This window comes from Rhodococcus sp. 05-2254-6, from assembly GCF_002258565.1.
Classification (GTDB): domain Bacteria; phylum Actinomycetota; class Actinomycetes; order Mycobacteriales; family Mycobacteriaceae; genus Rhodococcoides.
In genome coordinates, this window is the sequence record NZ_NOZF01000084.1 from 1 (window position 1) to 40,928 (window position 40,928).

At 65.6% G+C, this 40,928-nt stretch carries 40 protein-coding genes, 1 tRNA gene and 1 pseudogene; 22 read left to right on the top strand and 20 right to left on the bottom strand.

Annotation, left to right across the window (positions count from 1 at the left end):
* The 3 genes from CH256_RS10140 to CH256_RS10150 all read right to left on the bottom strand — a co-directional run.
* The coding region (locus tag CH256_RS10140; RefSeq protein WP_094669531.1) for an AAA family ATPase at positions 1 to 1,776 on the bottom strand (1,776 nt) is incomplete at its 3' end.
* 108 nt (positions 1,777 to 1,884) lie between these two features.
* Complete coding sequence (locus CH256_RS10145) at positions 1,885 to 2,586, bottom strand: type 1 glutamine amidotransferase domain-containing protein (RefSeq protein WP_094669513.1); 702 nt, start codon at positions 2,584 to 2,586, stop codon at positions 1,885 to 1,887.
* 46 nt (positions 2,587 to 2,632) lie between these two features.
* Positions 2,633 to 3,415, bottom strand: coding sequence for a putative protein N(5)-glutamine methyltransferase (locus CH256_RS10150; protein WP_094669514.1), 783 nt, complete (start codon positions 3,413 to 3,415; stop codon positions 2,633 to 2,635).
* Between the two features lie 63 nt (positions 3,416 to 3,478).
* On the opposite strand from CH256_RS10150, the gene CH256_RS10155 reads away from it, so the two are divergent.
* A complete protein-coding gene (locus CH256_RS10155; RefSeq protein ID WP_068048665.1) occupies positions 3,479 to 3,880 on the top strand; it encodes an MmcQ/YjbR family DNA-binding protein in 402 nt (133 codons plus the stop codon).
* A 1-nt stretch (position 3,881) separates the two neighbouring features.
* Here the strand turns inward: CH256_RS10155 and CH256_RS28980 are convergent, their stop codons facing one another.
* The gene (locus tag CH256_RS28980; RefSeq protein WP_373454802.1) at positions 3,882 to 3,968 is read right to left on the bottom strand and encodes a hypothetical protein; all 87 of its coding nucleotides are present in this window, start codon (positions 3,966 to 3,968) and stop codon (positions 3,882 to 3,884) included.
* Between the two features lie 10 nt (positions 3,969 to 3,978).
* Between CH256_RS28980 and CH256_RS10160 the strand changes: the two genes are divergently transcribed.
* On the top strand, positions 3,979 to 4,578 hold the full coding sequence (locus tag CH256_RS10160; protein ID WP_179272061.1) for an alpha-isopropylmalate synthase regulatory domain-containing protein: 600 nt from the start codon (positions 3,979 to 3,981) through the stop codon (positions 4,576 to 4,578).
* Between the two features lie 17 nt (positions 4,579 to 4,595).
* Here the strand turns inward: CH256_RS10160 and CH256_RS10165 are convergent, their stop codons facing one another.
* Positions 4,596 to 4,805 carry a DNA-binding protein gene (locus CH256_RS10165; RefSeq protein WP_094669516.1) on the bottom strand — a complete coding sequence of 70 codons (210 nt, stop codon included), beginning with the start codon at positions 4,803 to 4,805 and terminating at the stop codon, positions 4,596 to 4,598.
* 35 nt (positions 4,806 to 4,840) lie between these two features.
* Between CH256_RS10165 and CH256_RS10170 the strand changes: the two genes are divergently transcribed.
* Complete coding sequence (locus tag CH256_RS10170; RefSeq protein WP_094669517.1) at positions 4,841 to 5,728, top strand: oxidoreductase; 888 nt, start codon at positions 4,841 to 4,843, stop codon at positions 5,726 to 5,728.
* Positions 5,729 to 5,738: 10 nt separating this feature from the next.
* On the opposite strand, the gene CH256_RS10175 is transcribed toward CH256_RS10170, so the two are convergent.
* Both CH256_RS10175 and CH256_RS10185 read right to left on the bottom strand, forming a co-directional pair.
* Positions 5,739 to 6,782 carry a glycerophosphodiester phosphodiesterase family protein gene (locus CH256_RS10175; protein WP_094669518.1) on the bottom strand — a complete coding sequence of 348 codons (1,044 nt, stop codon included), beginning with the start codon at positions 6,780 to 6,782 and terminating at the stop codon, positions 5,739 to 5,741.
* 314 nt (positions 6,783 to 7,096) lie between these two features.
* On the bottom strand, positions 7,097 to 8,071 hold the full coding sequence (locus tag CH256_RS10185; protein WP_176460336.1) for a GGDEF domain-containing protein: 975 nt from the start codon (positions 8,069 to 8,071) through the stop codon (positions 7,097 to 7,099).
* A gap of 814 nt (positions 8,072 to 8,885) precedes the next feature.
* Here CH256_RS10185 and CH256_RS10190 point away from each other — a divergent pair.
* The gene (locus CH256_RS10190) at positions 8,886 to 9,773 is read left to right on the top strand and encodes a pirin family protein (protein WP_094669519.1); all 888 of its coding nucleotides are present in this window, start codon (positions 8,886 to 8,888) and stop codon (positions 9,771 to 9,773) included.
* Here CH256_RS10190 and CH256_RS10195 read toward each other — a convergent pair.
* The 4 genes from CH256_RS10195 to CH256_RS10210 all read right to left on the bottom strand — a co-directional run bounded on the left by CH256_RS10195 (position 9,741) and on the right by CH256_RS10210 (position 14,233).
* On the bottom strand, positions 9,741 to 10,796 hold the full coding sequence (locus CH256_RS10195) for a CNNM domain-containing protein (RefSeq protein WP_094669520.1): 1,056 nt from the start codon (positions 10,794 to 10,796) through the stop codon (positions 9,741 to 9,743). The genes CH256_RS10190 and CH256_RS10195 overlap by 33 nt on opposite strands.
* On the bottom strand, positions 10,793 to 12,202 hold the full coding sequence (locus tag CH256_RS10200) for a hemolysin family protein (RefSeq protein WP_094669532.1): 1,410 nt from the start codon (positions 12,200 to 12,202) through the stop codon (positions 10,793 to 10,795). The genes CH256_RS10195 and CH256_RS10200 overlap by 4 nt, the downstream gene beginning before the upstream one ends.
* Positions 12,203 to 12,376: 174 nt before the next feature.
* A complete protein-coding gene (locus CH256_RS10205) occupies positions 12,377 to 12,919 on the bottom strand; it encodes a ribonuclease H family protein (RefSeq protein ID WP_068048646.1) in 543 nt (180 codons plus the stop codon).
* A gap of 120 nt (positions 12,920 to 13,039) precedes the next feature.
* Positions 13,040 to 14,233, bottom strand: a complete 1,194-nt coding sequence (locus tag CH256_RS10210; protein ID WP_094669533.1) for an MFS transporter — start codon at positions 14,231 to 14,233, stop codon at positions 13,040 to 13,042.
* Between the two features lie 176 nt (positions 14,234 to 14,409).
* Between CH256_RS10210 and CH256_RS10215 the strand changes: the two genes are divergently transcribed.
* The 5 genes from CH256_RS10215 to CH256_RS10235 all read left to right on the top strand — a co-directional run bounded on the left by CH256_RS10215 (position 14,410) and on the right by CH256_RS10235 (position 18,983).
* Complete coding sequence (locus tag CH256_RS10215) at positions 14,410 to 15,342, top strand: DNA-3-methyladenine glycosylase family protein (RefSeq protein WP_094669521.1); 933 nt, start codon at positions 14,410 to 14,412, stop codon at positions 15,340 to 15,342.
* Positions 15,343 to 15,393: 51 nt separating this feature from the next.
* Positions 15,394 to 16,338 carry an aldo/keto reductase gene (locus CH256_RS10220; RefSeq protein WP_094669522.1) on the top strand — a complete coding sequence of 315 codons (945 nt, stop codon included), beginning with the start codon at positions 15,394 to 15,396 and terminating at the stop codon, positions 16,336 to 16,338.
* Between the two features lie 60 nt (positions 16,339 to 16,398).
* Positions 16,399 to 17,664, top strand: coding sequence for a multidrug effflux MFS transporter (locus tag CH256_RS10225; RefSeq protein ID WP_373454801.1), 1,266 nt, complete (start codon positions 16,399 to 16,401; stop codon positions 17,662 to 17,664).
* 39 nt (positions 17,665 to 17,703) lie between these two features.
* Entirely contained in the window at positions 17,704 to 18,180 is a 477-nt protein-coding gene (locus CH256_RS10230) for a DUF309 domain-containing protein (RefSeq protein ID WP_094640546.1), read from the top strand.
* 107 nt (positions 18,181 to 18,287) lie between these two features.
* On the top strand, positions 18,288 to 18,983 hold the full coding sequence (locus tag CH256_RS10235; RefSeq protein ID WP_141215274.1) for a hypothetical protein: 696 nt from the start codon (positions 18,288 to 18,290) through the stop codon (positions 18,981 to 18,983).
* Here the strand turns inward: CH256_RS10235 and CH256_RS10240 are convergent.
* Complete coding sequence (locus CH256_RS10240) at positions 18,961 to 19,725, bottom strand: deoxyribonuclease IV (RefSeq protein ID WP_068048648.1); 765 nt, start codon at positions 19,723 to 19,725, stop codon at positions 18,961 to 18,963. The two genes, CH256_RS10235 and CH256_RS10240, sit on opposite strands and share 23 nt — an antisense overlap.
* Before the next feature lie 75 nt (positions 19,726 to 19,800).
* Here CH256_RS10240 and CH256_RS10245 point away from each other — a divergent pair, with 75 nt between their 5' ends.
* From CH256_RS10245 to CH256_RS10265, 5 genes are all read left to right on the top strand, one after another.
* Positions 19,801 to 20,535, top strand: a complete 735-nt coding sequence (locus CH256_RS10245) for an ABC transporter ATP-binding protein (protein WP_068048639.1) — start codon at positions 19,801 to 19,803, stop codon at positions 20,533 to 20,535.
* Positions 20,536 to 20,603: 68 nt separating this feature from the next.
* On the top strand, positions 20,604 to 23,126 hold the full coding sequence (locus CH256_RS10250) for an ABC transporter permease (RefSeq protein ID WP_094669535.1): 2,523 nt from the start codon (positions 20,604 to 20,606) through the stop codon (positions 23,124 to 23,126).
* A gap of 183 nt (positions 23,127 to 23,309) precedes the next feature.
* Entirely contained in the window at positions 23,310 to 25,865 is a 2,556-nt protein-coding gene (locus CH256_RS10255; protein WP_094669524.1) for an alpha/beta fold hydrolase, read from the top strand.
* Positions 25,866 to 25,964: 99 nt separating this feature from the next.
* Entirely contained in the window at positions 25,965 to 26,879 is a 915-nt protein-coding gene (locus CH256_RS10260; protein ID WP_068048623.1) for an alpha/beta fold hydrolase, read from the top strand.
* Positions 26,876 to 27,514, top strand: a complete 639-nt coding sequence (locus CH256_RS10265) for an LON peptidase substrate-binding domain-containing protein (RefSeq protein WP_068048615.1) — start codon at positions 26,876 to 26,878, stop codon at positions 27,512 to 27,514. Before CH256_RS10260 ends, CH256_RS10265 begins: the two co-directional genes overlap by 4 nt.
* Positions 27,515 to 27,569: 55 nt before the next feature.
* Here CH256_RS10265 and CH256_RS10270 read toward each other — a convergent pair.
* Positions 27,570 to 27,643 (bottom strand) — tRNA-Met (locus CH256_RS10270).
* Between the two features lie 77 nt (positions 27,644 to 27,720).
* Here CH256_RS10270 and CH256_RS10275 point away from each other — a divergent pair.
* Positions 27,721 to 28,500 carry an enoyl-CoA hydratase/isomerase family protein gene (locus CH256_RS10275; RefSeq protein ID WP_179272063.1) on the top strand — a complete coding sequence of 260 codons (780 nt, stop codon included), beginning with the start codon at positions 27,721 to 27,723 and terminating at the stop codon, positions 28,498 to 28,500.
* Here CH256_RS10275 and CH256_RS10280 read toward each other — a convergent pair.
* Positions 28,483 to 29,100 carry a DUF998 domain-containing protein gene (locus tag CH256_RS10280; RefSeq protein ID WP_068048609.1) on the bottom strand — a complete coding sequence of 206 codons (618 nt, stop codon included), beginning with the start codon at positions 29,098 to 29,100 and terminating at the stop codon, positions 28,483 to 28,485. The two genes, CH256_RS10275 and CH256_RS10280, sit on opposite strands and share 18 nt — an antisense overlap.
* 65 nt (positions 29,101 to 29,165) lie before the next feature.
* On the opposite strand from CH256_RS10280, the gene CH256_RS10285 reads away from it, so the two are divergent.
* A complete protein-coding gene (locus CH256_RS10285) occupies positions 29,166 to 29,729 on the top strand; it encodes a TetR/AcrR family transcriptional regulator (protein ID WP_179272064.1) in 564 nt (187 codons plus the stop codon).
* Complete coding sequence (locus tag CH256_RS10290; protein ID WP_094669526.1) at positions 29,726 to 31,066, top strand: ABC1 kinase family protein; 1,341 nt, start codon at positions 29,726 to 29,728, stop codon at positions 31,064 to 31,066. The genes CH256_RS10285 and CH256_RS10290 overlap by 4 nt, the downstream gene beginning before the upstream one ends.
* Positions 31,067 to 31,086: 20 nt before the next feature.
* On the opposite strand, the gene CH256_RS10295 is transcribed toward CH256_RS10290, so the two are convergent.
* Positions 31,087 to 32,064: an NADPH:quinone oxidoreductase family protein gene (locus tag CH256_RS10295; RefSeq protein WP_094640538.1), complete on the bottom strand. Its 978-nt coding sequence runs from the start codon at positions 32,062 to 32,064 to the stop codon at positions 31,087 to 31,089.
* A 138-nt stretch (positions 32,065 to 32,202) separates the two neighbouring features.
* Here CH256_RS10295 and CH256_RS10300 point away from each other — a divergent pair, with 138 nt between their 5' ends.
* A complete protein-coding gene (locus tag CH256_RS10300; RefSeq protein WP_094669527.1) occupies positions 32,203 to 32,889 on the top strand; it encodes a dienelactone hydrolase family protein in 687 nt (228 codons plus the stop codon).
* Positions 32,876 to 33,784: an amidohydrolase family protein gene (locus tag CH256_RS10305; protein ID WP_094669528.1), complete on the top strand. Its 909-nt coding sequence runs from the start codon at positions 32,876 to 32,878 to the stop codon at positions 33,782 to 33,784. Before CH256_RS10300 ends, CH256_RS10305 begins: the two co-directional genes overlap by 14 nt.
* 9 nt (positions 33,785 to 33,793) lie before the next feature.
* Here CH256_RS10305 and CH256_RS10310 read toward each other — a convergent pair whose 3' ends face one another.
* Together CH256_RS10310 and CH256_RS10315 are read right to left on the bottom strand one after the other, a co-directional pair.
* Positions 33,794 to 34,639, bottom strand: coding sequence for a patatin-like phospholipase family protein (locus CH256_RS10310; protein WP_094669529.1), 846 nt, complete (start codon positions 34,637 to 34,639; stop codon positions 33,794 to 33,796).
* A gap of 28 nt (positions 34,640 to 34,667) precedes the next feature.
* Positions 34,668 to 35,522 carry an alpha/beta hydrolase gene (locus CH256_RS10315; protein WP_068048590.1) on the bottom strand — a complete coding sequence of 285 codons (855 nt, stop codon included), beginning with the start codon at positions 35,520 to 35,522 and terminating at the stop codon, positions 34,668 to 34,670.
* Positions 35,523 to 35,695: 173 nt separating this feature from the next.
* Between CH256_RS10315 and CH256_RS10320 the strand changes: the two genes are divergently transcribed.
* Complete coding sequence (locus tag CH256_RS10320) at positions 35,696 to 36,883, top strand: alkane 1-monooxygenase (protein ID WP_094640534.1); 1,188 nt, start codon at positions 35,696 to 35,698, stop codon at positions 36,881 to 36,883.
* Position 36,884: 1 nt separating this feature from the next.
* Here CH256_RS10320 and CH256_RS10325 read toward each other — a convergent pair whose 3' ends face one another.
* On the bottom strand, positions 36,885 to 38,087 hold the full coding sequence (locus tag CH256_RS10325; protein ID WP_068048586.1) for an ATP-binding protein: 1,203 nt from the start codon (positions 38,085 to 38,087) through the stop codon (positions 36,885 to 36,887).
* A 229-nt stretch (positions 38,088 to 38,316) separates the two neighbouring features.
* Here CH256_RS10325 and CH256_RS10330 point away from each other — a divergent pair, with 229 nt between their 5' ends.
* Positions 38,317 to 38,784, top strand: a complete 468-nt coding sequence (locus tag CH256_RS10330) for an alpha-isopropylmalate synthase regulatory domain-containing protein (protein ID WP_094640532.1) — start codon at positions 38,317 to 38,319, stop codon at positions 38,782 to 38,784.
* 64 nt (positions 38,785 to 38,848) lie between these two features.
* On the opposite strand, the gene CH256_RS10335 is transcribed toward CH256_RS10330, so the two are convergent.
* Together CH256_RS10335 and CH256_RS10340 are read right to left on the bottom strand one after the other, a co-directional pair.
* Complete coding sequence (locus CH256_RS10335) at positions 38,849 to 40,042, bottom strand: ATP-binding protein (RefSeq protein ID WP_094669530.1); 1,194 nt, start codon at positions 40,040 to 40,042, stop codon at positions 38,849 to 38,851.
* A gap of 171 nt (positions 40,043 to 40,213) precedes the next feature.
* Complete coding sequence (locus CH256_RS10340) at positions 40,214 to 40,531, bottom strand: hypothetical protein (RefSeq protein WP_179272065.1); 318 nt, start codon at positions 40,529 to 40,531, stop codon at positions 40,214 to 40,216.
* A gap of 73 nt (positions 40,532 to 40,604) precedes the next feature.
* Here CH256_RS10340 and CH256_RS10345 point away from each other — a divergent pair.
* Positions 40,605 to 40,928: pseudogene (locus tag CH256_RS10345) on the top strand (hypothetical protein); the annotation flags it as partial.

The window sequence follows — 40,928 nt, forward strand, 5'->3', positions numbered from 1 at the left end:
ACCCGTTGCCACACCCGGCACTTCGGTGCGCTCGTGCGCCTCGGGAGTGAAGCGCGGACGACCGAGGTAGGTCACCAGGTCCGGCTCGTCGATGGACAGAACCTCGGTGGTGCCCACCAACTTCGTCGCGACCTTGCGCAGCGCCTTGGCCAGCAGGCGTTCGAGCTGGCGCACTCCCGGCTCGCGGGTGTACTCGGCCGCGATCGTGCGCAGCGCGGCGTCGGTGACCGTCACCTCCTCGGATGTGATTGCCGCCCTGTCCATCTGACGAGGGAGCAGGTAGTTGCGGGCGATGACGACCTTGTCGTCCTCGGTGTAGCCGTCGATGGTCACCAGTTCCATCCGGTCGAGCAACGGGCCGGGAATCTGGTCGATCACGTTGGCGGTGGCGAGGAACACCACGTCGGACAGGTCGAGATCCAGATCGAGGTAGTGATCACGAAACGTGTGATTCTGCGCCGGGTCCAGCACCTCGAGCAGAGCGGCGCTGGGGTCGCCGCGATAGTCCGAGCCGACCTTATCGATCTCGTCCAGCAGGACAACGGGATTCATCGATCCCGCCTCACCGATGGCCCGCACGATCCGGCCCGGCAACGCACCGACGTACGTACGACGGTGCCCGCGGATCTCGGCCTCGTCGCGGACGCCACCGAGGGCGACGCGCACGAACTTCCGACCGAGCGCACGGGCCACCGACTCACCGAGCGAGGTCTTGCCGACTCCGGGCGGGCCCGCGAGCACCATGACGGCACCGGACCCACGCCCACCGACCGACTGCAGACCACGTTCGGAGCGACGCGCCCGAACGGCCAGGTACTCGACGATCCGATCCTTCACGTCGTCGAGTCCGTGGTGGTCGGCGTCGAGAACCGCACGTGCAGAATCGATGTCGTTGTTGTCGGTGGTGGTGTTGTTCCACGGCAGATCGAGCACGGTGTCGAGCCACGTGCGGATCCAGCCCGACTCCGGGCTCTGATCGCTGGCCCGTTCCAGTTTGCCGACCTCACGCAACGCCTGTTCGCGCACCTTCTCGGGCAGGTCCGCAGCCTCGACGCGGCCGCGGTAGTCGTCGGCACCGTCGGGCTCGTCCTCGCCGAGCTCCTTGCGGATGGCTGCCAACTGCTGCCGAAGCAGGAATTCTTTCTGGGTCTTCTCCATGCCCTCGCGGACATCACCGGAGATCTTGTCGTTGACCTCGACCTCGGCGAGATGGGCCCTGGTCCACTCGATGAGCGAGGTCAGACGCGTTGCCACGTCCGGTGTTTCGAGAAGGTCCCGCTTCTGCACGTCGGTGAGATACGACGCGTAGCCGGCGGTATCGGCGATCGCGGCCGGATCGGTGAGCTTGTTGACCGAGTCGATCACCTGCCATGCGTCGCGGCGTTGCAACATTGCCACGACGAGCTGCTTGTATTCGGCAGCAAGGGCTTTGAGGTCATCGCCTGCGGCCTCGTCCGGTACGGGGTCGGCTTCCACCCAGAGGGCAGCGCCCGGCCCGCTGACGCCGTGGCCTATGTGGGCGCGGCGGCCGGCCTTGATGACCGCGGCCGGACGGCCGTCGGCCAGGCGTCCCATCTGCACGATCGTGGCGAGGACGCCGTACGCGGCATAGCGATCTTCGAGACGCGGCGCGACGAGCAACGTGTCATCGTTGCTCGCCTTCGCCGCGTCGACGGCGGCGCGCGCAGCCTCGTCGAGCTCGACGGGCACCACCATTCCGGGCAGAACGATCGGGTCGGTCAGAAAAAGCACGGGGACACGAACGGTTTCGGTCACTTCTCCTCCAAAAGATTGAGCTATTGGGGCTCAACTTCGAAAGCAGTAGTGATGTTCCCGTCGGTGTCCGCTGTTCTCCGTGGGCTGAACGCCGACCGTCCAGACCTGCTACTTCAGCGCGCTGACCAGCTTCTCGGCGAGAGGACGCGTCGACGCCGGGTTCTGACCCGTGTAGAGGTTGCGGTCGACGACGACGTTGGGTGCCCAGGCATCGGCGGAGTCGAACTTCGCGCCGTTCTCGCGCAGCCGGGTCTCGAGCAGCCACGGGGCCTTCTCGGCGAGACCGGCCTGGGTCTCTTCCTCGTCGGTGAATCCGGTGAGCTCGTATCCGTCGAACGCCCAGGTCCCGTCACTGCGGACGGCAGGGAGGAGAGCGGCCGGTGCGTGGCACACCGCGGACACCACCTTGTTCGAGTCGAGGAAGTCGACAACCAGGGCACCGAAGCTCTCGGAGACGGCGAGGTCCTCCATCGGGCCGTGACCGCCAGGAACGAAGACGACGTCGAAGTCCGACGCCTTCTGCTCCTCCAGCTTTGCGGGCGAGGACAGGATCGACTCGATAGAGGCGAGGTAGCTCTTCTGGTCCGCTACCTTCTCTTCGTCGCCGCCGTTGGCGTCGACCGCGAGGCTGCCCTGGTCGACGACCGGAGCCTTACCGCCAGGCGTGGCGACCGTGATGTCCCAGCCGGCATCGACGAACGTGCGATGGGACTCGACGAGCTCCTCGGCCCAGTATCCGGTTGGGTGCTTGCTTCCGTCGTTCAAGGTCCAGTGATCGGCAGCGGTTACCGCAAACAGCAAAGTAGTCATGCCCCGGGGAATGCCACGAAGACCCCCGATCGAAACACCCGGTCGATCACTGCTGGCCGATCGAACCGATCACCACGACGGCGTCGAACATCTCGGACTCGCTGATACTGGCTGCGAATCCTGCCTCGACCACGGTCTGCAGCGTCGAATGCATCAGTGCTGCACTGGTTTCGACGAGGAGATGCCCGCCTGGGGCCAGCCATTCCGGCGCGCCGACGGCGACGCGACGATGAATCCCGGCACCGTCCGTACCGCCGTCGAGCGCGATGTGCGGCTCGTGGATGCGTGCCTCTCGTGGCATCAGCCCGATGTCGCCGGTCGGGACGTAGGGAGCGTTGACAACGATCGCGTCGAATCTGCCGTGCAGTTCCGGCGGCAGTGCGTCGTACAGGTCGCCGCGGTGCACGTGACCGACCGGCACCGCGCCCCCGTCGGCATCGAGGTTGCGCCTGGCACACGCGACCGCCGCGGCGTCGATATCGGCGGCGTGCAATTCGGTGAGACCCTCGACCGACAGACCTATCGCTCCGGAACCGCAGCACAGGTCGAGCAGCACCGAAGGGCTCAGCGCTGCAGCACATTCGACGAGAAATTCGGTGCGGCGTCGGGGAACGAACACGCCCGGTTCGACGGCGATGCGTCGACCACAGAACGACACCCACCCGACAACGTGCTCGAGCGGTTCGCCGGCGACGCGGCGTGTGAGCATCTCTTGCAGCTTGGCCGGAGTGGACGCGGACTCGACGAGGATGCCGGCTTCCTCCTCGGCGAATACACACCCGGCTCTGCGCAGCGCGGACACCACGTCGTCGTGCTCGAGTTCCGACATCGACCGTGCCTTCCGGAGTGCTTTTCGCCCGCCTGCCCGCTCGCTGAAATACTGTAGCGCGGTATGTCGCACGAGAGGACGAACTGGGAAGCCGCAGTCCGACGGATATGCCTGGCCCTGCCCGAGACCTACGAGGAGCAGGCATGGGTCGGGACGCGCTGGCGGATTCGCGGGCGCACCTTCGCCCACGTTCTCGAAATTCTCGACGGCACCCCACCTGCATTCGCCAAGGCCGTCGGCACCGACGGCCCGGCGCACGTCCTTGTCTTCCGTTCCAGCGGAATCGAACTCGACGCCCTCTCCGCCCGCGCCGGGTTCTTCGCGCCCCGATGGGGTCCCCAAATCATCGGCATGCTGCTCGACGAGTCCGTGGACCGGGCGGAACTCGGCGAGCTGATCACCGAGAGTTACTGCGATCGAGCCCCGAAAAAGCTCATCGCGCTTCTCGATCGACCGCAGCAGTAGCTCACCCCAGGTGCTCGCGCGCCACCGAGACCGCAGCGACCCGGTCTCCCGCCGCGATGGCGTCGAACAGGGCTTCGTGCAGGTCCACGTCAGGCTCGGTGCCGCGTGGGGCAGTGCCGTACCTGCCGATCGATCCTGCCGACGTGGGACGCGACTACGACGCAGTCATCCGAGTGAACAGCCAATCCGGAAAGGGCGGGATCGCGTATCTGCTGTCGGTGGACCACGGCCTGGAGCTCCCCCGGAGGTTGCAGATCGACTTCGCCCGGGTGGTCCAGCACGACACCGACTCGACGGGCACCGAGATCAGCTCGAAGGAGATCTGGACTCTGTTCGAGGACAACTACATTCGCACCGGCCGTCGCACACTGGTGGCGTGGTCGATAGATGCGGACTCCACCCTGTCGGTCACCCTCGCCGACGACGACGGCGAGCATCACCACAGCGCCGTCGGAACCGGGCCGGTCGACGCATTGGCGCAGATTCTGGGAGTCGAGGTACTCGGTCTGTCTCAGCACTCCATCGGGGACAGTAATGGAGCCTGCGGAACGACCCGAGAACACGGCTCGAACAGTGGGGCAGCGACGTACGTCGAGGTTCGTCGGGGCGGGAAGTCGGCGTGGGGAGTGGGGATCGACGGGTCCGTGGTCGCCTCGTCACTGAATGCGGTTGTCGCTGCGGCGAACAATCTCGGGTAACGGCCCAGGCCTGGGTGTCAACCCAGCGATCGACCGGTCTGCTCCAGTGCTGCCTGGATGACTGCCAGCGATTTCGGACCGACACCGTGCAGTTTCTTCAGCTCGGCCGCGGGCACCCCCGCAAGATCGTCCAGGCACATGTATCCCGCCGCGCGGAATGCCCGAGACGCAGGATTTCCGGTGCCCTCCGGAAATTCCGGACGTTCGTCGGCTTCTGCTCTGCTCACGGGCAAAGTCTAAAACAGACCGGTAACCTGGCGGCGTGCCCGAAAACAAGCAGAGACGCGTTGTCATCACCGGTGCGAACACCGGTATCGGCTACTACACCGCCTTGGAGTTGGTGAAGCGAGGCGACCACGTGACGCTCGCATGCCGTAACAAGGACAAGGCCGATGCCGCCGCGGCCAAAATTTCGGCGGAGGCACACCGCGGAACCGTCGACACCGCCACCCTGAATCTCGCCGACCTGGCCTCGGTGCGTGAGTACGCCGCGTCGGCGCCGGAGTCGATCGACGTGCTGATCAACAACGCCGGCGTCATGATGCCTGCGTTGCGGACCGAGACGGCGGACGGGTTCGAGCTCCAGCTCGGCACCAATCATCTCGGCCACTTCGCCCTGACCGGCCTGCTGTTCCCCAAGCTCGCTGCGGACGCCAAGATCACCACCATCGCTTCCGTCGCGCACCGGCAGGGCCCCAAGCTCGATTTCGACAATCTTCAGCTCGAACGCGGGTACAACCCCCAGCGTGGGTACGCGAACTCCAAGCTTGCGAACATCCTGTTCGCGCTCGAACTCCAGCGCCGGATCGACAAGGCCGGGCTGAAGATCACCAGCAATGCCGCGCACCCAGGAATCTCGGCCACCGAGCTGTACTCGAGCCCAGACGGTTTGGGCAGCAACAAGATTCTGTCCACTCTGGCTCCGATCGGACTGAAGTTCTTTTCGCAATCCGCCAGTGCCGGAGCACGTCCCACGCTCTACGCGATCGATGTTGCGGGTGGCGGCACGTACAGCGGCCCCAAGTCCTTGTTCGAGACGCGTGGTAAGCCGGGCCCGGCGAGCATGACCAAGAGCGCACAGGACCCCGCTCTTGCTGCGAAGCTGTGGGACGCCAGCGAGAAGTTGACCGGAGTCGGCTACCCGTTCTGACGGGGAATCGTCACAGGGCGGGCGCGGGCAATGCCAGTCCGCGTTCGCTCATGACGGTGCGCAATCGGTCGGGGTAATCGGTGATCAGTCCGTCGACGCCCATATCAATCAGCGCGCGCATGGTGTCGGGATCGTCGACGGTCCACGGGATCACTCGTACTCCGCGCTCGTGCGCGGAGTCCACCATGTCCTGGGTGACGTAGAGCTCGAAGTCGGGGTCGCCTACCTTTCCGCTCTGCGGGGTCCCCTGCACGGGTGAGTACGCCGACGCTCCGAACGAATCGATCGCGGCAATCGCATCTCCACCGAAATCGTCGACGTCGATTCCGCCCAGCCAGGGAGACGCACCATCCTGGCCCACCTGCAGGAAGTCGCCGTTGGTCAGCGCCACCACCGGCACCTCGGGTTCGGCGTCGCGGACCAGTTTCAGTGCGCCCCAATCGAAACTCTGCACGGTGACCCGGTCCAGCATGTCTGCGTCGCGGATGGTCGCCAGAACCGTGTCGACGAACTGCTCGCGCGGAGCGGTTTCGGTGGGGCTGCCCGCCTCGACCTTGGTTTCGACGTTCAGCTTCACATCCGGCGCGTCGGCCGACTTCACCAGATCCAACACCTCGGTGAGGGTCGGCATTCGAGCGCCGGGCACGCGTCGTTGCTCCGGGTAGTCCGCGAGCGGCAGCGCACCGCAGTCGAGAGTGCGAATCTGCGCGAGTGTCAGTGTGTTCACGTACTTCCCGACGTACGGAAACTCGGGGTCCCCCGGTGTGAGCGCACGGGTGTCGACGCACTTGCTGTCCGAGACCTTGCGGTCGTGGGTGACGATCGCTATGCCGTCCTCGGTGATCTGAGTATCCAATTCTAGGGTGCTCACCCCGAGTTGCAGTGCGTTGGTGAACGATTCGATGGTGCTCTCGGTGACCAAGCCGAGTCCGCCGCGGTGCGCTTGCAGATCGAACGAGCCGAGCGGGGTCGGGTCCGCTGCCGTGTCCGTTCCGCACCCCGTCAACACCGCGAGAGGAACGCACACCAGTGGCAAGAACCGACCGAATCGCATGCTGGCCGAGGCTACGGAGGGTCGGTGTCCACCCGGGTTCCTCGCAGTGAACTCCCGGCACCATGCAGGTAGACGGAGATCGGTATTCGCAGCGTTGCAACATCTTTCGATGTTCTGTCGAGCGAGAAGGACGATCCAGTAAGCACATCCCGAACAATCTGGGCAACAGCAGGATCCAGTAAACCTCGTGGACGTCGCCTGCGACCGTGATGTGCGGGTCGACTTCCACGCCCTCGTCCCGCTGGATGAATTCGCCGTCGGATGTTCGGGTCTTGACACCGATCGATTGGTCAGCAGGCTCAGTGAGTTGGGCCCTACATCGTCTCGAGCACCGTTCGATTTCCGCCGTCCGCCTTCGCCCGGTACATGAGAGAGTCCGCCGCGCGCGTGACGTCGTTGACCACGTCGACCCCTGATGTCCACGCGTCGGAATCAGGAGCGATCACGACTGCGCCTGCGCTCACTGTCACCGGTATCGGATCCGAGCAATCCGTCAGAGTGCCACTCACCTCGAGTACCAGTTCACACAGTTGTTCTGCCTCGCCGACGAGGACGGCCACGAACTCCTCGCCCCCGGTTCTCGCCACCACGCCCGACTTCCCGAGGTGACCGTGGAGACGGTCGGCAACGAGCACGATGACGGCATCACCCTGATCGTGACCGTAGCGATCGTTGACGCTCTTGAACCGATCGATGTCGACCAGAACGAGAACGAATGCCAACCGCTCACCGCGAGCGACCGACCACAGATCCTCGACGGCGTTCTGCAGTCCGCGCCTGTTCTTCATCCGTGTCAGCGGATCGATCTCGGACTGCCGTGCATCCTCGCACACCAACGACCAGGCGATCTGGGCGAAGATCGGGACACCCGACGTCGCACCTCCGGCGACGAGGACTGCGGCGATCGCATCCCACGGACCCCACAAACCCTGTACGTACGCGGCCGCCCCGATGTAGCCGATCACCAGATTGGCGAACACCAGGTGTGCGACGAGCAGCCTCGGTCCGAGAAAGAAGGTGCACATCGACCCTGTCAGCGCGAAGAGGAACGTGCCGATCAGCGCCGACGTGGGTACATCGAGAAGAATCACCGACGTGAGCCCGACGTCACCGAACACCAGGAACGCGACCACCTGCCACTTACGATCCGGCAGCGGCCCGACCAGCAACCACACGATCACAGCGAATTGCAGAACCAGGATGAAAAGTACGTAGGCAACAGGCCCCGATCCCGTCGGCCCGTTCGGCGACGCCAACATCAGGATCGACACGGCCGCGTACAAAGCCACGCAGCTCGCGAACACGACTCGGATCAATCTGTGCAGCGGACGAGTCGACTTGTGCACGAAAATCCAGTCGAAATCGTGTGGAGCAGCGAACCAATGGCGGATGACCTGAGCCGCACTGGGTTGCGGACCGAGCGGTGGAACGGTGACGCTCGAGTTCGACCTCGGTGACGAGATGGTGGTCGACCGTTTGCGGTGGCGACTCCTGGTCGCGCTGTGCACCTGCCTCGAACGTGGTCGTAGGGACGCATTCGATCGCTCGCCGTGCCGCGATACGGGCGATCGAGAGTCTTCTTGCATGGGGCTCCCTTGTGAAACGAACTGCCCAGGCCCGAAAGCGTACCGATCATAGTTTCGGCTCGCCCGAAATTTCCTGATCCGGTCTCGCCCAGCCTGCGCAGCGCTCCACGGTCACCTGCCCAACCGATGTGGACACCTGCGCTCCACAAAAAAAGGGAGACACCCACTACTGACGGCGGTCGGGGGCGACAGCAGTAGCGGGTGTCTCATTGGGCATTCGCAGCACCTCGCAAGGTGGATGGGTTCCGGATGAGAAATTCTTTCGAAGTTTTTCGTCGACCGAGGAATAGCCTGTGACCATGCCTTTCACAGCAGCGAATCACTACGATTTCAACGGCGACGACATCACCGGGACCCTCGATGCCCATCGATCCGACCTGGGTTCCGTGGTTCGCGCCGTCGTCGAAAATCGCGTGTAGCGACGGATCCAGCATGTCCGGAACAGCCCGCGTCCACATCCGGTTGTACGAGGTGAACGCGTGAAGCAGCGAGCTCCGAGAACACAGGCAGGCATCGAATGACCATCGAGATTCTCACCCCACGCGAGGTTCCCCTCGGCGGTCCTCGCGCACTGAAGGTCCGGCGCACGCTCCCCCAGCGACAGCGTTCACTGATCGGCGCGTGGTGCTTCGCCGACCACTACGGCCCCGACACGTCGTCGATGGACGTACCGCCGCATCCGCACACCGGACTCCAGACCGTCAGCTGGCTGTTCTCCGGGGAGATCGAGCATCGCGACAGCGTCGGATCGCATGCCATGGTGCGTCCCGGAGAGCTCAATCTGATGACGGCCGGCTACGGCATCAGTCACTCCGAGACATCCACCCCGGAGACCGAAATTCTGCACGGCATGCAACTGTGGGTGGCACTTCCGGCTCGCTCCCGCTTCACCGCACCGACTTTCGAGCACTACGTGCCGCGGACTCACACGAGCCAGGGGCTGACCGCGCGAGTATTTCTCGGCTCACTGCTAGGAGAGACCTCGCCGGTGGCCACGTTCACCCCACTCCTCGGAGTCGAGATCGTGCTCGACGCCGGGGCCCGCGTCACCCTCGACGTCGACCCGACGTTCGAGCACGGCGTCATCGTCGATCAGGGCACCGTGACGATGGACGAGACCGTCCTCGCCGCAGCCGAACTCGGCTATCGCGAGTCGGGCGATTCGACGCTCGATCTGCACAATCCGACCCGAGAGCCGGTGCGGATGCTGCTGCTCGGTGGACCGCCGTTCGGGGAGCAGATCGTCATGTGGTGGAACTTCGTCGGTCGCAGCCACGAGGACGTCGTCGAGTATCGAGCCGCCTACGAGCGGGGCAGCGAGCAGTTCGGCACCGTCGAGGGGTATCCGGGATCTCGACTGCACGCACCTGCGCTACCCAACAGTCGGATGCAACCGCGCGGCTGAATTGTCCTGCTGTGCAGCACGAGCCGTGGGCAGTACCCGTTTGATGACGTCGGTGAGCGTGACGATGCCGAGGAACTGTCCCTCGGTCTCGACAACCGCGAGCTGAACGCTGCGGTTGCGCATCTGCCGTAGCAACTCGTACACCGGTGTCGCTCCGTCGACCGAGTAGGCCTCCCGTGCGTAGTCGGCGGCGGGTTCTTCGGCGGCTGCCAGCAGCGTGTCACGCACGTGCACGACACCGGGCGTCGCGCCTGCGCTGTCGGTGAGCAGTACCCGCAGGTGACCGGACCGCAGCGCCGCGGCCTGCACGTCGGACACCGTGGCACCGTGCGGAACCGACGTCGCCTTGGAGTCGGGCACCGTGATCTTCTCGACGGTCAGCGTCTCGAGTTCGATCACCCGGGTGATCTGGGTTTGCAGTTCCGGTTCCAATACGCCGACCTGCGACGAGTACTCGACGAGGTTGCGGATGGTCTCGGCGTCGCGGCCGCCGACCGCAGCATTCTCGACCGGCTCCACTCCCGACCGTTGGACGAGCGTGTTGGCGATCTTGTTGACCCACACCAGGAACAGCCGAAAGGGTCGGATGAACGCCCGAGACGGCAACCCGATGATGGTGGCAGCGAGTTCGGGGTGCGCGATGGCCCAGGATTTCGGGGCCATCTCGCCGATCACCAGATGCAGGAACGTCACGAGCAACAGCGACAGTGCGAACGCGGCGGTTCCGGCCAACCATCCCGGAACCCGCCACGAGGTGAACACCGGGCCCAGCCAGGAATCGACGGCAGGCTTGGTGACGGCACCGAGGGCGAAGGTGCAGGCAGTGATGCCGAGCTGCGCGCCTGCCAGCATGATCGTCAACTCGTTCATTCCGCGCAGCGCGGCCCGCACCGATCGGCTCGTGCCTGCCTTCTCCTCCAGTCGATGCCTACGGGCACCGAGCAGCGCGAACTCGATGACGACGAAGAACGCACTCAGCGCGATGAGCAGTACCGTCACCGCAACGACGACCCACGCGTTCATCGGTCCGTGTCCTCGTCCGACTCCGCCGACGGCTCGCTGCCGTCCGGCGAGTTCTCGTGCAGTCTGATTCTCAGCTCACTCGGCACGTGCCGGTCCACCTCGAGCACCTCGACTTCCAGGGACGGACGCGGCGGTTCGTCTTCCATCAGATCGGCTCCGAACACCGCGAGATCGATACGAACGGTGTCTCCGACCTCGGGCAGATTCCCGCCCTCCGCGATGAGCAGGCCTGCGAGCGTCTCGTAGTCCCCTCGCGGCAACAGCATGTCGCGACCGATGGTGCGTTCGACCTCGTCGACGTGGACGTCGCCGTCCATGAGCCACACTCCGTCTTCCTGATCGTGCACGCCGGCGATGTCCTCGTCGTCGTCGTGCTCATCGGTGATCTCGCCGACCAATTCCTCGGCGAGATCCTCGATGGTGAGCACCCCGGCGAATCCGCCGTACTCGTCGATGACGCATGCCAACTCGTTCTTGGTGCTGGACAACAACTCCAGGGCATCCTCTAGTGGCATGAGCTCCGGCACGATCAGCGGTACCCGCATGATCTCGGTGACCGGCCGTGTGTCGTCGGGCGCAGCGGCCATCACCTCGGCCAGCTGCACCACACCGATCGGCTCCTCACGGTCGCCGATCACCGGGTACCGGGTGTGCGCACGCACCATCCGCGCCCGCATCTCACCGATGGCAGTGGTGGGCGTGACCGCATCCACCCGAGTACGGGGAATCATCGCGTGTGCGACATCGCGCTCGGGAAAGTCCAGGATGCGATCGAGCAGCAACGACAGGTCCTCGGTCAGATCCCCGCTCGCGCGGGAATCCTCGATGATGCTCTCGAGATCCTTCGCGGTGGCGCTGCTGTCCACGTCGTGCACCGGCTCGACTCGCAGCAGACGCAACATCGCGTTGGAGGACTTGTCGAAGAAGGTGATCAGCCAACCGAAGGCGGCCAGGTAGATGAGCGTCGAGCGGGCAAGGCGTCGGGACAGCGGATCGGGACTGGCGATGGCGAGATTCTTCGGATACAGCTCGCCGAAGATCATCTGCACGACGGTGGCGAGCACGAGAGCGCCTACCGTGCCGATGGAAATACCCACCGCGATGGGCACTCCGGCACTGCTGAGCAGCTCGCCCAGCGATTCGCCGATGAACGGCTCGGCCACGTATCCGACCATCAGACCGGTGACGGTGATGCCCAGCTGCGCGCCCGACAGCATGAACGACGTGCGCTTGGTGACCTTCAGTGCCCGCTCGGCCGACGCGTCGCCCTTCTCGGCACCGGTACGCAGCGTCGCCCGGTCGACGGACATGTAAGCGAACTCCTGGGCCACGAAGTATCCGTTGGCCGCGATGATCACGGCGGTGAGCACGAAGCCGAGGAGCAAGGAAAGCAGCGCGGTGATCACCATGCGATCACGCGAGAACGAGCGGCCGGAGCAGCGGCCACGGGTGGCCGAAAGAAATCTATGGAGTGCACAGTGCGCTCGACGCCTCCGGTGTCAGAGAATCCGATTCGAGTGGAATGTCCAGATTCTACCGGCTGCCGTTGTCCAATTCTCACGTCCGGGCCGGATGCCCGATCAGAACAGCGTCGGGACCGCGTCGTCGGACGTGGGCCGTGTCACCGGTGCCGGAGCGGAAGGAGCAGCAGCTACCGGAGCCGGTGTTGTCGCTACCGGTGCCGACGTACCGGCGGCGGCCACGGCGCGCGCGGCTTCACCTGCCAAGGCGTCGGCCGCTTCGTTGAAGTGATTGCCGACGTGTCCGCGGACCCACCGGAACCGGACCGGACCCTCACGTTCGGTGATGGCTCGCTCGATGCTCTGCACCAGCTCCAGGTTGCGCACCGGAGTACCGCCCGCTGTTTTCCAGCCCTTGCGCTTCCAGCCCGCGAGCCATTCCGACGCGCACTTGATGGCGTACTGCGAGTCGGATTCGATCAACAGCGGCTCGGGGCCCGGGTGCGCCAGAACCGCCTCGAGCAGGGCCCTGAGCTCGGCGACCTGGTTGGTGCCCGAGGGCTCACCGCCGGAGTTGCTCGGCCCCGTGTGGTTGACCCACGCCCACCCGATTGCTCCGCCGGGGTTACGCAGACACGAGCCGTCCGTACTCACGATGATCACGGTCTCAGACCCTACTTCGGGGCACCGACAAACTCCGGGTGACTCGCGCACGAACACCGAGGTACTTGGCACTCGACTGCGCGGCAGTGCGAATTCGATTCCGGCGCACTGCCAACCGGGTCAGGCGTAGTGGGACTCCCTGGCCTTCCTGCCGTCGAGGGTGAGCAGCACGAACGCCACCGCCGCGAGCGCTGCGACGAGCGCGGAGAACACCAGTCCCGCAGTCACCAATCCCCATTCGTTCGCCGCAGCCCCGGCCCCGATGACCGGCAACGAGATGGCGACGTACAGCACCACGAAGAACGTCGAGGTCACTTCTGCTCGACGTTCGGGCGGAAGCCCAGCGGCGATGGCCGCCATACCGTTGCTGAACGTCACACCCTGCCCGACGCCGCACAGCAGCGCCGCGATCACCAGGACCGGCAGCGACGTCAGGAGCAGCGACAGCGCCAGGACCACCAGCCCGACCGTCAGAACGAAGCAACCCCAGCGCTGCGCCGACGTCGGATCGGCCCGGCCCAGCAGGATCTGCGCGGTCGCGGATGCCGCGAAGACCGCGAACACCACGACCCCGGTGACGGCATGATTGTCGATCTGCAGCACCCCCGCGATGAATCCCGGTGACACCGCGGTGAACAGGCCGAGCACCGCGAAGCCGGCGAAACCACCGATCGACGCGCGCAGAAAAGTGCCACGAACGTCCGCCGGTACGGACAGTCGTTGCATCTGCGGGCGCGCCCCTGCTGCGACCCGAACGGTTTCGGGAGCGAGAAACACCGCCAGAGCGGCCACGGCGAGCAGGCCGATGTCGACGAAGAAGGTCAGGCGTAGCGGTTGCGGAAGGTATTCGGCCAGCAACCCGGCCACCAGCGGACCCAGGCCGAGGCCGCCGATATTGGCCGCCGTGGCGATGGCCGGGGCACGATCCCGCCACTTGTCCGGCACCAGTTCGATCAGGGTCACCGTCGCGGTTCCGACGAAGATTCCCGCCGACAGTCCGGACAGCACCCGCCCGATCACCAGCGCCGTGAGCGAACCCGCAGTCACGAACACCACGGCACTGATCAGGCCGAAACCGATGGCCGCCAACAGCATCGGACGACGACCGAGCGAATCCGACCACCGCCCGAAGGCCAGCAGGGCGGCGAGTACACCGACCGCGTACGCCGCGAACACCAGCGTGACGACGAATACGGAGAACCCGAACTCGACCTCGTACAACGCGTAGAGCGGCGTCGGCATGGTCGTACCCATCATCGCCACGACGAACGCGTAGGCGACTCCGACGAACGATGCGGCACTCGATCGAGCCACGAAAATCCTCCTGACGCTGTAGACCTGGCCAGAGGCGGCGAGAGAGTCCGTGCGGTACTCCTGCGCTCCGAGAGGCACTATGTATCTTGCCGTCGGTGTTGCGACAGTGCCGACCGACGCCCTGAAGGGGACCTTCTCGGTCCGCATGGCCACGACCGTTCGGAGGTGACGAACCGATGCCCGACGACGCCGGTACCGACGGGCTGGCCCGCGTGGTCACGTCCGAGCAACGCATCGACGTCCGGATGTCGGTGTCGCCGCTGCGCCGTGGCCGCGGCGACCCCACCTACGAGTCGACGCCGGACGGCGGCATCTGGCGCACGTCGAGGATGAGCTCGGGCCCGGTGACCTACCGCCTGACGCAGGTGTCGCCGACGAGCGCGCAGGTTCGAGCCTGGGGCCCCGGCGCACCCGAGCTGTTGGACGCGGCACCCGCTCTGCTGGGGCTGGACGACGACGCCGGCACCTTCGCACCGGAGCATCCGATTCTCCGGGAAGCCCATCGGCAGCTACCGCACCTGCGTTTGGGCCGAACCGGACTGGTGCTCGAGGCCCTGATTCCCGCGATCATCGAACAACGCGTACACGGAATTTCGGCATTCGGATCGTGGCGGTACCTGGTGAGCAAGTTCGGCGAGAAAGCACCGGGTCCGACGCCGAAGCCGATGTTCGTCTTCCCGACACCCGACGTGTGGCGCCGCATTCCGTCGTGGGACTACCACCGAGCCAACGTCGATCCGGCCCGGTCCAAGACCATCGTCCGCGCTGCCTGCGCGGCCGGACGCCTGGAGGAGGCGTCGGGAATGACGCCCGAGGACGCTGCGCGCAGGCTGCGGGCAATCCCGGGCGTCGGTGTCTGGACGGCGGCCGAGACCGCGCAACGCGCCCTCGGGGATCCCGACGCATTGTCGGTGGGCGATTACCACCTGGCGTCGGTGGTGGGCTGGTCTCTGCTGGGTAGATCGATCGACGACGCGGAGATGGTCGAGTATCTGCAGCCTCTGGCCCCGCATCGGCATCGCGCGATTCGGCTGCTGTACTTGAGCGGCAAGGCCACCAAGCCCAAGTTCGGTCCGCGAACCGCTCTGGTGGACCACACCTGGCATTGAGCCCCGGACTGCTCGTACAGTCGAGTTGTACGCCAACGTAAGGGGTTTTTCGTGGTTGCCATCGGCCGTTCCGATCTCGACATCTTTCCGCTCGCCCTCGGCGGGAACACCTTCGGCTGGACCAGCGACGAGGCTGCGTCCTTCGAGATTCTCGATGCGTTCACCGCGGGCGGAGGCAACTTCGTCGACACCGCAGACTCGTACTCGGCATTCGCCGACGGCAACTCCGGCGGCGAATCCGAAACCATCATCGGCAACTGGACCAGAGCCCGCGGAAACCGGGACGACGTCGTCATCGCCACCAAGGTCAGCCAGCATCCCGAGTTCCGCGGACTGGCCCCGGACAACATCCGGGCCGCCGCCGACGCGTCGCTGAGCCGGCTGCAGACCGACCACATCGACGTCTACTACGCGCACTACGACGACGAGAAGACCCCGCTCGTGGAGTCCCTCGCCGCGTTCGACGGGTTGGTCGAAGCGGGCAAGGTCCGGCACGTCGCCATCTCGAACTACTCGCCTGCACGCGTTCGCGAGTGGCTGGAACTGACGAACGAGAACGGTTTCGCGCCACCGATCGCACTGCAGCCGCACTACAACCTGGTGGCCCGCCGCGATTACGAGGGTGAACTGCAGCATCTGGCCGTCGAGAACGACCTCGGTGTGTTCCCGTACTTCTCCCTCGCCGCCGGGTTCCTGACGGGCAAGTACCGCACCCGCGAGGACCTGGCCGGGAAGCAGCGCGAACGTCTGACCACCGGGTACTTCTCCGATGCCGGTCTGGATGTGGTGCAGGGCCTGCGCGAGATCGCCGAATCCCGTTCGGCAGAGATCTCGAGCGTCGCGCTGGCCTGGCTGCTGGCCCGACCGGGAGTCACCGCGCCGATCGCGAGTGCAAGCAAGGTATCTCAGCTACCGGCCCTGCTCGACGCGCCGGCGTTGGCTCTGACCAGCCAGGAAGTCGAGAAGCTGACCGTACTGTCCGAGGCCGTGGCCTAGAACACGAAAGCTGTAGTCAGCAACGGGAACAGAACGAGTACCCCGGTTGCTGAACCTCGGGTGGCCCAAGCACCGAACACGTCAGCAACCGAGACAGCCGTAGCCGAAGCATCGGCAACGAAGACGTCCCCCGAGCCGACCTCCAAGGAACGCCTGCGGGTGATCCTGGTGCTCGGCGCGCTCATCGCGCTCGGCCCCTTGACCATCGACATGTATCTGCCGGCTCTTCCGGCGATCGCCGACGACCTGAACACGTCCTCGTCCGCCGTGCAGCTCACCCTCGCAGGCACCCTGGTCGGTCTTGCCCTCGGTCAGCTGATCATCGGCCCGCTGTCGGATATCGTCGGTCGACGGCTGCCCCTCATCGTCGGCACCGGAGTGCACATCCTGGCCTCCGTGGCGTGCATCGTGGCTCCCAACATCGCTGTTCTCGGCGGCCTTCGCGTCGTACAGGGTCTGGGTGCTGCGGCCGCAGCCGTGGTCGCGATGGCCATCGTGCGCGACCTGTTCAGTGGCCGTGCCGCCGCGACCGTCCTGTCCCGCCTGATGCTGGTCATGGGCGTCGCTCCCGTGCTGGCTCCGTCGCTGGGCGGTGCCGTGCTGCTGGTCGGATCATGGCGTCTCGTGTTCGCGGCGCTGGCGATCATGGGTGTTGCTCTGATGACTCTTGCCATCGTCTCGCTCCACGAGACGCTGCCACCCGAGCGTCGCCGCGCCAGCGGCGTCATGCCGGTACTGCGCACCTACCGTTCACTGCTGCGGGACGCCCAGTTCGTCGTTCTCGTCCTCGTCGCCGCACTGGCGATGGCCTCGCTGTTCGCCTACATCGCCGGGTCGTCGTTCGTCCTGCAGGAGGAGTTCGGCCTCGACGAGCAGCAGTTCGCCATCGTCTTCGCCGCCGGTGCCATCTCCCTCATCGGCGCTTCCCAGCTCAACGTCCTTCTGCTCGGACGCTTCGCACCGGTGCAGATCGTGCTGACAGCGCTGTCCTTCGCAGTGTTCGCGGGTGCCGTCATGACGGTCCTCGCGATCACCGGGGTCGGCGGCATGGCCGGCTTCGTCGTCCCACTGTGGTTCGTGCTCGGGGCCGTCGGATTCGTGATGCCCAACGCGCCCGCGCTCGCTCTGTCCAGGCACGGTGAGGCCGCAGGCGGTGCCGCTGCCCTCCTCGGAGCAGCTCAGTTCGGACTCGGTGCCATCGTCGCGCCGATCGTCGGCGTGCTCGGAAACGACGCGATCGCCGTGGCCACCACGATGGTCGCCACCTCTGCTGCAGCGCTGATCGCGCTGGGCGTCATCACCGCGCGCTCGTCTTCCCACCGATGAGCACGGTGGTGCGGGCCGCCACACACTAGGGTTTCCGCCATGGCCGAACGCGAACGTGATGCGCACGGTAAACCCCTCAATGCCAGGCCTCGTGACGGTCTTGGGCGTCCCATGGCCCGCGGTGGAAACGGAACCCCACGGGTGCCGGACGACCTTCGGCTTCCGCCCACCGCCGCTCTCGTCGAAGCGCAGAAATTCCTGGACGCGAACATGCCGTTCCATGCGCACGAGGTACTGGAAGGCACCTGGAAGAGCTGCCCGTCCGACGAGCGTCCGCTGTGGCAGGGCCTCGCCCAACTCGCCGTCGGGTTGACCCATCTGATGCGCGGGAACCGCGTCGGTGCCGCCTCGCTGCTTCGGCAGGGACACGACCGGCTCGTCGGCTTCGAGTCCAACCCACCGCATCACCTCGACGTCACCGGGCTGCTGACCTGGTCGGAGGGTCTGCTCAGCGAGCTCGAGACCGGAAGATTGCCGGTCGTTCCCGGCATTCCAGCGCTGCGCGCCACCGACTGAACCGATCCCGACAGGGGGCGTCCTGGACGTCCGATCACGGCTCGAGCTAGCCTGGCGAGGGTTAGGTAAGGCTAGGACAATCTGCACCGAAAGTGGGGTTCGTCGGCGTGACCGTGTTCGCACCGCTCAGACTCGTGCACCGCGAGACGATCAGTCCGGCTCAGCTCGGACGCACTCTCTGCACCGAGGTGGCCGAACAGGTTCCGTACTGGGTGGCCGTCCTGACTCCGGCGGAGCGTCCGTTGCTCACCGAACACACCGCAGTCCTCGAGCAGACGTCGATGACGTTCACTCTGCCCGACGGCCGACACCGCCGCAGCATTCTGCTGCTCGCCGCTCTGGGCTCGGCCGTGTCCACGTGGCAGAGAAACAATCGTCGCGGCTCCTCGGCCGGCGTGCTGGTGGACCTCGACCTCGAGAGCACCGGCGCAGTTCACCCGGTCCGGCTGCCAACGCTTCCCGTCGACGCTCTCGTCGTCCCTTCGCACCGCGAGCACCTCGTCGAGGAGGTCTCGAGGCGACTGGGCTCGGTGCCGAACGGCGGCTGCGACTACGCGCTGGCTCGCAACTATCCCGCGCTGGCCTCACGCGCGGGAGCACAGATCATCGTGCACGAGGATGCACTGGCAGAGCCCAGCCGAGAGCACGCCATCGACATCGGGATCACCGTGACGAGTGCGGGTACCGCACTCGTGCGCATCACCTGGGCTGCGAATCTGCCGGGCATCGACGAACTGATCCGGCTGTGGGCGTCGGCCGTGAACGACCTCGCCCTCGGCACTACAGGCTCTTCAGCAGCCTGACGTCGTCTTCGATACCTTCGGGCGGGGTCTCCAGGATCACCGGCGCGTCGGCCGCCAGGGCGACGGCGGTCAGGATCTCCGCGTCGATCGTTCCGGTGCCGAGGTTCGCGTGCCGGTCCCTGGCCGAGTCGAACTCGTCGCGTGAGTTGTTCAGGTGCACCAGATCGATGCGTCCGGTGATGGCCTTGATTCGGTCGACGACGTCGACGAGATCCTCTCCGCCGGCCCAGGCATGGCAGGTGTCCAGGCAGAAGCCGGCACCGAACTCGCCGATGGCATCCCACAGGCGGGCGATGTCGTCGAAGTGGCGTGCCATCGCGGAGTCTCCGCCCGCGGTGTTCTCGACGAAGATCGGTACCCCGAAGCCGCCCTGCTCCGCTTGGCGCTCGAACAGCTTGCGCCAGTTGTCGATTCCCTTGGCGGTGTCCTCACCCTCACGGACGTGGCCGCCGTGGACGACCAGCCCGATGGCCCCGATCTCGGCCGCAGCAGCAGCCTGCTCGACGACGGCCTTGCGCGACGGAATGCGGATCCGATTGTTCAAGCTCGCCACATTGAGGACGTAGGACGAGTGCACCACCACGTCGACCGAGCCGTTCAGCAACGCCTCGCCCTGCGGGTGTGGTTCGAGCTTGTTCCACTTCTGCGGATCGGTGAGGAACATCTGGACGAGGTCGACGCCGAGAGCCTCGGCCGTTCCGAGAGGGTCGCTGCTGTCGCGGACGTGGGCTCCGATGCGCATGACGCCCATCATAGAGGTGGTGTTCAGGGTCTCCCCTGATAGCGACGGGCGCAGAACGCTGGAACACTGGCACCCATGAGCGACATTGCCGCACGTGCGGTCGACGTATCGAAGGTCTACGGATCAGGGGACACCCAGGTCCACGCACTGTCCGGGGTGAGCGTCGAATTCGCTCGCGGAGAATTCACCGCCATCATGGGCCCCTCGGGTTCGGGCAAGTCCACGCTCATGCACTGCCTGGCCGGCTTGGACAACGCATCCTCGGGAACGGTGACCATCGGCGACACCGAGCTGACGGCACTCTCCGACAAGGAGATGACCGGATTGCGAAGGGACCGAATCGGATTCGTGTTCCAGGCCTTCAATCTGGTGCCGACGCTCACCGCACTGGAGAACATCACCCTGCCCCTCGACATCGCCGGTCGCACGCCGGACAAAGAATGGCTCGACACCGTGGTCGACCGACTCGGCCTGCGCGACCGCCTCGATCACCGCCCCAGCGAACTCTCGGGCGGACAGCAGCAGCGAGTGGCGTGCGCCCGCGCTCTGGCAGGCCGACCCGACATCGTGTTCGGCGACGAGCCCACCGGTAACCTGGACTCCCGCTCGTCCGGCGAGGTGCTGTCGATTCTGCGCACTGCCGCAGACGAATTCGATCAGACCGTCGTCATCGTCACGCACGATCCACGCGCGGCCAGTTACGCCGACCGCGTCGTGTTCCTCGCCGACGGCGCAGTCATCGATCAGCTGAACTCGCCCACCGCCGACGCCGTACTCGAGCGGATGAAGAAGCTCGAGACGGTCCGATAATGGCGCACTCCATCTCCAAGAAATCCGTCTCCGACAAACCTCCTCGACACAAGCCGTCGGGCAATCCCATGCGCAAGGTGTCACTGAGAAACCTTGCCGCACACAAAGTCCGACTGGCCCTGACGGTACTGTCGGTCGTGCTCGGCACGGCATTCGTCGCGGGCTCGTTCGTGTTCACCGACACCCTTCAGCGCACTTTCTCCTCACTGTTCGCCGATACCGCGCAGGGCGCGGATGTTCGAGTGAGCCCCGAGGACGCACGCTCGTCCGGCGTGCCGAACGAGGACATCGCGGCGATCTCGGCGTTGCCGAACGTGCGCGCCGTATCGCCGTACGTCGGCGGACAGTTGGTACTGCTGGGGTCCGACGGTGCCGCCGTACAGTCCGGTGGCGCACCGACCATCGGCGAGTCGTATCTCCCCGACGACCAACGACTCGGTGATCCGACCACCTTCGTCGACGGTTCGGCTCCCACCGCCCCCGGCCAGGTCGCGATCAACGCCGGTGGTGCCGAGCGCGCCGGACTCGAGGTGGGCGACGCCACCCAGGTACTCGTGCCGTCCAAGGGCATCACCGACATCACGATCACCGGAATCTATTCGACAGCAACAGAATCCGGTGGCTACATCGGAATCCAGTTCGTGCAGAGCCAGGCGAACGAGCTGTTCACCGACGGTGCCCACGTGCAGTACATCGACGTCGCAGGCACCGATCTCGCCGCGCAAGGGCTGACTCAGAGCGATCTCCGCGACGAGATCGCCGCGGCGTTGCCCGACCTGAAGGTCCAGACCGCCGCGGACGTACAGGCCGAGACTCAGGCCGAGGTCGAGTCGGCACTGTCGTTCATCAACTACTTCCTGCTGGCCTTCGGTGGGATCGCCCTGCTGGTCGGCACCTTCATCATCTACAACACGTTCTCGATGATCGTCGCTCAGCGCGTCCGCGAATTGGCACTGCTGCGCGCCGTCGGAGCCAGCCGCGGGCAGGTCAGCCGCTCGGTCGTTCTCGAAGCTCTCGTTGTCGGCATCATCGGCAGCATCCTCGGCTTCGTCGGCGGGGTAGGGCTGGCCTACGGGCTACGGGCACTGCTCAACGCCTTCGATCTGGGTCTGCCGTCGGGACCGTTGGCACTCGAGCCGCGCACCGTTGTCGTCGCGTTCGCCGTCGGCATCGTCGTCACCGTGCTGAGCGCGTACGCGCCGGCCCGGCGGGCAGCCAAGATTCCACCGGTCGCCGCGATGCGCGAGGAATTCGCCTCTGCGGGTGACACCCTGCGTACCCGAACGTTCGTGGGCGTCGGCCTCGGAATCGCGGGCGCGGCCGCGTTGATCATCGGCGCGCAGTCGACCGGCGGGGCGGCCGCTGCCACGGTCGGCGCGGGAGCCGTCGCGCTGATCGTCGCCACCGCACTGGCCGCGCCGTCGCTGTCACGGCCGGTCGTCGGCGCACTCGGGGCCGTCATCACCCGTCCGTTCGGAGCGATCGGACGCCTGGCCAGGACCAATTCGGTTCGCAACCCCAGACGCACCGCGGCCACCGCCTTCGCCCTCATGCTCGGACTCATGCTCGTCACCGTCATCGGCGTGCTCGGATCCACCGCCAAGGCCAGCGTCGACTCACTCGTCGACACCGGGGTCGAGGCGGACTACATCCTCTCCGGCCCGCAGTCGATCGGCGTTCCGACCGGTGCCACCACGGCCGCACAGCAGGTGACCGGCGTGGACCGTACTGCGGTGCTGCACCCGGTGTTCGTGACGATCGCAGGCCAGGAGGAGTTCGGCGCCGCGATCGACGGCTCCCCCGAGGGACTGCTCGAGCTGTCGATGGTCCAGGGCACGGCAGATCTGAACAGCAACGGGTTCTCGGTGTCGGAAACCGAAGCGGCGAGCCGCGGCTGGACCGTCGGAACCGAGGTCACCTTCGACACCGTCGACGGTGCGTCCGTCCCGGTGACGGTCACCGGGGTCTTCACCGACAATCCTCTGATCGGGAACTGGATCGTCTCGGGCGACATCTACCAGGAGGTGACGCCGTCGATCACCCGCTCGGACCTTCTGGTTCTCGTCAAGGCCGCACCCGGCACCGACCTCGACACACTGCGCACCGACCTCGAAGCCGCGACCAAACCGTTCGTCGTCGTCCAGGTTCAAGACGTGGAGGAGTTCAAGGGCAGCCAGGGACAGCAGATCGACACGCTGCTCGCGGTGTTGTACGGCTTGCTGGCATTGGCCGTCGTCATCGCTGTGCTCGGCATCGTCAACACGCTGGCCTTGTCGGTGGTGGAGCGGCGTCGGGAGATCGGCATGCTGCGCGCGATAGGCATGCAGCGGCCGCAGGTCCGTCGCATCATCTATCTCGAGTCGCTGCTCATCGCGCTGTTCGGCGCGATCGTGGGCGTGGTCCTCGGAATCGCGTTCGGGTGGGGATTCGTGCAGACCCTGCGCGACGAGGGCCTGGGCACCATGACCGTGCCGTGGGGCCAGGTGGTGGCCATGCTGCTCGGATCGGCCGTTGTCGGTGTGTTGGCGGCACTGTGGCCTGCTGTGCGAGCCGCGCGTACGAAGCCGTTGGAGGCCATCGCGGACCTGTAGGGCCGAGCCCGAAACAGACCGGGCATTCCGCAACGTCACCCGATTGTTGTGGAATGTCCGGTTTTCCGCTTGCGCGAAAAGGTTCTGCACGTTTACCTTTGAGTCGGTAAAAAAGTCTTCGAGCCGGTTTGTAGGTTTCAAACCGACTCCGACATCACGGGTCGGGCTCGTGCAAGGAGAATCATGTCGATTCAGGACATCGATGCGCCGACCCGTCTTTCACTGGCCCCACTGTGCCGGCCGGAACGCCGCGACACCCTGATGGCCCGCTACCGCGAGGTGGCTCACGCGCTGCCCGACGCCGTCGCGCTCGACGTCGACGGCTCGTCCCTGACCTTCGACGAGCTCCTCCATCGCGCCTACTCTCTGGCTCGTAAGATCGCCACGCTCTTTCCTGCCGATTCTCGGCCGCTCGCCGTGGACACCGACGCGACGACGGACTCGATCGTGCTGATGCTGGCCGTCGTCGCTGCAGGCCATCCCTTGGTGCCGCTCGACCCCATGCTTCCCGCCGAGCGCCGCGCCACGATCATCGACCAAGCAGGTGCGACGGCGATCGACTCCACCACCGTCGCCGCCGCCATGGACTCGTGTGTGCCGCTGCCGACGCTGTCGGGCGACCACACCGCGGTGATCAACTACACCTCGGGATCCACCGGCACCGCCAAGGGCGTGATCCTCAGCCACCGCATGTGTCTGACCAAGGCATACGAAGTCGCCAACGCGTTGGCGCTGGGCCCACACGACCGCGTCGGAAACTCGCTTCCGGTCAGCTTCGGGGCCGGCTTGAACACGTTGTTCGCGGGGTTGCTCAGCGGTGCCGCCGTGCACTGCCGCGACCCGAGGGCAGGTGTCCCCAGCAGCACCGTCGAGTGGACAGCCGCGCATTCCCTGACCACGCTGCACTGCTCGTCGTCGCTGCTGCGCGCAGTCTCCGCCGCCGATCACGGACCCACCGGTCGGGCCGTACCCACGCTGCGGGTGGTCATCACATACGGGGAATCCCTGCACGCCGACGATGCCGACGGTTTTCGGCGGCGATTCGACAGCCGCGCCACGGTGGTCAACTGGTACGCGACCACCGAGGCCGGGGCCGTCGCCTACAGCGAATACCCGCTCGAACGAGCGCTGCCGTCGGGCTTTCTCCCTGCGGGCAGACCCATCGCAGGCAAGCTGGTCGAAGTCGTCACCTCCGACGGTTCGTCGTGTGCACCGGACGTGATCGGCGAGATACGGGTGACGTCGAACTGTTTGGCCGACGGCTACCTCGGCGGTGCCGGTCGGGATTCCCAGCGATTCGCCGCGCTCGGCGACGGTCTGTTCCGGTACCGCACCGGCGATCTGGGACGACTCGACGAACACGGGACGCTGCACCTGGCCGGCCGCATCGACGACGCCGTCAAGGTGCGCGGATACCTGGTGGAGCCGGCCGAGGTCGAGGCAGCACTGCGCGCCATGCCGGAGATCGGCGACGCAGCGGTGATCGGCAGGACTTCCGGCACCGATACCGACCTGGTCGCCTACGTGTGCTCGGCGCGTTCCGGTCGTCGACCCTCCGTGGGCGAGATCAGAGCGTCGCTGCGCCGGACGCTGCCGGAGTGGATGGTGCCCACCCACATCGTCGCGCTCGACGCGATGCCGCGCAACGAACGCGGCAAGCTCGACCGCGGCGCACTGCCCGAGCCGGCCGATCGACGCGTCGAGCGCAGCGCGGTCGGCCCGACCGAGTACATCGTGGCCGAGGCTGCGCGCACCGCGATCGGGCTGGACACCATCGGACGGGACGAGGATTTCCTGGCTCTGGGCGGAAACTCGCTGACCACCACGGCCATGCTGGCCCAACTCCGCGAGAACCTGAAGATCGATCTGACACCGGAGGACGTGTTCGCGGCGACCACTGTTCGAGAGTTGGCCGTGACAGTCGACGCCCGCCTCGAAGACGCGGCAACTGCGCGTCGACGCACGGCAGGCGAACACGACGTGCTCGTGCCGCTGCGCACAGAGGGAAGCAAGGCACCGATCTTCCTGATCGGCGGTGCAGGCGTCGGCGCGATGGCATTTCTGAATCTCGTCAAGCACATCGACGCCGACCGGCCGGTGTATGCCCTGCAGGCGCACGGCCGCGGCAAGCGAGGACGGCCGGACCGGACGATTCGGCGAACCGCGAAACGCTACGTCGACGCTGTTCGCACAGTCCAGCCCGAGGGCCCGTTCCATCTGGTCGGCCACTCGCTCGGCGGCTGGATTGCCATCGCGATGGCAGAGGAGATCCGAGACTCCGGCCTCGGGTCTCCCCACCTGTTGCTCCTCGACACACGGCTGTTTCGGCATCTGCTGGACAGGTTGCCCGGCGGTACCGAGGTTCCGGCTGCGCCGCCGGCGCAGACGCGTGAAGAGGCGGGCTTCCACCTAGGCCGCGTCGGCACCGCTGCCCTCTGGTTACGGATGCAATTCGCCGGGCTGCTGCGGTACCCGACGACGATGGAATGGTTGGTTTTCGCAAGCATCGGGTACGTGGCGTTGAACAAGCACGTGCCGACACCGTGGTCGGGTTCGATGACCGTGGTTCGCACAGCGGAGAACGTGAAAGATCTCAGGTCGTGGCAGACGGTCGGCCGTGGTGAGCTGACCTTCGTCGACATCTCCGGAGATCACGTCGACATGCTGCGTGAACCGATGGCCGAGCACTTGGCCGAGACGATCGCGAACACCTTCGACGATGCGGGCCTCGCACACTGATCGACGGTCTGTCGTTGGGTGGGCTCAGCTTGTACGTTTGTGCCAACGGCTCACCGAGCCACGCGCCGATCCGGGCATCACACGACGAGGAGGTCGACCATGAGTTCATCGTACGAATTGCAGTCGGTGGAACTACACAAGGACGTCCTGCGATACGTGGACATGGGCGAGGGCCCACCCGTGATTCTGGTGCACGGACTCCTCGGATCGCATCAGTCCTGGGGCCCGCAACTCGAGCGTCTGTCGCAGAAGTATCGCGTCATCGCTCCTGACCTGTTCGGGCACGGAGACTCCGACAAGCCGTCCGGCGACTACTCGCTCAGTTCGCACTCGGCCACCATTCGCGATCTCATGGATCACCTGAACATCGACTCCGCCCCGATGGTCGGTCACTCGCTCGGCGGGGGCATCGTCATGCAGCTGACGTACCTCTTTCCCGAACGCGTCGATCGCCTGGCATTGGTCAGCAGCGGCGGACTCGGTCCCGAGGTGAGCCTGCTCCTCAAGGCTGCGACGCTGCCCGGCAGTGAGCTGGTTCTGCCGCTGCTCGCATCGGACTGGTTCCGCAAGAACGCAGAGGGCGCGCTGGCGCAGTTGGGCAAATGGGGTCTGCCGGTCAAGCCAGGTCCCAGCATGGCCGAGACCTGGCGGTCGTTCCGGTCGGTTGCCGACCGCTCCACCCGCGGGGCCTTTCTGGCGTCGACGCGAGCCGTGGTGGGCCCGCGTGGGCAGACCGTGAGCGCGAAGCAACATTTCGAGAAGTTCGAGTCCATTCCGTCGCTGCTCGTCTGGGGCGGCAAGGACCGGATGATTCCCGCCAAGCACGCCGACAACATTCGACGTGAAGTTCCCAACAGTCGCGTCGAGATCTTTCCCGACGCCGGCCATTTCCCCCAGCTCGACGAGCCGGACTTCTTCTTCCGCTTGCTCGACGAGTTCCTCGACGCAAACGAGTCCGACAAGAGCGCGCCCGCGGCCATCACCCCGGCGGCTGTTCCGTTGCAGCACCCGTGAGCGTGACCCCGATGTTCCCGCTCGGCAGCGTGCTGCTCCCCGGTGAACGCCTACCACTACACATCTTCGAGCCGCGCTACCGAGCTCTGGTCCACGACTGCCTGAAGCAGGACGATCCGAGCTTCGGTGTGGTCCTCATCGCGCGTGGGCACGAGGCCGGTGGCGGCGACGTCCGGCACGATGTGGCCACGACCGCTCACATCATCGGTCACGAGTCCATCGGCGACGGCAGATATCTGCTCGACTGCGTCGGCGGCGAACGGATCAGGATCGACGCCTGGCTGCCGGACGATCCGTACCCACAGGCCGACGTTCGAGCGTGGCCGGACGAAGAGACCGATGCGGTGATCGCCGACACCGAGTTCGACGCCACTTGGGCGCGGATCGAGGATCTCTACGAGCTGATCGGTCGACTCGAATCGACGGAAGTCGTTTCCACACCCGGTGTTCCGGACTTCCTGGGCCTGCCGATTTCGGCCGCCGAGAAGATCTGGTCGCTGACGGCTCTGATTCCGATGGGTCAGTCCGATCGACTCGACATCCTGTCTGCACCCAACGCCAGAGCGCGCAAGACCGCACTCGACGACGCCATCGAGAATGTCACGGCGGTGGTGCAGTTCAGACTGCAACCCTGATACCTACGAAACATGTCAGGCCCGACATCATCGATGTCGGGCCTGACATGTGTAGTAGCGGGGACAGGATTTGAACCTGCGACCTCTGGGTTATGAGCCCAGCGAGCTACCGAGCTGCTCCACCCCGCGTCGGGTGTTCACCACGCTACATGCCATCTCGGCAGTCTCCCAATCGCCAGGTCAGCCGCACGCTCTACCGTTCAGGTATGCCCATTGCGCTGTCTCCAGTCCTGACCTTCCCGCACGCCGCCGTCGCGCAGATCACGCTGAGCAACCCGCCGGTCAACGCGCTGACCCGTCCGGCGACGCGGCGACTGCGCGCCGTGCTTCTCGAATTGGCCGACGACGCCGCGATTCGGGCGGTCGTTCTCACCGGAGACCGGGTGTTCAGCGCCGGCTCGGACATTTCCGAGATGCCCGAGATGCAGGACCGCGGTGACGTGCTCGCCCGCAAGAGCATTCTCGAGAACGCCACCCTCGAGATGCTCGACGATCTGCCGCTGCCGACGGTCGCGGCAATAGACGGATTCGCGTTGGGCGGCGGCCTCGAGCTGGCGCTGTGCTGCGACCTCGTCGTCGCCGACGCAGGGGCTCGACTCGGACTCCCGGAAATCGACCTCGGTGTGATCCCGAGCAGCGGCGGATCGATGCGCGCGCTGCGGCGGGTGGGTCAGGCGCGCGCCGCCGAACTGGTGTTACTCGGCGAGCCGATCTCGGCCGAGACTGCACTGGAGTGGGGTCTGATCAATCGGGTCGCTCCACGCGGAGAGTCGTTGTCGGTGGCACTGGGCTTGGCGCAGGCGCTGGCGCACAAGTCCCGCTCTGCCGTTCGAGCGAACAAGCGTGCCCTCGCTCTCACGTTCGGCGAGTCCCCCGGCCTACCGGCGCAACGGGCATTGCCGGTGTTCGAGGAGGCGTTCGAGTCGGCGGACGGCAGGGAGGGCGTGCGCGCCTTTCTCGCCAAGGAGTCACCCGAGTTCGGGTAGGCGGCGCTTGACCAGAATCGTTGCGCCGGTGACGATCTCCCATCCGATGATGGTGTAGACCGAGATGCGCTCGAAGGTTCCGCCGCCGAGGATTCCGGTGTCGGCGAGAAACAGGGTCAGCCCCACCAGACCGGCCACGCCGGCAGTCGCACTGCCCACGGTGTACCAGCGCGGCGCGCCGACGCGGCCGCCGTACCGTCCTGCCGCCAGCAACACCAGGTTGCCGCCGACGATCGCCATGCCTGCACCCACCGCATGGGGCGTCGATGCCCCGTCCACCGAGGCGTGGGCGAGCCCGACGACGATGCTGCCGACACCGTGCACAACGGAGGTGCCGGCGACGATCCACCGCGCCCGGCCCTCGAAGAGCACCGACAGTCCCAGTCCCGCCAGGACGAACAACGTGCCGTCCACGACGAAGCCGGTGTTCATCACCGCGTGCAGCGGCGAGATGTCGGGGATTCCGAGATCACTGATGTTGTTGCGAGCGTAGCTGTACGGTCGGTCCGTCCAACCGAGTGCGGCGACGGCTTCGGCGGCCAGATAGGTCACCCCACCGACGAGGAAAGCCCCGGCGGCCAGGACGGTCGTTCTCTTCACAGCTGCACGTCCACTCCCGGAGCCCCGATACACCTGGCGTGTACCGATTGGTACAGTACCGGCTCATGAGCGATCGCCACGACGTGGTGCCGATACTCGCAGGGGTGTTCCGCGACCATGGGTTCGACGGTTCCTCCCTCGCGGTCATCAGCAAACAGACCGGCCTGGGGAAAGGCAGTCTCTACCACTACTTTCCGCGCGGAAAGCAGGAGATGGCCGAAGCCGTCCTCGACGACGTGGAGCAGTGGTTCCACCACAACGTGTTCGAGCCGTTGCGACAGGGCACCGATCCCGCGTCGACGACGCATGAGATGTTCGAGCAGACCGCGCGATACTTCCGGTCCAATCGTCTGGTGTGCCTGTTCGGCGCATTCACACTCGGTCTCGAACGTGCTGTGTTCTCGGGACGCGTCGCAGCCCATTTCACCCACTGGATCGACGCGCTCACCCCGGTACTGAGTCGCCTGGGACACGGCGAATCGGCAGCCGAACTGGCCGAGGAGATCGTGGCCGGAATTCAGGGCGCACTGGTGCTCTCACGCGCCTCGGACGATGCGACGCGGTTCGATCGATTGTTGGCGCGCCTGGAAGCCTCGGCAGCGCGCGTGCCAGTGGGGGTGCACGTATGAATCCCAAGCCCGCACCCCAGCTGAAGACGTTCGGAATACGAGAACTGCTGCGACTCATCGTCATCGGGACAGTATTGGCGTACTTCCAGGTCGTCGCGGTCGGCCGCTGGGTGCGCGCGCCACGGCGCGGGTGGCCGCTGCACGCCTCGGAGGCCGTCGTCGACGCCTTCTTCGTTCTCGGCCCCACCTTCGTCAAGGTCGGGCAGCTGATGGGATCCTCGCCCGGGCTGTTCCCCAAGGTCCTCGCCGACACCTGCCTGCGCTGCCTCGACGAGGTGCCACCGTTTCCCGGGTCGCAGGCGCGAGCGGTGATCGAGGCCGATCTGGGCCGCGGAATCGACGACCTGTTCTCCTCGTTCGACGACGTGCCGCTCTCGTCCGCCTCGGTCGCTCAGGTGCATCTGTGTGTGCGCCGTGACGACGGCCGCGAAGTGGTCATGAAGGTACAGCGGCGAGGCATCTATCACCGCATGAAGATCGACCTGCGTATCGCGTACCTCATCGCCCGCGGACTCGAGAAGTTCATTCCGTTCTTCGCCACGGCCAACGCGTCGGCGATCATCGTCGACCTGCACGCCGCCACCTTCGCCGAACTCGACAGCGCCGTGGAAGCCAAGCGACAGGCCAGCTTTCGCGCGGCCATCGGCGCATTCGGCGACAACGCCCACGTCACCGCGCCCGAGGTGTTCCTGGACTACTGCGGCGGGCGCGTCATCTGCATGGAGCGCATGCACGGCTCCCCACTCGACCGCTACGAGCCGGGGGATCAGTCCGAGCTCATCGTTCGTCGCGCAGCCAAGGTCTGGATGGAAGCCCTTGTGCTGCACGGCCTGTTCCACGGCGACGTGCATGCGGGCAACGTCTGGGTTCTCGACGACGGCAGGGTGGCGTTCCTCGACTTCGGAGTCATGGGCGAGGTGGACGAGCAGTGGCGCGCGCTACTGCTCGACCTGTTCCACGCCACCGTGATCGACGGCGACTTCACCCGACTGGCCGGTACCGTCAAGCGGCTGGGAATCGTTGCGCCGCAGATGGGTTCGGACGCCGAGGTCGGGGCGATCCTGCAGTCGGTGTTCGCTCCGATGCTCTCGGCAACGCTCGCGCACTTCAGCCTGGCCGACTTCATTCGAGCGCTGGTGAACATGGGCAAGCAGTACAAGACGTCGAGCCCGGAAGAATTGATCCTGGTGGCCAAGCAACTCGGCTACTTCGAGAGATACGCCATCGAACTGGCACCGAACTGGGCCCTGGGTACCGACCCGTTCGTGTTCAAGAACGTCTTTCCCGCCGAGATCGCGGCACTGGCCGAGGCGCGAGGCGTCGAACTGCCGGAGTGACCCGGCAGCTCGACCCAGCATCAGTGGGTGAAGTCCAGCACCACTTTGCCTGCCGCAGTACGGTTTTCCAGTGACGCAATGGCCGAGGCAGCGTCTGCGGCCGGGAACACCGACGGCTCCGGCGCACTGAGCGATCCGTCGGCGAGGAGCGGTTCGATCTCGGACCACTGGGTGGCGAGGTAGCCCGGGCGCGTCATCCACCACGCACCCCAACCGACGCCGACGACGTCGACGTTGTTGAGCAGCAGTCGATTTACCTTGACCGTCGGGATCTCACCACCGGTGAAGCCCAGCACCAGGATTCGGCCCGAGGGCGCGAGCGAGCGAATGCTGTCGGTGAACCGGTCACCACCCACCGGATCGACGACGATGTCGACGCCACGGCCGCCGGTCAGTTCCTTCACCGCGTCCTTCCAGCCGTCGACGAGAACGACGTCGGTGGCTCCGGCGGATCGTGCGATGTCGGCCTTGGCCTCCGAGCTCACCACAGCGATCACGCGAGATGCCCCGAGCACCGGAGCCATTCGCAGCGCGGAGGTTCCGATGCCCCCTGCTGCGCCGTGCACCAGAACCGTCTCGCCCGGTGCCAACCGGCCACGTTCCCGGAGCGCGAAGTGCACCGTCAGGTCATTGAACAACAGCCCAGCGCCTGCGGAGAGCGACACCGACTCCGGCAGCGCGAACACCGTGTCCGGGGATACGACGGCGACCTCGGCCATACCGTCGCTCAGTCCCGTCAGGGCCGCTACTCGATCACCGGCGGAGAAGCCGGACTCCGGCGGAGCCGACCGAACGATGCCGGCGATCTCGCTGCCGGGGACGAACGGCAACTCGGGCTTGTACTGGTAGAGCCCGCGAGTGAGCAACGCATCGGGAAAAGCGACGCCGGCGGCATGGACCTCGATGACCACCGACCCGTCGCGCGCAGCAGGCTCGTCGATGTCCACCACACTCACCGAGTCGGGTCCGTCGAGGCTGGAGATCTGTACCGCGCGCATGAGTTGTCCTCTCGGTCGGGATCGTTCCCTGCACGCCACCGTACAAAACTGCAGCAATCACCGTCGCTACCGGCATCCACTCCTGCCTGCTGGGTCGTTCCGCAGGCTCCACTCCTGGTGGTGTGCTCCAATCGACGGATGAACACCACTCCCCTCACCGTCGTCCGTCCCGACGGGGATGCCCGCGGCGGCGTCATCGTCATCCAGGAAGCCTTCGGCGTCACCGATCACATCGTCGACGTCTGCAACCGCCTCGCCGCCGCCGGTTGGGTCGCGGTCGCACCGCACCTGTTCCACCGACAGGAGGGTGTGACCGTGTTGTCGTACTCGGACATGGATTCGGCGATGGCGGCAATCGGGCGGCTGCAGGCGGACGAGGTGGACTCCGACGTGGACGCGGCGGCGAGTGCGCTCGCCGAGCTCGGATTCGAGCCGTCGTCCGTCGCGATCGTCGGCTTCTGCATGGGTGGCACCGTCGCGTTCCACACCGCTGTTCGACGGCAACTCGGTGCGGCAGCGACGTTCTACGGCGGCGGAATCGCCGAGGGCCGCTTCGGTTACCCCGCAATGGCGTCGGTGGGCGACGCACTGCAGACGCCCTGGCACGGATTCTTCGGGGATCTGGACGAGGGCATCCCCGTTCAGGAAGTCGAGACGCTGCGCGAGATCACCGCGACGGCGCCGGTCGACACGGAGATCACCCGCTACGAGCACGGCAAGCACGGGTTCCACTGCAACGACCGCCCCGCCGTGTTCGACGCCGACGCCGCCGCCGACGCCTGGGGCAAGACGCTCGAGTGGTTCGACGCTCATGTCGCACACTGAGCCACCCCGCTCCGACGCCGCACTCGCAGACGAGACCGAACACATCGTCGCTTTCTGGACCGAACTGTCGCTGCCGGGACTGTTCGACGTCCACACGCACTTCATGCCGAAGAACGTGATGGACAAGGTGTGGAGTTACTTCGACAGCGCCGGGCCGCTGACCGGCAGCGTCTGGCCCATCTCCTACCGGTTCGCCGAAGAGCAACGGCTCGAGGTCATTCGGGGGTTCGGAGTCCGGCACTTCACGTCGATGATCTACCCGCACAAGCCGGCGATGGCAGCCTGGCTCAATTCCTGGGCAGCAGATTTCGCGGCGCGCACCCCCGACTGCCTGCACACCGCGACCTTCTACCCCGAGGACGGTGTCACCGGGTACGTCGAGCAGGCGTTGACGAGCGGTGCCCGAATCTTCAAGTCGCACATTCAGGTCGGGAACTATTCACCGAACGATCCGCTGCTCGACGGCGTCTGGGGCGCACTCTCGGACGCGCAGGTACCCGTGGTGATCCACTGCGGGTCCGGCCCGGCTCCCGGCACCCATACCGGCCCGGAGCCGATTGCGGCACTGCTGCAACGGTTTCCCGAACTCCCGTTGATCATCGCGCACATGGGGATGCCGGAGTACGGCGACTTCCTCGATCTGGCCGATCGCTTCCGGAACGTGCGACTCGACACCACGATGTCGTTCACCGACTTCTCCGAGGCGAGCGCACCGTTTCCGAAACACGAACTGCCCCGGCTGGTCGACCTGCAGGATCGCATTCTGTTCGGCAGCGACTATCCGAACATCCCGTACCCGTATCTGCATGCCCTGCAGGCGGTGCGCCGACTCGACCTGGGAGACGACTGGGTTCGTGCAGTGTGCTGGGGCAACGGCGCCGCACTGTTCGGATAGAGAGGTTCTCTAGACCCAGAACTCGGCAATACGCTCGGCGATGGCATTGCCCTGCGCCCGTCCGGCAACGGCCGCAGCCGATCGGACCGCGATGTCGGTGGCATCGGGGCCGATCGCGGCCGCCGAATCTGCGTCGGGGGCAATCACTTCCACCTTCGAGCCGCCCTTGACCAGCCGCTCCCGTTCGATGTCGAACGGATCGTGCTCGAGGTCGAGTGCACCGACCCTGAACACCAGTACCTTCTCGAAACCGACTGCCAGATCCGCATTTTCGCTGGCGCGGATACCACCGTCGACGTAACGATGATCACCGATCGTCACCGGCGGCCACATTCCCGGGATGGCGCAGCTCGCGGCCACCGCATCGACCAGCTGAACGCCCGAGCCACGATCGAGAACCCGATGCCGACCGCTCACCGCGTCGACCGTGACGATCCGCAGATCGCGGTTCGGCCAGGAGTGCGACGGTAACCGTCGTTCGATGATGGCCCTGCGCTCACGCTCGCTGATCGTCGAGGCCGACAGCGCCTCGGTGCCGATACGCCTGCGCGTGTCGATGGCACTGCCGTCGGAGTTCTGGGCAGCCCGAGCCAACATGGAGACCAGTTCGTCGATGGTCGAGTCGGCATGCGGTTCGTGGTCCTGCTTCGCTTCGTCTGCCTGCCGCTCGAACAGCTCGGTCAAGGCGGCTCCGCTCGAGATCTGGGCTGCGACCGAGGACCCGGCCGAGGTCCCCAACAGCATCTCGGCGTCGCTGACGTCGGCTCCGGCTTCTGCCAATCCCAGTAGGACACCCGTCTGCCACGCAATGCCTGCGACTCCGCCGCCGCCCAATACGAGTGCTCGCCTGGTCATGGTCGTACCCCTTCTTCGAAAAGATCCGTCAGGAACTTACAGCGCCGGTGTGTACACGTGGACGCAGCCAGTCGATGAGATCGTCGAGTACGCGCTCCTTTTCCGGTTCGTTGAACACTTCGTGGAACAGCCCGTCGTACGTTTTCAGGGTCAGGTCGTCGGATCCGGCGAGCTCGGCGATGAGCTCACTGCCCGAGACGTCGGCCAAGCGGTCCGCCGTCCCGTGCTGGAGCAGCACGGGAATCGTCAGCGACGGCAGGCGAGCAGGGAACGCGTCCCCGACGCCCAGCATCGCCGCGGCCAGACCAGCCGAGACGCTGCCGTGGTAGCCCAACGGGTCGGCGACATAGGCGTCGACGACGTCCTTGTCGCGGGAGACGAGAGTGGGATCGAGCTTGAGCACAGGGGCGGCCGGTACGAAGCGTCCGAGGAGCTTACCGACCGCCACCAGTGCTTTCGGTTGCCCGACGCTGGGGACGACGGCAGGGCCGGACAGCATCAGACCGTCGAGATCGGCCTGATGGTCGAGGGCGTAGGACAGTGCGATGGCACCGCCCATGCTGTGGCCGAGCAGGAAGGTGCGCTGATTCGGATGCTCGGCAGCTGCGATGCCGAACAGCGTGTGCAGGTCGTCGGTGAAGTCGGACCACTTGTCCAGTGACACCCGTTTGCCACCGGATCGGCCGTGTCCGCGGTGGTCGGGCGCGTAGACGGCGAGGCCGAGCGCGCCCAGCCGTTCGATGACGTGCCGGTACCGACCCGCGTGCTCGGCCAGGCCGTGGGCGAGCACCACAATCCCGGTCGACGTGGTCTCGGGGGTCCAGACGTCGTAGACGATTCGGGTTCCGTGAACTCCGACGAACGACGACTCGACATGCTTCATCCGGTCACCGTACAAGGGCAGCGGGGCATTCGACGGCCCATCGGAGAACCTGCAAAATTTGCTTGGGTAACTATCCTGGTGGAACGGGCGATGTAGTTGTGACACGCCACTACCGTTTGTCCCCGCACCTCGGGGCACGGCACCGACCAGGACTCAGGAGTGAAGAATCCAGAATGCGTGATGAGTCCGCCACGAGCACGTCGCCGCGGTGGCGCGACCCCAAGCGCTACCTGTGGCCGCTGGGGCTGACGATTCCTCTCAGCCCGTTCCTGGCCTGGGGTCTGGTGACCCTTCTCGGCCCCGGTGCGTTCTGGACCCTCGGCCTGATGATCATGGGTGTCGCACTGCCATTGGTGGACAGGTTCGCCGGAGTGGACCGCAGCAATCCCCCGGACGAGGCGATCGCCGCGCTCGAGAAGGATCCGTACTACCGCTGGTGCGTCTATCTGTTCCTGCCGTTGCAGTACGCGGGACTCGTTGCGGCCTGCTATCTCTGGGCGCACGGCCCGCTGGGAGTTCCGGAGCGGATCGGCCTGGCCATCACCGTCGGCATCGTCGGTGGGGTCGGCATCAACGCCGCGCACGAGCTGGGCCACAAACGTGAGCGTCTGGAGCGATGGCTGTCGAAGGTGACACTGGCACAGTCCCTGTACGGCCACTTCTACGTCGAGCACAATCACGGCCACCACCTCCGCGTCGCCACCCCGGAGGATCCGGCGTCGGCGAAGTTCGGCGAGTCGTTCTGGAAGTTTTTGCCGCGCACGATCGTGCACGGCCTGCGCTCGGCCTGGGAGCTCGAGACTCGACGCCTCGCCCGCCAGGGCCTGTCTCCCTGGTCGTACCGAAACAACCTGTTCAATGCCGCGGCCATGAGCGTTGTGCTGTTCGGCGTGCTGATCGCCGTCTTCGGTGTGGTGACCGTGCCGTATCTGTTCCTGCAGGCTGCGATCGCGATCGTCCTCTACGAGGCAGCCAACTACCTCGAGCACTACGGGCTGCTGCGGCAGAAGCGCAAGAGCGGTCGATACGGCAAACCGACCCACCGCGACAGTTGGAACAGCGACCACCTGTGGAGCAACCTGTTTCTCTACCACCTGCAACGGCACAGCGACCATCACGCGAATCCGGTGCGCCGCTACCAGGCACTGCGCACCGTCGACGAGTCCCCGCAGCTACCGGCCGGCTATGCCGTGATGATCTTCTGCGCGCTGGTTCCGCCGTTGTGGCGCAAGGTGATGGATCAGCGACTGATCGACTTCTACGACGGTGACGCCGAGCTCGTCAACGTCGATCACTCCGACCCCAAGGCAGTGCGGAAACTCGAGCAACTGTGCGTCGAGCGCGCTGAGGCGTACCGATAGTTCACACCGCCGCAGGTTCGTCGGTCTGTGCCCGCAGGTAGCGACCGAAGTGCGGCACCGTGAACGCGATAGTGCCGCGCTCGGCCGAATAGATCAGACCCTTCTTGATCAGTCCGTCGCGGGCCGGGGACAGCGATGCCGGCTTGCGCTTCAGTTCGGTCGCCACGGCCGAGGTCGGCACCGAGCCGTCGTCCACGGACAGTTCGGCCATCGCACGCATGTATTCACGCTCGGCAGGCGTCGCACGCTCGTAGCGAGAACCGAAGAATCCGACGGCCAATTCCTCCTCCGCCGTCGGAGCGGCGACGCGCACGTCCTCGACGGTGATCGGGGTGTCGGCCGCGAGATCCCACGTCGCCTTGCCGTAGGCCTGGACGAAGTACGGGTAGCCGTCGGCGGCCGCATACAGCGCGTCGAGCGCGTCGGGGGTGAATTCGACGTCCTCGCGGTCGGCCGGAGCGATCAACGCGAGGTCGGCCGCGGCTCGTTCCAGTCGGCCGATCCGGTGGTAACTGAACAGGCGCTCGGAGTAACTCTTGGATGCCGACAACACCGCAGGTAGGTGTGGCAGCCCGGCCCCGACGATGATCAGCGGCGCGGTGTCCTGACTGAGCTCGTGACAGGCCGCACACAACGCGGAGATGTCCGCGGCACCCAGATCCTGCATCTCGTCGATGAAGATGGCGATGCCCACGCCCACGTCGCCGGCCAGCGCGGAGGCGTCGAGCAGCAGTTCCACGAGGTCGATCTCGATGTCGCCGGAGTCGGCGCGGCCCGTCTTCGCCGGGACGTCGATGCCGGGCTGCCACCGCTCCCGCATGCCCTTGTCCGCGGTGGCGCGTAGGGCGAAGGCCTTGAGGACGCCGAGGAACTCGTCGACGCGTTCGGGATCGCGATGCGATGCCGCAATCCCGCGGACCGCCATGTGCAGCGCAGACGACAGCGGTCGACGCAATTCCTGGTCGGGCCGAGCCTCGATCTTGCCGGTGCCCCAGCCGCGGGCGATCGCCGCGGATCGGAGTTGGTTGAGCAATACCGTCTTCCCGACGCCTCGCAGCCCGGTGAGAACGACGCTGCGTTCCGGCCGGCCGCGGGTGATGCGTTCGAGTACGACGTCGAAGGCGTCGAGCTGCTTCTTTCGGCCTGCGAGCTCGGGTGGGCGCTGGCCGGCGCCGGGGGCGTAGGGGTTACGCACGGGGTCCATGGGGCCAAAGTTACAACGAATCGTGCGATATATGCGGACATCTAGTTCGTGTCCTAGAGATCTGTATTCACTCGATACTTGCGCGCGACTGCGACGGAGGACTACTTTCTGGGGTGTGAAGCGCATTCTCGTAGTACGCCGCCGTAGCGGGGTCTGATTCGGACCGACCCCTCGCTGCGGGTCGTTGTGCTCTCTCGGTCCTCCCTTCACATTCGCCAGGACCATCCTCATGAATGCATTTGCTTCCACTCTCGCCACAGATCCGTTCCACGCCCGTTTCGGTTGTGCCCTGCCGCGCACGATGCGCGACGAGATCACCTGGCAACACATGTCGTGGACGAACTTCACCGACCGCTTCTCGCCCAGCACCGGGCCTCTTCGGCTGGGGTCATGGACGGCCGACAGTGCAACTGGCGGGAGGACTGCTTTCGACGCGACCTTCGGCGTCGGCGATACGATCATCGCCTGTGCGGCAACGACTTACGGGCCGATCGAGGCATTGACGTCGATGCTCCACGACGCCGGATTCCGCATCGAGATCCTCTCGTTCCACCAGCAGATCATCGGCGACGAGACCGCCACCTTCGTCCTCGCCGAGCACGACGGTCGCCGCGAATGGTCGATGGGCATGGATCCCGACGCACACCTGTCGGCCGTGCGAGCCGTCGTCGCCGGAGCGAACATTCTGCATCGGTAGCGCTTTCTCGGGCGTTCTAGCGCGTATGCAAGACAGGCGAAGATCTCGCTAGCGAAACCAACACTCAGGTCGGAGGTTGCCCGTCGATCTCCGGCATGTATCGGCGCATGAATCGATCGAACTGGGGAACGGTGAACTTCGCGTAACCGTAATTCGGGGTGTACAGCAAACCCTTGTTGATCAACCGTGAGCGCAGCGGCGACACCTGTTCCGATTGCTTTTGCAGGAGGAGCGCCACGTCGACGGCCTTTTGTTCCTTCGGTCCAAGCTCGGCCATAGCCCGCATATAGCGAAGCTCTTCCTTCGTACAGCGCTGAACACGTGTCCGGAAGAAGCTGTCGTCGAGTTCATCATCGACAAGATCGGCAGCAGCGACCGCGTCAGCTTCCGTGATCCTCGGACCCTCGGCCAAGTTCCACACTGCTCTCCCGAATTCCTGGATAAAGTAAGGATACCCTTCGGTGTAGTGCAGGATCTTGTCTATGGCTCCGACGTCGTACTCGACGCCTTCCAGCTTCGCTGGTTCGGTCAGGGCCGCGATCGCTTCCGGCCCGGGTAGCTCACCGATAGACGGGAATCGGAACAGCCGCTCAGCATAGGACTTGGCATCACCTGCCAAACCCGGAAGCTGCGGCAGACCGGCACCTGCAAAGGTGATCGGAAGCTCCCGCTGGACAGTTCTGTGGACGGCACCGATCAACGCTTCCAGCTCACCCTTCGACAGAAATTGAATCTCGTCGAAAAGGAATACCACCCCACTGTCGCTCTCCCGAGCGGCCAACCCGACTGCCTCGAAGACATCAGCGAGGTCGTCATTCAGGTTTCCCGTGTCGGCCTGTCCAGCAGCTGGATCGACGTCCAAACCAATATTCAGTGATCCATCCGGCTGGATCGACAGCGAGAACGACTTGAGCACCGCGGCCGATCTGTGAATACGGTCGTTCCACTTCGCCCTAGGTGACGTTTGCAACAAAGCGCGCCGGGCCAGGCTGGCAATCTGCGGACCGAATGCGGTGCTCTTCGATACCTCGGCTTCGACTGCAACCCAGCCCTCATCCTCAGCTATTTCGCGATACCGACCAAGCAAAACAGTCTTGCCGACGCCACGCAGGCCAGTGACGATCAGCGACTGCTCGGAATAGCCCCTCCGCAACCGATAGAGCAGGGTTCGAAAGTCATCGAGCTCCACCTCGCGACCCGCCAAATAACGCGGTGGCGCGCCAGCGTTGGGCGTATACGGGTTTCGCCGACGGTCCACTGTTCATCCCCCAAATAGACAACCTGAACCTACTTTAACAAATCTTGTTAAACTCTACATAGCTCGTAAAACTGGCCGTTTCGATCGAGAAGTCGCGTGGTTCGCTCAACCACATCGACATACGCCGCAGTCACCCACCTTCGATGAACAGCAGTCCCTGGTCCGCGCGAACTAGGGCATCTCGATCGTCTCGGCGCGGCGCACCTCGGCCAGTGCGTACCGCAGATAGGTCTCGGCTCGGCCACGGCGCACCGCGAGCAGGTCTGCGACCACCAGCAACGCATGTGCGAGACGCGGCCTCACTCGCGACTGCTCTTCGACGTCGGACACCCCCAGCGCTCCGGTGAGCACCTCGACGAACCCGGCGATGTCCAGGTTCGGCAGCCAGTCCGCTCCTCGTACGGTTCGGCCGAGCACCTCCTGGACGTTCTCGCCGGTCAATCCATCGCTGTATACCTCCTCCACGTTCGCAGGTGTGGCCGATGCCACAGTGCGAGACTTAGTATAAACACCGGTAACAGATAAAGGGAACCGTGACGGTGTCCGATGAGACACTTCTGTCATGACCGACTCCTCCCCCGTGTCGACTCCCCCGAGTCGTATGCCCGTCACCTGGCCTGCCGAGTGGCCCGCCGAAGTTCGGCGCATCGCCGATGCCACGAACGACGCGCTGGCTGCTGTCGCCTCGCAGAATTCGGTCGCGTTCGACGATGCCGTCGAATCGTTGGGCCGCTCGGACTCGGCGCAGGCCGGGCACGTGCATGCCGAAATGGTACGCACGTTGCTCGAGGAGGTATACAGCGATGGATTGACCGGCGAGAACGTCCAGGAGGTGCTCGGCCGAACCGTACGAGGAGCGGACTGGCTGCCGAACCTGGACATCGCC

Coding starts and splice junctions, on each gene's coding strand:
- CH256_RS10145 (WP_094669513.1), bottom strand. CDS start 2,586: ATGACTACTTTGCTGTTTGCGGTAACCGCTGCCGATCACTGGACCTTG.
- CH256_RS10150 (WP_094669514.1), bottom strand. CDS start 3,415: ATGTCGGAACTCGAGCACGACGACGTGGTGTCCGCGCTGCGCAGAGCC.
- CH256_RS10155 (WP_068048665.1), top strand. CDS start 3,479: ATGTCGCACGAGAGGACGAACTGGGAAGCCGCAGTCCGACGGATATGC.
- CH256_RS10175 (WP_094669518.1), bottom strand. CDS start 6,782: ATGCGATTCGGTCGGTTCTTGCCACTGGTGTGCGTTCCTCTCGCGGTG.
- CH256_RS10190 (WP_094669519.1), top strand. CDS start 8,886: ATGACCATCGAGATTCTCACCCCACGCGAGGTTCCCCTCGGCGGTCCT.
- CH256_RS10195 (WP_094669520.1), bottom strand. CDS start 10,796: ATGAACGCGTGGGTCGTCGTTGCGGTGACGGTACTGCTCATCGCGCTG.
- CH256_RS10215 (WP_094669521.1), top strand. CDS start 14,410: ATGCCCGACGACGCCGGTACCGACGGGCTGGCCCGCGTGGTCACGTCC.
- CH256_RS10230 (WP_094640546.1), top strand. CDS start 17,704: ATGGCCGAACGCGAACGTGATGCGCACGGTAAACCCCTCAATGCCAGG.
- CH256_RS10240 (WP_068048648.1), bottom strand. CDS start 19,725: ATGCGCATCGGAGCCCACGTCCGCGACAGCAGCGACCCTCTCGGAACG.
- CH256_RS10245 (WP_068048639.1), top strand. CDS start 19,801: ATGAGCGACATTGCCGCACGTGCGGTCGACGTATCGAAGGTCTACGGA.
- CH256_RS10250 (WP_094669535.1), top strand. CDS start 20,604: ATGCGCAAGGTGTCACTGAGAAACCTTGCCGCACACAAAGTCCGACTG.
- CH256_RS10255 (WP_094669524.1), top strand. CDS start 23,310: ATGTCGATTCAGGACATCGATGCGCCGACCCGTCTTTCACTGGCCCCA.
- CH256_RS10260 (WP_068048623.1), top strand. CDS start 25,965: ATGAGTTCATCGTACGAATTGCAGTCGGTGGAACTACACAAGGACGTC.
- CH256_RS10275 (WP_179272063.1), top strand. CDS start 27,721: ATGCCCATTGCGCTGTCTCCAGTCCTGACCTTCCCGCACGCCGCCGTC.
- CH256_RS10285 (WP_179272064.1), top strand. CDS start 29,166: ATGAGCGATCGCCACGACGTGGTGCCGATACTCGCAGGGGTGTTCCGC.
- CH256_RS10290 (WP_094669526.1), top strand. CDS start 29,726: ATGAATCCCAAGCCCGCACCCCAGCTGAAGACGTTCGGAATACGAGAA.
- CH256_RS10295 (WP_094640538.1), bottom strand. CDS start 32,064: ATGCGCGCGGTACAGATCTCCAGCCTCGACGGACCCGACTCGGTGAGT.
- CH256_RS10300 (WP_094669527.1), top strand. CDS start 32,203: ATGAACACCACTCCCCTCACCGTCGTCCGTCCCGACGGGGATGCCCGC.
- CH256_RS10305 (WP_094669528.1), top strand. CDS start 32,876: ATGTCGCACACTGAGCCACCCCGCTCCGACGCCGCACTCGCAGACGAG.
- CH256_RS10310 (WP_094669529.1), bottom strand. CDS start 34,639: ATGACCAGGCGAGCACTCGTATTGGGCGGCGGCGGAGTCGCAGGCATT.
- CH256_RS10315 (WP_068048590.1), bottom strand. CDS start 35,522: ATGAAGCATGTCGAGTCGTCGTTCGTCGGAGTTCACGGAACCCGAATC.
- CH256_RS10320 (WP_094640534.1), top strand. CDS start 35,696: ATGCGTGATGAGTCCGCCACGAGCACGTCGCCGCGGTGGCGCGACCCC.
- CH256_RS10325 (WP_068048586.1), bottom strand. CDS start 38,087: ATGGACCCCGTGCGTAACCCCTACGCCCCCGGCGCCGGCCAGCGCCCA.
- CH256_RS10330 (WP_094640532.1), top strand. CDS start 38,317: ATGAATGCATTTGCTTCCACTCTCGCCACAGATCCGTTCCACGCCCGT.